Below are 57,671 nucleotides of genomic sequence, written 5' to 3' on the forward strand. Positions count from 1 at the left end.
CGCCCCCCCCACCCCCCGCCCCGCCCCGGGGGCCGCGGGCGGGCGGGGGGGGGGGCCCCCCCCGCCCCCCGCCCCCCCCCCCCCCCCCCCCACCCCCCCCCCCCCCCCCCCCCCCCCCCCCCCGCGGGGTTGCTATCCTGGTTCGCGTTCCGGCGCAGGTGATGCCGCTGGCCCAGAGGGGCCGTGCCGGGGTGACGAGCGCAAAACCGCTGTGGCTCGCCCCTGCCCATCACCCCTTTTCGGAGGAAACCCCGCATGTCGTTCGACTTCAAGGTTGCTGACCTGTCCCTGGCCGAGACCGGCCGCCACGAGATCCGCCTGGCCGAGCACGAGATGCCCGGCCTGATGTCCCTGCGCGCGGAGTACGGCGAGTCCAAGCCGCTCGCCGGCGCGCGCATCACCGGCTCGCTGCACATGACGGTGCAGACCGCCGTCCTGATCGAGACCCTGACGGCGCTCGGCGCCGAGGTCCGTTGGGCCTCCTGCAACATCTTCTCCACCCAGGACACGGCCGCCGCCGCGGTCGTCGTCGGCACCGGTACCCCCGAGAACCCGGCGGGCGTGCCGGTCTTCGCCTGGAAGGGCGAGACGCTGGAGGAGTACTGGTGGTGCACCGAGCAGGTGCTCGACTGGGGCAACGGCACCGGCCCGAACATGATCCTCGACGACGGCGGCGACGTGACGCTGCTGGTCCACAAGGGCGTCGAGTTCGAGAAGGCCGGTGCGGTGCCCGCCACCACCGCGGAGGACTCCGAGGAGTACGGCGTCATCCTCGAGGTGCTGCGTCGCTCGCTCGCGGCGACCCCCGACCGGTTCACGAAGATCGCGGCCGAGATCAAGGGCGTGACCGAGGAGACCACGACCGGCGTCCACCGCCTGTACGAGATGCAGCGCGCGGGCACCCTGCTGTTCCCGGCCATCAACGTGAACGACTCGGTGACCAAGTCGAAGTTCGACAACAAGTACGGCATCCGGCACTCGCTGGTCGACGGCATCAACCGCGGGACCGACATCCTGATCGGCGGCAAGGTCGCGGTGGTCTGCGGCTACGGCGACGTCGGCAAGGGTGCGGCGGAGTCGCTGCGCGGTCAGGGCGCCCGGGTCGTCGTGACCGAGGTCGACCCGATCTGCGCGCTGCAGGCGGCGATGGACGGCTACCAGGTCACCACCCTGGAGGACGTCGTCGGCGAGGGTGACTTCTTCATCACCACGACCGGCTGCTACGACGTCATCACCGCCGAGCACATGCAGCAGATGAAGGACAAGGCCGTCGTCGGCAACATCGGCCACTTCGACAACGAGATCGACATGGCCGGCCTGGCCAAAGTCCCGGGCGTGACGAAGACCGAGATCAAGCCGCAGGTGCACGAGTGGACCTTCGCGGACGGGAAGTCGATCATCGTCCTGTCCGAGGGCCGGCTGCTGAACCTGGGCAACGCCACGGGCCACCCGAGCTTCGTGATGAGCAACTCGTTCAGCAACCAGGTCATCGCGCAGATCGAGGTGTTCACCAAGACGAGCGACTACGACAAGCAGGTCTACGTGCTGCCGAAGCACCTGGACGAGAAGGTCGCCCGCCTGCACCTGGCCGCGCTCGGCGTGAAGCTCACCGAGCTGACCAAGGGCCAGGCCGAGTACCTGGGCGTGCACGTCGAGGGCCCGTACAAGCCCGAGCACTACCGCTACTGAGTCATTCGCCGGAGCGGGTGGCGTCGTCCGCGGCGCCACCCGCACCGGTCAGGCCCAGCCGCTTCGGGGCCTGCGCGTGCGCCTTCTCGGCCCGCCGCGCCAGCCGCCCCACCACGAACGGCGTGACCGACGGCGAGATCGCCCGGTTCGCGTAGAGGAACCACAGCCACCTCGGGAACATGGTGTGCACCCGCCGGGCAGCGACGGCGTCCGCCAGCGCGCGAACCGCCGGCGCGACCGGGTAGGTCTTGTTCATCGGCCAGGGCAACCCCTTACGGGCGATCGTGAAGGCCGGGTACTCGTCCATGCCGCGAACCATCTCGGTGTCGATCCACAACGGATAGGCGATGCCGACGCCCACACCGAGGTGCCGGACCTCCGAGCGCACCGAGTGTGCGAAGGCCTCCACGCCCGACTTGCTCGCGCAGTAGGAGCCCATCACGGCGTTGGGCACCAGCGCCGCCGCGGAGGCGATCTGCAGGTAGAACCCCTTGCTGTCGATCAGGTGCGGCAGGGCGGCCCGCGCGGTGCGGATGGATCCGAGCAGGTTGACCTCGACCACCCGGTCGTAGGACACGGGGTCGGCGATCCGCAGGGTGCCGCCGGTGGCCACGCCGGCGTTGGCGACCAGGACGTCGATGCGCCCGAACGCCGCGCGCACGCCTTCGGCCGCGGCACTGATGGCGGCCTGGTCGGTGACGTCCGCCGTCCAGGCCTGGGCCCCGTTTCCGCAGGCCTCGGCCTGCGCCTGCAGCTCGTCCGGTTCGAGCCCGACCAGGGCGAGGCGGGCGCCCCGCCCGGCGAGTTCGCGGGCCAGTGCGGCGCCCAGGCCGCGCGCGGCCCCGGTGATCATCACGACCTGGCCGGTCAGGTCACGCGTCATCGGATGCTCCTCGGTTGGCGTCGGCGGCGCCCCCCGCGCCGACCAGCCCGATCTGCTCCGGGTGCCGGCGGTACTCCGCCTCGGCACGCCGCGCGAACCGGTTGGCGATGCGGGGGGCCAGCAGCGCCGAGGCGGCACGGTTCCAGTAGGTGAACCACAGCCACTTCGGGGCCATCACGTGGCCCTTGCGGCGCAGGACGCCGTCGACCAGCGCGTCGATGGCCGGCTGGGCCGGGTAGACCCGGTTGACGGGCCACGGCATCGCGTCGTGCGCGGCCTTGAGGGCCGGGTGCTCGCCGATGCCGGACGTCATGTCGGAGTCGGTCCAGATCAGGTAGCCGATGCCGACGTCGACGCCCAGGTGCAGCACCTCGCCCGAGACGGCGTGCGCGAAGGCCTCGACGCCCGACTTGCTGGCCGCGTAGGAGGCCATCACCGCGGTGGGCAGGAGCGCTGCGGCGGAGGCGATCTGGAGGTAGTAACCCCTGCTCTCGATCAGGTGGGGGAGGACCGCGCGGGCCGTACGCACCGAGCCCAGCAGGTTCACCTCGATGACCCGGTCGTACGCCGCCGGGTCGGCGATCCGCAGCGTGCCGCCGGTGGCGACCCCGGCGTTGGCCACCAGGACGTCGATGCGCCCGAACTGCTCGCGGACCTCGTTCGCCACCTCGGTCATCCGGGCCTGGTCGGTGACGTCCGCCGTCCAGGCCCGAGAGCCGTTGCCGCACCGCTGCGCCTGCTCGGCCAGCTGCTCGGGTTCCAACCCGACCAGGGCGACCCGGGCCCCGTGCGCGGCGAGTCCCCGCGCCACCCCGGCGCCCATCCCACGGGCGGCGCCGGTGACCAGCGCGACCCTGCCTGCCAGAACCTGCTCCACCATGAGCGGCACCCTCCTCGGTCGGGCGCCCATTCTGGTACCGATCGGTACCGGCGGGGAAGGATCAGCGCGGCAGTGAGGACCCGACGTCCGTCAGCACGGAGGCGTGCTCGTTGCGCGCGCGCCGGACGTCGCGCTCGGCCGCGCGCCGGGCGAGCCGGTCGTGGTCGCGCCGCCGGCGTTCGGCGAGGACGGCGCGCAGGTACTCCTCGACCGGCGGGTTCCCCGGCGGGGGCGGGGAGACGTAGCCACGCATCCGGGTCGCGAGGTCGGCGCCGATCGCCTCACGGGACGACGGGGCGAGCGAGGCGCTGCGGCCGATGAACTGGCGGGCCGCGACGGCCAGCCCGTCGGGGATCCGGCCCAGGTCGGCGCCCGCGGCCCAGGCGGCGAGCGGGGGCGGCATGAAGATCGGGACGAACTGTTCGGGCCGGGCCCGCTCCCGGATCACGTACGTGCCGGCCAGCAGGTCGCCCAGGCGCTTGCCGCGGCTGTTCAGCAGCGAGGTGAAGATCGCGGCCACGCCCGAGGTGATGTAGAAGTCGAAAACCCCGAGCAGAGTGCGGATCAGGGCCTGCCGGGCGCGGATCGGGCCCCCGTCGTCCCGGACCACGCGCAGCCCGGCGGCGAGCTTGCCGACCGAGCGGCCGCGGGTGAACGTCTCCAGCAGCCACGGATAGCCGATCAGCACGGCCAGCTCGGAGACCAGCAGGATCGCGGCCAGGGCGGCGTCGTCGAGCATCGCGGCGGAGAGCACCACGAAGCTGACCAGCAGCATGAGCATCGCCATGATGAACAGGTCGAGCGCCAGGGCCAGGCCACGGGTGATGAAGGTGGCCGGGCGCAGGTCGATGACCACCGCCTCGCCGGTGACGGGGTTCGTCCCCACCGACGTCGTCCCCTCGACCTGCGGGCTCGCAGCCCCCGGCATGCTCACCCGGCCAAGGCTACGGTAGGTCCGTGGACCTTGAAGCGTTCGTCGCGGTGCACCAGGGGGAGTGGAACCGGCTGCGGGCGCTGTCCCGGCGCCGGCGGCTCACGGGCGCGGAGGCCGACGAGCTGGTGCAGCTGTACCAGCGGGCCGCCACCCACCTGTCGGTGGTGCAGTCCTCGACCCCGGACGCCGCCCTCGTCTCGTCGCTGTCGGGGTTGGTCTCGCGGGCCCGCACGCAGGTCGGCGGTGCGCACGAACCGATCTGGCGCGAGGTCGCCCGGATCGCCACGGTCTCGTTCCCGGCGGCGGTGTACCGGTCGCGCTGGTGGGCGTTCGGGTCGTTCCTGGCCACGGCGCTGATCGCCGTCCCGCTCGGGGCCTGGGTCGCGTCGAACCCCAGGGTGCAGGCCTCGATCGCCTCGCAGGAGGACATCCGGCAGCTGGTGGACAACGACTTCGAGAGCTACTACAGCGAGCACGCGGCCTCGGCCTTCGCCGCCCAGGTCTGGACCAACAACGCCTGGGTCGCCGCGCAGTGCTTCATCCTCGGCATCACGGGGGTCGGCGTGGCGTACGTGATCTTCACCAACGCCGTGAACCTCGGCCTGGTCGGCGGGCTGATGGCCGCCAACGACCGGATCGGGCTGTTCTTCGGGCTGATCACACCGCACGGCCTGCTGGAGCTGACGGCGGTCTTCGTCGCGGCCGGTGCCGGGCTGCGGTTGTTCTGGTCGTGGGTCGACCCGGGTCCGCGGTCCCGGGCCGACGCCATAGCCCGGGAGGGGCGCTCGATGGTGACGGTCGCCCTGGGGCTGGTCGTCGTGCTGCTCGTGTCGGGGGTGGTCGAGGCGTTCGTGACGCCGTCGCCGCTGCCCACGTGGGCCCGGATCGGCATCGGGGCGACCGTCTGGCTGCTCTTCCTGGCCTACGTGTGGTGGTTCGGGCGGCCCGCGGCGGCGGCCGGCGAGACCGGTGACCTGCGCTCCGAGCTGCAGGGGGACCTCCGGCCGGTCGTGGGCTGAGCACCGGTCTCAGAGGGTATTTGGTCATTTGCGTTGTGTAGTTGGCCTCGCGTTACCTACAGTTGTCACTGTTAGTCGCAGATCGGTCGCTATCGGTTAATAGCTCGTCCTCGAAGGGGCAGGGATGATCGAACCGGTCGTGATCCCCGAAGCCCGGGACGGGGACGGCGAGTCGCACGTCGTCGGCGCGTTCCCCCGCACCGCGTGGGGTCATCGCGGCTACGAGCAGGAACCCGTCGACCGCCACGTCACCGCGCTGCGCGGCCGGCTGGCGGCCCGCGAGGCCGAGGTGGAGGACCTGCGCCGCGAACTCGACCGGCTGCACCGCTACATCCGGCAGGAGTGGCAGGCCGCCACCCCCCGCGCGTCCGACGGGGCCTCGCCGGTCACCGGGCCGATCGCCCTGCAACCCCTGCTGGCCCAAGCGCAGGAGGTGGCCGACGCCCGGCTCGCGGAGGCCGACCGCCGGCTGCAGGAGTCGAAGGCGCTGGCCGACCGGCACCTGGCGGACGCCGAGGCCCGCGCGATGCGGCTGAAGGAGGCCGCGCACGACGAGGCCGTCACGCTCGTCGAGCAGGCCGAACGCCGCGCTGCAGCCCGTCTGGAGACCGCGGAAATCATGGCGGAGCAAGCACTTTCGCGCGCCTGGCAGGAGGCGGCCCGCAGTCGCTCCCGGGCCGAGGCGGCGGCCCGCGACGCGGTGGACGGCATCCGGCGGCGCTACCAGGAGATCGTCGTGCGGGCCCACCAACGGGCCGAGGCCGCCGCCGAGCACTCGCTGCACGAACTGGAGACCGAGGCCGAGCACGCCTCCGACCCCGAGCACGCGCGGGCCCAGTTGCAGTTGCGGGCCACCTATCTCGCGACCTCGGCCCAGATCAGCCGGACGGCGATGCGCGCCGCCCTCGCGCTCGCCGAGCGCGAGTTCGCCCGGCTGCTGGACGGCGAGCCCACCCTGCCCCCGGGCGTCACCGTCCGGACGGTCATCGACGTCCGGGACGACGTGACCCCCGCCGCCGAGACCACCGAGGACCAACCCCGGCCCCCGTCGTGATCATGCGCGTACTGGCGCCTTCGCACAGGTGCGGCCGAAAGTGTCGCCATGAGGTCCGTCCGGGCGCTCATGGCCACCGATTCGGGCGCGGATGCGGCGGGGCTGCCAGGGGGAGGTGATTCAGAGCCGGCCGGCGGCCTTCAGGGCCAGGTAGCGGTCGGCCAGCTGCGGGGCCAGGACGCGCGGTTCGGCGTCGACCACCTCGGCGCCCAGCCGGGACAGTTCGGCCACGGTCGCCGCGCGGTCGAGCCGGGCCCGTTCGGCGGCGGCCGCACCGTAGACGGCGTACGAATCACCGCGCGCGGCGGCCATCTCCGCGACCCGCGGGTCGGCGACCGAGGCCACGAGGACCAGGTGCCGGCGGGCCAGCGCCGGGACGACGGGCAGCAGCCCCTCCTCGACGGCGGCGGCGTCGAGCGGGGTGAGCAGCACGACCAGCGAGCGCCGCCGGGCCCGGCTCAGGACGGTCGACGAGATCAGGTCCCAGTCGGCCTCGACGAGGTTGGCCTCGATCGGGGCGAGCGCCTCGACCATCCGCGGCAGCAGCTCGGTCCGCGACGCGCCCTCGACCCGGGCCCGCACCCGCCGGTCGAGGGCCAGCAGATCGACGCGGTCGCCGGCGCGGGACGCCAGCGCGGCCAGCAGCAGGGCGGCGTCCATCGCGGCGTCGAGGCGCGGTTCGTCACCGACCCGCGCCGCCGACGTCCGGGCCGTGTCCAGGACCAGCAGCACGCGCCGGTCGCGTTCGGGCCGCCACGTGCGCACCACCACCGACTGCCGCCGGGCCGTGGCCCGCCAGTCGATCGAGCGCACGTCGTCACCGGCGACGTAGTCGCGCAACGAGTCGAACTCGGTGCCCTGCCCGCGGACCTGCACCGAGGCGCGCCCGTCGAGCTCACGCAGCCGGGCCAGCTTCGACGGCAGGTGCCGCCGCGAGTGGAACGCGGGCAGGACCCGCACGGTCCCGCCCGCCTCCAGCGACCGCTGGCGGCCGGCCACCCGCAGGGGCCCGAACGACCGGATGACGAGCCGCTGCACCGTGCGGTCCCCGCGCCGGGTCGGGACCAGCCGGGTGCCGAGCCGGCGGCGGTCACCGGCTGGGACGTCGATCGGCTGCGACCTACCCACCACGCCCGCCGACGGCTGCCAGGCGTCACGCACGACGCCGACCACGCGCCGCCGCCCGCCGTTGGTCACCACGTACGGCGCGTCCACCGCCTCGCCCAGCCGCACGGCCGGCACCGGATCGCGTTCCACCACGAGCCTCTTCGGCGACCCGGCCAGCGCCAGGTCGACCAGTACGGCGAGCAGCATGACGCCCAGCCAGCCCAGCGCCGCGCCGAAACCGGGCAGCAGCGCGACCGGGATCAGCCCGGCCGCGGCCAGCACCACGAACCGCCCCGTCACCGCCATCCGGTCACCGCCATCCCGTCACCGTCAGACCTCCCGCACCCGAAGCCACACCTGCACGACGTCGCCCTCGCCGACCTTGGCCCTGGTGCGTACCGCCTTCTTGACCGGCAGCACGAAGGTGCCGCGCCCGTCGTCCGGGAAGACCGACGTCTCCCACTCGCTGCCGCCGATCGCCACGGACACCGGCACCGAGCCGAAGCCGCCCTTCACGGGCGACAACTCGTCGATGGCGTCGGCCACGTCCTCGGGCAGGGCGACGAAGAACCACGAGTCCACCCGCGCCGCCCACCGGTACAGCGGCGCCTCGAACTCGAACGCCGCGCTCACTACCGCGGCACCGGGACCGACGCGAGCACGGCGTCCAGCACGCCGTCCACCTGCACGCCCTCCAGCTCCGCCTCGGCCCGCAGTTGCACGCGGTGCCGCAGCGTCGGGCGGGCCAAGGCCTTCACGTCGTCGGGCGTCACGAAGTCGCGCCCGGACATCCACGCCCAGGCCCGGGCCGCCGCGAGCAGCCCGGTCGCGCCGCGCGGCGACACCCCGAGCGACAGCGACGGCGACTGCCGGGTCGCCCGCACGACGTCGACGATGTAGGCCATGACCTGCGGTTCCACCCGGACGGCGCGCACCGCCCGGGTCGCCGCCGCCAGGTCGGCCGGACCGGCGACGGGGGAGACCCCGGCCGCGGCCAGGTCGCGCGGGTCGAACCCGGCCGCGTGCCGCGCCAGTACCTCCAGCTCCACGTCGCGGCTGGGCAGCGGCATGGTCAGCTTCAGCAGGAACCGGTCGAGCTGGGCCTCGGGCAACGGGTACGTGCCCTCGTACTCGACGGGGTTCTGGGTGGCGATCACGACGAACGGGTCGGGCAGCTTGCGGGGTCGCCCGTCGATGCTGACCTGCCGTTCCTCCATCGCCTCGAGCAGGGCGGCCTGCGTCTTGGGTGGGGTCCGGTTGATCTCGTCGGCCAGCAGCAGGTTCGTGAACACCGGCCCCTCCCGGAACGAGAACTCCGACGTCCGGTTGTCGTAGACCAGCGACCCGGTGATGTCGCCCGGCATCAGGTCGGGGGTGAACTGCACGCGGGCGGTGCCCAGCTGCAATGACGCCGAAAGGGCCCGGACCAGAAGGGTCTTGGCCACGCCGGGCACGCCCTCCAGCAGCACGTGCCCGCGGCACAGCAGGGCGATCACCAGCCCGGTCACCGCGGCGTCCTGCCCGACGACGGCCTTCGCGACCTCCTGCCGCACCCGGCCCAGCGCGTCGCGCGCCCGCGCCGCGTCCCCCACCGGGTCCAGCTGCCCCGTACCGCCCAGCTGCCCCGTACCGCCCACCTGCTCGGTCACCCCGACGTCCTCTCGTTCGTACGCTCGTGCCCGGCAGACCCTCTCGCAAGGGCCCGTTCCAGCCGGTCCAACTGATCGGCGAGCCGGACCAGTTCCACATCCGAGGCCGGGTCGTCGCCGAGCAGTATCCGCTCCACGTCCGACACGTGCCGCCCGCTGCGTTCCGCGACCAGCAGCGCCAGTTCACGACCCGAGGTCTGCGGCCCGGCCGACAACCGCCGGGCCAGTCGCCGGGCGCTCGCCGCGCGCAACCCCTCCGCGGCCCGGTCCCGCGCCCGGGCCTGCCGGTACAACCGGGCCCGCCCCTCCTGGGTCTCCGCAGCCCGCACCACGACCGGCAGCGGTTCGCCGACCAGCGGGCCCAGCCGCCGGCCGCGCCACAGCATGGCCGCCAGCAGGACGACGAGCAGCCACGCCCCCACCCACGGCACCCAGGCGGGCAGCAGGTCGTTGAACGTCTCGTGCCGTTCGCCGGGCGCCGGCTCGAGCGGGTCGACCGTGTACCAGACCAGGCGGTCGGTACCGCCGAGCAGCCGCAGGGCGAGGGCCGCGTTGCCGTCGTCGTCCACGGTGTCGTTGGCCAGCAGGTCCCACCGGCCGAGCACCACGACGTCCACCCCGCCCGGACCGGTGGTGCGGACCATCGACCCCTCCCGGACGGGGGTCACCCCCGTGGGGCCGCCCTCGGTCGGCTCCGGGTAGCAGAGCACGGCCGAGGCGGGGGCGAGCGGCGCGGCGTCGTCGTCCGGGTCCTGGGGGTCCCGCGCGCGCAGCAGCGAGTAGAGCTCGCCGCCCGCGGCGGCCTCGCCGGCCGCACCGGCGTCGGGGTCGGCGCAGTCGGGTCGTGCGGTGCGATCGTCCACGCCGCCCCGGCCGCGGACGCCGGGGGCCAGGACGTCGAGGGTCGGCTGGGTCGGGCTGATGAGCACGATCCGGCTCGCCCCCGCGCGGGCCAGGCGGGCCAGCTGGCTGTCCACCAGGATCTCGGCGCCGTTCACGAGAACCGTTGCCCCGCGAGCGTTCTCGGCGACCTGGCGGGAGTCGGTCAGCGCGTCGACCGTCACGCCCTGCGCGCGCAGCACCTGCACCACGGCCCGCGAACCGGCCGGTCCGGGGTTGGTGGGGTCCAGGGAGCCGCCGTTGTCCTGGGTCGGGTTCAGGAGCGCGAGCAGGATTGCCGCGACCAGCACGACGAGGACGCCGAGCGCGGCGCCGCGCGCCGAGGCGACCCGCTTCACACCGGCACCTCGAAGCCGCCGGCCACCGCGGACCCGCCCACCCCGACCCGGGCCCGCCCGACCCGGTCGTCGAGGTCGCGTACCGCCGCGTACTCCGCCTCGCCGGCCGGCCGGTGCCCGTAGCGGACCCGGTCGAACACGTCGGCCGCCGCGACCAGGTCGCGGGCCAGGTCCGGCAACGACTCGCCCCCCGTCACCGCCACCTCGTGCGCCGTGCGGCCCGGCAGGGCCGCGATCACCGCGCGCTCCTCGAGCGAGAGCGCCACCGCGCGGAACCGGGCCACGACCGCGACCTCCCACTCGCCCGCCGCCGCCGCGCGTTCGGCGTCCGCCCGCTGCTGCGCCGCCGTGGTGAGGCTGCCGTCGTCCAGCACCACCTGCTTCTCGCCGCGCGCCGTGCGGCGCAGGCCGCCGGCCAGCCAGAGCGCCAGACCCAGGACCAGGAGGACGACGATCAGCACCGCCGCCGTCACCCAGGGCCGGGCGCTGCCGCCGCCCGAGACGTCGATGCGGTTGAACTGGTCGAAGAGCCAGTCCAGGCACCGGGAGATGAGGCCCGGGCGGGCCTCCTGGTACTCCTGCTTGGCCAGCTCGTCGAGCAGCAGGTCCTGCGCGGCCTCCCGCCCCGGCTGGACGGGAACGCTCGCCGGGACGCTGGCGAGCAGGCCGATCATCGGCCGCTCATCAGCTGGACGTCGAGCCCCTCCCGACGCATCCGCAGGTCGAGGTACAGCAGCGCGCTGACCGCCGCCGTGAACGGGTACACCACGGCGCCCGCGATCACCTGCCCGGTGTTCTGCACCGCCACGACGGCCAGGTCCTTCCAGTAGGCGTCGTGGCCGAGCACGTCACCGAGGAGGGACGAGATGAGGGTCGTGGGCAGGGTGAAGAACCCGCTCACGAAGGCGCCGACGATCGCGGTCAGGATGCCGATGCCCAGCACCCGCCAGAAGCTGCGCCGGACCAGCCCGGCGGAGCGGCGCAGCGCCGAGAACACGGACCGGTTCTCCAGCAGCAGGGCGGGCGCGGCCAGCGCGAACCAGCCGAACTGCAGCGAGACCAGCGCGGCCAGGCCGGCCGGGACGCCGACCAGCAGGACCAGCACGCCGAGCACCGGCGTGTCGTTCACGGCGGCCAGCAGGACGATGCCGGGCACCACCGCGACCGCCATCACCAGCATGGCGATCAGGACCAGCAGGACGGCCAGCCCGAGCGCGGCCGGCACCCGCCGCCGGGTCACCGCCCACAGCTCACCCGGCCGCATCAGGGTGCCGCGCACCGCCCGGTCGACCGCGGTGATCAGCAGGGCGGTGATCACGGTCGTGACGATCGCCTGGGTGACCACGGGCAGGATGATGCCGAAACTGCTGGCGCCGACCAGGTCGGCCACGTCCTCGCTGCGCACCCGGTCGCCCGGCTCCCAGTCGAGCAGCGGGCTGCTCTGCAGGACCCCGGTGAAGGCGGCCTGCGGCAGGGTCAGCAGCACGGTGAAGATCGCGATCACCACGGCCGAGAAGCCGACCATGGTGCGGGGGTTGGCCCGGATCGCACGGATCGCCCCGTCGTAGATGTCACCCAGAGACAGCGGCCGCATCGGCACGATCCCCGACGTCGCGCCCGACCAGCCCTGCGGCGGCGGGGGCGGCGTGCCCCACCCGGCGGCGGCCGGCGGCGCACCCCACCCGGACGGCGGCGGCGGGGGCGGACCCCAACCGGGCTGCGCCGGCGGTGGGGGAGGCGGGGCTCCCCACCCGGCGGGCGTCGTCCCCGGCCCGCCCTGGTCAGGGTCGGGTTCGCCTCCGGGCGCCGACCACGGCTGGCTCATCCTGTGCCCCCACATCGAGTCGACGCAGCTTTTCTGCGGTGCGAACCGGCTCCCACGACCCTATGCGCTCGCACCCACATCACGCTGGTCGGACGCCTTGTGCGTGCCCACCTCGCCGGATGTGCTCCGGATTTGAGAGCATGCGCCCATGAGGGGACGTGTGCTCGTCGTGGACGACGACAACGCGCTGGCGGAGATGCTCGGGATCGTGCTGCGTACGGAGGGCTTCGAGCCCACGTTCTGCGCCGACGGCAACCAGGCGCTGGACGCGTTCCGCGGCTCACGCCCCGACCTCGTGCTGCTCGACCTGATGCTGCCCGGCCGGGACGGGATCGAGGTGTGCCGCCAGATCCGGGCGGAGTCCGGCGTCCCGATCGTCATGCTCACGGCCAAGAGCGACACCGTCGACGTCGTGCTCGGGCTGGAATCCGGCGCCGACGACTACGTCGTCAAGCCGTTCAAGCCGAAGGAGCTGGTCGCCCGGGTGCGGGCCCGGCTGCGCAGCACCGGCGACCCGGCGCCCGAGGCGCTGCAGATCGGTGAGGTCGAGATCGACGTGGCCGGCCACTCGGTGCGCCGCGCGGGTGAGCCCATCCAGCTGACGCCGCTGGAGTTCGACCTGCTGGTCGCGCTGGCCCGCAAGCCGTGGCAGGTGTTCAGCCGCGAGGTGCTGCTGGAGCAGGTCTGGGGGTACCGGCACGCGGCCGACACCCGGCTCGTCAACGTCCACGTGCAGCGCCTGCGCTCCAAGATCGAGAAGGACCCGGAGAACCCGGAGATCGTCGTCACCGTGCGCGGCGTCGGCTACAAGGCGGGACCCGCGTAGTGATCCAGGCGTTGGCCCGCCTGCGCGGGGCGACGCACCGGGCCCTCGACCGGGTCCGTCGGCTCCGTCCGGCCGACCTGCACCCGACCGTCGTCCGGCGCCGGTCGCGCCGCCTGGCCGGCCAGGTCCGCCGCCGCTGGCAGCGTTCGCTGCAGCTGCGGGTCGTGGCCACCACCATGCTGCTCGGCCTGCTGGTCGTGTTCGCGCTGGGCGCGTTCCTCCAGGTCCGGATCCGCGACGGGCTGATCGAGTCGCGCGAGGCCAGCGCGATGGCCGAGTCGGCGAAGCTGACCAGGGACACGAAGGACCGGGTGCAGGCGTCCGACTACCGCAGCGCCGACAAGCAGGACGAGTTCTTCACCCAGCTCACCCAGTCGCTGGCCAGCAACGACCAGGGCCGTGGGGTCGTGCTGGTCCGGGCCCTGCGGGCCAGCGACGCCGACGGGCAGACCGACGCGGAGGGCGGGTTGCGCCCGCGCTACGTGGGCGTCACCCCGTCGGTGATCCCGGCCAGCCTGCGCACCGCGGTGAACGCCCGCTACCCGCGGCAGCAGGTGCAGCTGACCAGCATCCCCGACGCGACCGGGGGCGCGGGGACGCCGGCCATCGCGGTCGGCTCGATCATCAACGTGCCGCTGTCCGGGGACTACGAGCTCTACTTCGTCTACCCGCTCGAGCGGGAGCAGCAGATCCTCGACCTGGTGCAGCAGACGTTCCTGGTCGGCGGGGCCGTGCTGGTGCTCCTGGTCGGCGGGGTCGCCTACGTCGTGACCCGGCAGGTCGTGGCGCCCGTACAGCAGGCCGCGCGCACCGCCGAGGAACTCGCGTCGGGGCAGCTGGACCGCCGGATGCCGGTGCGCGGGCAGGACGACCTGGCCCGTCTGGCCCGCGCGTTCAACGGCATGGCGGCCAGCCTGGAACGGCAGATCCACCAGCTGGAGGAGCTGTCCCGTGTGCAACGCCGGTTCGTCTCCGACGTCTCGCACGAGCTGCGGACCCCGCTCACGACCATCCGCATGGCCAGCGAGGTGATCCACGAGGGGCGCGAGGACTTCGACCCGGTGCTCGCCCGCTCCGCCGAACTGCTGCACACGCAGCTCGACCGGTTCGAGTCGCTGCTGGCCGACCTGCTGGAGATCAGCCGGTTCGACGCCGGTGCGGCGGTGCTCGAGGTCGAGGCCGCGGACGTGCGCGAGGTGGTCATCCGGGTCGTCGACACGCTGCGGCCGCTGGCCGAACGGCGCGGCAGCCGGGTCGAGCTGATGCTGCCGACGGAACCGGCGATCGCCCAGATCGACGCCCGGCGCGTGGAGCGGATCGTCCGGAACCTGGTCGGCAACGCCATCGAGCACGGCGAGGGAATGCCGATCGAGGTCGAGGTGGCCGGGGACGCGAACGCCGTCGCGGTGGCCGTGCGGGACCACGGCGTCGGGATCAACGCCGACGACCTGGAGATGGTGTTCAACCGGTTCTGGCGGGCCGACCCGGCGCGGGCCCGCTCGACCGGCGGCACGGGCCTCGGCCTGGCCATCGCCCAGGAGGACGCCAACCTGCACGGCGGCCGGCTGCAGGCGTGGGGGCAGGTCGGCCAGGGTGCTACCTTCCGGCTCACGGTGCCCCGGCACGCCGGTGCGGAGCTGACGCTCTCGCCGCTGCCGCTCGGCCCGCGCGGTGAGCGGCGCCTGGGCGACCCGGTGCCGACCGGGCCGCCGACCGGTGAGCTCGCGGCCCTGATCGAGGGCGGGCCGGGCCGGGCGGACGGCGACGGTGCCGATGAGGGGGACGGCGGGGCCCGCGACGCGGGTGAACCCGTGCAGCCGGCGGGCACGACGTGAGGACCCGACCGCGGGCGCGGCTCGCCGCGCGCTCGTGTCCGCGCTCGCGTTCGGGGCGAGGCCGGACGCCGGCGCGCGCGGCGTTCACGGCGGCCGCGGTCGTGCTCGGGCTGGCCCTGGCGGGGTGCGCGCAGATTCCGCGCACCGGGCCCGTGGTCAGCGGCGGCCTCGGTGACCCCGACCCGCGCGAGGGCATCTCGCAGGTCATCCCCGAAGGCCCGGTGACGGGCGCCGACCCGGAGCGGACCGTGCTCGGATTCGTCCGCGCCTCGGTCGGTTTCGGCGACGACCACTCGGTCGCCCGCGACTTCCTGGCCACCGGCACCAGGCTGGCCTGGCGGCCCGACGCCGATATCGACGTGTACCCCGGTGAGAAGGACCTGTCGATCAACGCGAAGACCACCGAGAAGGACGGCGATGAGGTCGCCGAGGTCACCGTGCGGGCTGCCGTCTCGGTGCACGTCGACGGCGACGGCCGGTACGAGCAGCGCGCTCCCGGGACCACGACGACGAAGAAGTTCGAGCTGCGCCGGGAACTCGGCGAGTGGCGGATCTCGAAGCTCGACGACGGAATCCTGATCGGGGCCAACGACTTCCGGACGATCTTCCGCTCCTTCCCGGTCTACTTCCCCGATCCGACCGGCTCCTACCTGATCCCCGACGTGCACTGGTTCGCCGCCTCGAGCGACACCCCGGGATCGCCCGAGGTGCCCACGGCGCTGGTCCGGGTGCTGCTGCAGGGGCCACCGTCCCGATGGGCCGACGCGGTCACCACGGGGGCGCCGCCGGGCACGAAGATGGCGTTGGGGGCCGTCGTCGTCTCGGACGCGGTGGCTGACGTCGACCTGAGCAGCGAAGTGCTGCAGGCGGACTCCTGGCATCGGCTCCTGTTGGTCGGCCAGCTCGAGGCCACCCTCGGGCAGTTGCGCAACATCGGGTCGGTGCGGGTCACCGTGCGCAAGGCCGAGTTCGACACCGGAGACGCCGTCCCGGCCCCGTCGCCGAACACCCACGGAGCGGCGGGCGCAGCCGAGCCGAACGCCCGACCCTGGCTGCAGGCCGACCCACCGGTCGGTGACCAGGCTCTCGTGATCGACGACAAGGGCCGCCTCGCATGGCTTTCCGGTCGCTCGCTGGAGGTCGTCGACGCGGTCGACGGGCTGCGCGTGGACGGGGTCAACCGCCCGGCGGTCTCGGCCGACCACACCACCTACGCGGCGCTGGACGCCGACCGTGGTCGGCTGCTGATGCAGACCCAAGGCAGCGACAAGGCAGTCACCGTGACCAAGGGCTCGGAGCTGGTCGGGCCGTCGTTCGACCCGCAGGGCTGGGTCTGGACGGGGGTCGGCGACAACCGTGGCTCGCTCGTCGCGGGCCGCACCGGCGGCGACGCGGTCAAGGTGACGGCCAAGTGGCTGGACGGTGCGACGCTGAACGCGGTCGCCGTCTCGCGGGACGGCGCGCGGGCCCTGGTGGCGGCCACGGTCAAGGGCACCGGGCGGCTCTACGTGGCCGGCGTGCGCCGCGACGACGAGGGCCGGCCCAAGTCGCTCACCGACCCGTTCACGCTGATCCCCGACCTGAAGTCCGTGGTGGACGCGACCTGGGTCGACGAGGACCAGGTGGCGGTGCTCGGCGAGCGCAGCGGCAGTTCCGACCGGATCTGGGTCGCCCAGATCGGTGGGCCCGTCGCCGGCCGCGGCACGGTGAAGGGCGCGAAGACGATCACCGCCGGGGACGGAGAGGCGTCGCTGTCGGTCGGCACCGACAAGGGCACGTACTCGTTCCTGCGCAACTGGCAGAAGGCGTCGAGCGCGCGCTGGGCCTCGTACCCGGGCTGACGATGCTGCGTTTGCGCATGATCAACACCCTCCCGCGCTGATCATGCGCAAACGCAGCAACATCGCGCTGATCATGCGCAAACGCAGGATCGAGTCGTCCACAGCAGCCAGGACCACGGGTTTGTGCACAGTCCGAGCGCCTCCTACCCCGGTCGGCACCCGACACGCTGCTGGACTTTCACCCATGGCACTCGTCTCGCTCGCCGAAGCGTTGTCCGGCCTCGTCTGGCCCGCGGTGTGCGCCGCCTGCGGCACCCCGGGGGCGGCCGTCTGCACCGCCTGCGCCCGCTGGTACGGGGAGGCCCGCTGGTGTCCGCTGCCCGGCTCCGCTCGTCCGGCCGGGGTGTGGGCGGCCTGCGCCTACGGCGGGACGGCGGGCCGCCTCGTCTCGGCCTGGAAGGAGCACGGCCGCCTCGACCTCACGCCTCACCTGGCCGCCGGGCTGACGGCGTCCGTGTCCGCGGCCCTGAGGGCTACCGGGCCACCCCGCTGCGCGGGCCGGGTGGCTCTGGTGCCCGTGCCGACGTCCCGCGCGGCCCGGCGCCGGCGCGGCGCCGACCTGACCGCGGACCTCGCGGGCCGCACCGCGCGGAACCTGCGCGGACAGGGGATCGAGGCGGTCGTCGTCCCAGCCCTGCGGCTGGCCCGGGCCGTGCAGGACCAGGCCGGTCTGGGGGCCGAGCAGCGCCGGGAGAACCTGGCCGGGGCGATGCGGGAGACCGCGGCGGCGGGCGGCCTGGCCGCGGCCCGAGTACTCCTGGTGGACGACGTGGTGACGACTGGGGCGACTGTGCGCGAAGCGACCAAAGTGCTGGTCAGAGCCGGTCTGCAGGCTCCGGAGGCTTGCTGCCTGAGCGTGACTTTGAGGCGCCACGGGGTGTTGCCGGGCGTGGTCCTGCACTAGCCTCACGTCATGGACGGCACGCTCCGGCCACCTCACCCGCCCGGCGGAATCACGGCCGCGCCGAGGTCCCTGAGGGCTGTCCCGCCGTCCGGCCCGAACAGCGAGCCGCTACGGCCCGGCGCCGGCCGGGCGAGACCCGTTCCGCAGGATCCACAGCTCGTTCCCAGCTGATCCGTACCCAGAACTCACGTGGCCAGTGCGGCGTTGTACCCGTACCCATCTGCAGGCCCAACCGAGGAGGATCCGAAGTGGAGATCGTGATCACCGGACGTCGGACGGACGTCCCGGAGCGCTTCCGCCGTCAGACCGAGGAGAAGCTCGCGAAGGTGACCCAGTTCGCTCCGCGCGCGCACCGGATCGACGTCGAATGGTCCCGGGAACGAAACCCGCGCCAGGCCGCCCACTGCGAACGGGTGGAGATCACGGTCAGGGACAAGGGCCCGGTGATCCGGGCGGAGGCCAGCGCCGAGGACTTCCTCGCGGCGCTCGACCTGGCGGCCGCCAAGCTGGTCGAGCGGTTGCGCCGCCTCGGCGACCGCAAGAAGGTGCACCACGGCCGGCACAACCCGGAGTCCGTGCGCTCGGGGCTCGGCGTCTCACCGCGGTCGGCGGCCGAGGAACTCCTGCCGGACGACGAGCCGGAGGTCCGCACCGATCTCCCCGAGGGCGCGGAGGACCTGGCCGACAGCCCGGTCGTCATCCGCGTGAAGGACCACTACGCCGCCCCCATGACCGTGGAGCAGGCGCTCTACGAGATGGAGCTGGTCGGCCACGACTTCTTCCTCTTCGTGGACTCCACCTGCGGCAAGCCGTGCGTCGTGTACCGGCGGCAGGGGTGGAACTACGGCGTCCTCAAGCTGCACGCGGGCGACCCGGCCGAGGTCACGGCGGCGGAGGCCCGCGAGAACGGGCTGAACGGCCACGCCCCGCTCAACGGGCACGCGCCCGTCCCGGCGGAGGCGCTGAAGGGCTGAGCCACCCGGACGACGCCGGGCGGCGGGGTCGGTCGGCCCCGCCGCCCGGCGTGGTCCGGTCGTGCGCCCGTGCCTGCGCAAGGCTCGAGCCGGCGTCGGTCAGGCCTTCTCGATGCCGATCGAGTCGTCGGCCTTCGCCTCGGCCTTGGCGATCTGGTCGCTGTACTTGTGCTTCGTCGCGGTGTCCGCGGCGTCGCCGACCTTCTCGATGACGGCGTCGGAGATCTTCTCGACCTTGTCGGGGTTCTTCTCGGCGAACTCGGTCGCCTTCTTCTTGACCTCGTCGAATATGCCCATGCGCTCATTCTGAGGCTGTCGGTGGCCGTGTCTAGTGTCTGGGTGTGGCTCGTGAACGCATCACCCTCGCCCAGGCCCGGCGCACCGCGCTGGCCGCCCAGGGGTTCGGGGGGCGCCCGTCCGGTCCGGTGACCATGCGGCAGGTGCAGCGGCTGGTCGACCGGGTCGGCGTCCTGCAGATCGACTCGGTGAACGTGCTGTCGCGCAGCCACTACCTGCCCGCCTTCAGCCGGCTCGGTGGCTACGACCGGGGGCTGCTCGACCGGGCCGCGTCCAAGCCGCCGCGCCGGCTGGTCGAGTACTGGGCGCACGAGGCGTCGTTCGTCCCGCCCGAGACGCACCGGTTGCTGCGCTGGCGGATGCAACGGGCCCGTGACGAGGCGTGGGGCGGCATGCGCGAGGTGGCTGCGCAGAAGGAACTGCTGCAGCAGGTGCTCGACGTGGTGGCCGGGCACGGTCCGGTCACCGCCAAGCAGCTCGAGGCGCACCTCGGGCACGAGAAACCGCGTGACCGCTCGAACTGGGGCTGGAACTGGAGTGACGCGAAAAGGGCCGTGGGGTATCTGTTCTGGGACGGGCAGATCTCCTCGGCCGGGCGCACCACGCAGTTCGAGCGACGGTACGACCTGCCCGAGCGGGTGCTGCCGCCCGCGGTGTCCCAGGCCCCCGACCCGACGCCCGCCGACGCGCGCCGCGAGCTGGTCGCGGTCTCGGCGGCGGCCATGGGCGTGGCCACCGAGCCCGACCTGCGCGACTACTTCCGCCTCAAGCCCGAGGAGTCCCGCGCCGCGATCGCCGAACTCGTCGAGGCGGGCCGGCTGACGCCCGTCGAGGTGGCCGGCTGGTCGCGCCCGGCGTACCTGTCCGCGTCCGCGACCTTCCCGCGCCGGGTCACGGGCCGGGCGCTGCTGTCCCCGTTCGACAACCTGATCTGGTTCCGTCCCCGCACCGAGGCGCTGTGGGACTTCCGGTTCCGGCTGGAGATCTACACGCCCGAGGAGAAGCGGGTGCACGGCTACTACGTGCTGCCCTTCCTGGTGGACGACCGGCTCGTCGCCCGGGTCGACCTGAAGGCCGACCGGTTCGTCGGCGACGGCGTGCTGCGGGTGCGGGCGGCCCACGCCGAGGCCTGGGTCGAACCGGCGGGGGAGACGCCCCGGGTCGCGGCCGAACTGGCGGCCGAGTTGCGGGACCTGGCCGACTGGCTCGGCCTGCCCGACGTCGCGGTCGAGCCCTTCGGCGACCTGGCCCCGGCCCTGGCCCACGCCGTCCGGGGCTGACCAAGATCATCGAACGGGTGCGCGGATAGCAAGTCCGACTCGGCATTCGTGCACTCGACCGACGATCTTGGTCATGGCTGTTCGTCGGTGGCGATCCGGGCGTGCAGGTGTTCGTCGGAGTAGCGGCCGTCGACGGGGTAGCGCATCGCCGAACGCATCACGCCCTCGAAGAGGTAACCGGCCCGCCGGGCGACCGCGCACGAGCGGTCGTTCTCGACCGCGTGGTACAGCTCGATCCGGTGCCACCCCAGCCGCTGGAACACGATGCTGGTCGCCGCCCGGACCGCGGCCGTGGCCAACCCTCGCCCCCGGGCCTGCGGCATCAGCTCGTAGCCCACCGAGCCGGTCAGCAGGTCCGCCTGCACCAGGCCGAAGGTCACCATGCCGAGCAGCTGCTGGCCGTCGGCCGCGACGATCGCCCAGCTGGCCGCCGTCCCGTCCTGCCACCCGGCGCCCCACTCGCTCATCCGGGCCAGAGCCTCCCCACGGCCCTGCAGCAGGCGGCCCGCGTAGTGCTCGTTCAGCGGGTCCCGGCGCATCAGCAGCAGATCCGTGGCGTCCTCGCTGCGCCACGGGCGCAGCAGGGCGTACTCCGCCGGGGACGGCAGGTTCAGCGACGGTTGGCGGCGACCGCTCACGCGCCGTCCGCCGGGTCGTCCAGCAGCGCGCCGAGGTCCTGCACCGTCAGGTCGTACCGGACGTCGTCGAGCAGCGTCCCGTCCCGCAGTCGCGACCCGAGCCGGTCCACACCCGCGCGGGCGAACCCGAGCCGCCGGGCCACCCCGTGCGAGGCCTCGTTGCCCACCGCGGCCCGCAGCAACACCCGGTCGAGCCCGAGCCCGCCGTCCTCCGCCGGGATCAGCGCGTGCCGGACGGCGAGCCGTGCCCCCTCGGTGATCACGCCCTGGCCACGGGCGTCGGGATGGGCGAGGTAACCGACCTCACCGGACGACGGTTCGCCGGGGTGGGTGAAGACGGCCACCTCGCCGAGGAACTCGTCCGCGTCGGGGCCTGCCACGGTCCAGTGCACCGCCTCGCCGAGCGCGGCCCGCTCGCGGAACCGGGCCTGGTGCCGGTGTGCGTCGTCCGCGGCGTAGGGGTTCGGCACCAGCGGCAGCCAGCGCTGCGTGCGCTCGTCGCGGCAGGCCTCGACCAGCCGGGGGACGTCGTCCGCGCGTGGGGCCCGCAGCCGCACCCGCCGACCGGCCAGGTCCACCGGCTCCCACCAGCGGTTCAGGGGCTGCATCGCCTCGCCGCGTCGCAATGACCCGATCCAGCCGTCCACCCGCCGTCCCCGGTGCTCCAGCAGCGCGGTCACGGTGCCCTCGAACCGGAAGCCCGTCGCCCAGGCGACCCGGCGGCTGGCCCAGTTGCCGACCTGGGCCTGCCAGCGGACCACCTCGAAACCACACGACTCGAACCCCCACGCCACCGCCAGGCGCACGGCCCGGGTCACCACCGAGCGGCCGCGCGCCCAGGCCGCGCCGGCGTACCCGATCTCGGCCAGGCCCTGCCCCTGCGGGCGCAGGTCGAGGGTGCCGGCCAGGCGGCCCTCGGTCTCGATCGCCCAGCCGTACTCGCTGCCCTGCCGCCAGCCCTCCGCGACGTGGGTCAGGAAGTCCTGGGCGTCACGCCGCGTGTAGTCCAGCGGGACCCGCGTCCATTCCTGCATCAGCGGATCGGCGCCGTGCCGCACGATCGCGTCGATGTCGGAGGTGCGCAGCGCACGCAGGGTGACCGCACCGTCGTCCAGCCGGGGGACGTCGGGCACCGGGCCGCGCTCCGGTCTGGAGGTCACCCCCAGAGCCTTTCGCACGTGGCCCGCACGGGCAACGATGCGCCGGGACCCCATGGGCACGGCAGTCCTGTCTACGATGGTCCGGGCACGGCGGGCGGGGGTCGTTCGTCATGCCATGAGAAGTGACCGCGCGCAGCGTGCGGTCACGACGAGAGTGCGGGAGACCAGGCCGTGGTGAAGATCGTCGACAAGCTCCTGCGCGCGGGCGAAGGCCGCACCCTGAAGCGGCTGCAGGGCCTCGCGGCGCAGGTCAACGCCCTCGAGGAGGACTTCGAGCGGCTCACCGACGTCGAACTGCGCGAGGAGACCGAGCGGTTCAAGGCCCGCGTGGCCGACGGCGAGAGCCTCGACGACCTGCTGCCGGAGGCCTTCGCGGCGGTCCGGGAGGCCGCGAAGCGGACGCTCGGCCAGCGGCACTTCGACGTCCAGATCGTGGGCGGCGCGGCGCTGCACTTCGGGAACATCGCGGAGATGAAGACCGGTGAGGGCAAGACGCTGGTCGCCACGACGGCCTCCTACCTGAACGCGTTGTCCGGCAAGGGCGTGCACGTGGTCACCGTCAACGACTACCTGGCCGAGTACCAGTCGGAGCTGATGGGCCGCGTCTACCGGTTCCTGGGCCTGACCACGGGCTGCATCCTGTCCCGGATGACCCCGGCCGAGCGCCGCGAGGCCTACGCCGCCGACATCACCTACGGCACCAACAACGAGTTCGGCTTCGACTACCTGCGCGACAACATGGCCTGGTCGAGCGAGGAGCTCGTGCAGCGCGGCCACAACTTCGCCGTCGTCGACGAGGTCGACTCGATCCTCATCGACGAAGCGCGGACGCCGCTGATCATCTCCGGACCGGCGGACCAGCCGACCAAGTGGTACACGGAGTTCGCCAAGATCGTGCAGCGGCTGCGCATCGACGAGGACTACGAGGTCGACGAGAAGAAGCGCACGGTCGGCGTCCTGGAGTCGGGCATCGCGAAGGTCGAGGACTACCTCGGCATCGACAACCTCTACGAGAGCGTGAACACCCCGCTGGTCGGCTACCTGAACAACGCCGTCAAGGTGAAGGAGCTGTTCAAGCGCGACAAGGAGTACGTCGTCAAGGACGGCGAGGTGCTCATCGTCGACGAGCACACCGGGCGCATCCTGCCCGGCCGCCGCTACAACGAGGGGCTGCACCAGGCGATCGAGGCCAAGGAGGGGGTGCAGATCCAGAGCGAGAACCAGACCCAGGCCACGATCACGCTGCAGAACTACTTCCGCATGTACGACAAGCTCTCCGGGATGACCGGTACCGCCCAGACCGAGGCGGCCGAGCTGATGAGCATCTACAAGCTGGGCGTCGTGTCCATCCCGACGAACCGGCCGATGCAGCGCCTGGACCAGCCCGACCTGATCTACAAGAACGAAGAGGCGAAGTTCAACGCCATCGCCGACGACGTCCTCGAACGGCACCAGACCGGCCAGCCGGTGCTGGTCGGCACGACGTCGGTCGAGAAGAGCGAACTGATGTCGATGATGCTGCGCGAGCGCGGCCTGCCCCACGACGTCCTGAACGCCAAGCAGCACGAGCGTGAGGCGGCCATCGTCGCGCAGGCCGGGCGCAAGGGGCAGATCACGGTGGCCACGAACATGGCCGGCCGCGGCACCGACATCATGCTCGGCGGGAACGCCGAGTTCACCGCGGTCGCGGAGCTGAAGGCCCGCGGGCTCGACCCGGTCGAGACGCCGGAGGAGTACGAGGCGGCGTGGCCGGAGGCGTTGAAGGCCGCGCAGGACGCGGTCGCCTCCGAGCACGACGAGGTTATCGAGGCCGGTGGCCTCTACGTGTTGGGCACCGAGCGGCACGAGTCGCGGCGGATCGACAACCAGCTGCGGGGCCGGTCGGGCCGGCAGGGCGACCCGGGCGAGAGCCGGTTCTACCTGGCGTTGACCGACGACCTGATGCGGCTGTTCAACTCCGGCGTGGTGGAGAGCTTCCTGAACGCCACCAAGATGCCGGACGACGTGCCGATCGAGTCGAAGATGGTCAGCCGGGCGATCGCCAGCGCTCAGAGCCAGGTCGAGGGCCGCAACTTCGAGATCCGCAAGGACGTCCTGAAGTACGACGACGTCCTGAACCGGCAGCGTGAGGTCATCTACGCCGAACGCCGCGAGGTGCTGGAGGGCGCCGACCTGCACGAGCAGGTCCGCCACTTCATCGACGACGTGATCCGCAGCTACGTGGTGGGGGCGACCGCCGAGGGCTTCGCCGGCGACTGGGACTTCGACGAGCTGTGGCGCGCGATGAAGGCGCTCTACCCCGTCTCGATCACCCAGGAGGACGTGTTCGAGGAGGCCGGCGGCCGCGACCACGTCACCCAGGAGATGCTCCTCACCGAGCTGATCGCCGATGCGCAGCTGGCCTACGACAACCGCGAGAAACAGCTCGGCTCCGAGGTGATGCGGGAGCTGGAGCGCCGGGTCACGCTGTCGGTGCTGGACCGCAAGTGGCGCGAGCACCTCTACGAGATGGACTACCTCAAGGAGGGCATCGGCCTGCGGGCCATGGCCCAGCGCGACCCGCTGGTCGAGTACCAGCGCGAGGGTTACGCGCTCTTCCAGGCGATGACCGACGGCATCAAGGAGGAGTCGATCGGCTACCTCTTCCACATCGAGGTGCAGGTCGAGGAGGAGCCCGAGGCGCAGACGGCGGACGCGCCGATCCTCGTGGCCAAGGGCCTGGTCGCCCCGAGCCGGTCGGGTCAGCTGCAGTACTCGGCGCCGAGCCTGGACGACGAGGGCGGGGTCGAGGTGCACAACGAGGACGCCGCAGGCGGTCGCGCCCAGCAGACCGCGGCCGAGCGGATGTCGGGGCAGGGCGGGTCGAACCGGGCCTCCCGGCGTCAGCAGCAGCGCAAGCGCCGCCGCTGACTCTCCGCTGAGTGATCTCCGGGCGGGTGCCCGTCACCCGTTCGGACCATCACCGATGCACCCTCCGTTGCCGACGGGAGAGTTCTACGGTCGGCGAGGGATGGGGTTGCTGGGGTGCGGGTTCGGGTCTGGGGTTCGGCTGCGGCCGCCGTGTCGGTAGCGGCTCTGGCCCTGGCGCCGGGCGCCGTCGCCACGTCGTCGCCGGTCAGCACGAAGGCGGTGACCGAGTACGGGCGGGTCACCTTCGTGCCGGACGGCGACACGATCGACGTGAAGATCGACGACGTGAAGCCCGACGCCGGCCGCACCGGGACCCGGATCCGGTTCGTCGGCCTCCAGGCGATGGAGCAGCACACCTACAAGGTCGACCTCACCCAGGCCACCGGCGAGTGCCACGCCCTCGAGGCGACCGCCCGGCTGCGGGAGATCCTCGGTGGGGAGCGCAACGACTACCGGCACCGGCGCACCGACGGGGCCCGCGTGATGCTCTCGGCCAAGGACTCGTCGTCCAGCAGCCGGAACCGCGAGCTGCGGATGGTCTCGACCAAGGACGCCCTCGGCGACTGGCAGGACGTCGCGATCACGATGCTCACCGACGGCATGACACTGCCGTTCTTCAACGGCGTCGAGTACACCCACAACAAGGAGTACCGGGTCGCCGCCCGCGCGGCGGCCGCGCAGAACCTCGGCATCTGGAACCCCGACTCCTGCCCCGGAAACCGCCCGTCGCCCCACGCCCAGCTGGCCATGCACGTGAACTGGGACGCCCCCGGCGACGACGCCAAGCACCTCAACGGCGAGTACTTCCGCGTCACCAACACGGGGACGACGACCGCGTCGCTGAGCGGCTGGTGGGTGCGCGACTCCTCCCTGCGCGACTTCTTCCACTTCCCCAAGGGCGCCTCGATCCGCCCGGGGCAGAAGGTCTTCGTGCACGTGGGCAAGGGCCTGGCCAAGCGTTCGACGAACGGCAACCAGCACTTCTACTGGGGCCAGACCACCCCGGCGTTCGAGAACATCACCGGCGCTCCGAAGTACATGGGCGACGGCGGGTACCTCTTCGACACGATCGGCAACCTCCGGGCCTGGGAGATGTACGGCCACTAGCTCTTTCCGACCACGACCGGTCGGTTCAGCCGATCTGGAGGGCCGTGACCCGCCACCGGTAGCCCAGACCCTCCAGGCGCATCGCCACCGCGCGCACCCGGTCGCCGTCCTGGACGACGGCCGCCACCTCGCTGAGGTCGGGCGCGAGTCGGCAGGCCCGTACCGCCCGGACCCGCAACCGGCTCCGGACGACGCCGGCGGGGGCCGGTCGCAGCCGCACCGCCAGGGCGCCCCGGCGCTGCAGCATCTCCTGGATCGACGGGGTCACCCACCGGACCAGCTGGCTCGCGGGCCGACTGCCGTGGGCGACCTCCAGCGCCGTGATCAGGAACTGGACCGACCACCGGCCCGGATCGGGGAAGACGGCAGCCAGGTCGAGATCGTCGCTGTCGCAGTCGTCTTCGAGGTCGGCCGGGCCGGGCTGCGGCGGGACGACGTGCAGTCCGTTCCGCGCGGCCCGCAGTTCCAGCCCGGGCAGCACGGGCGCGGGCGGAGCGGCCCGCAGTGCGTAGGGTCGGTCCAGGGCCACCCGGGAGGCGGCCTGGGGCTCGCGACTCGGGATGGGGCGTAGGTGCGGGCCGGAACCGGTGGACTGCTGGGCGGTTTCGGGAACGAGCTCGGGTGCGACACTCATCGCGAACCTCCGTCGGGGATGCGCAGCCGCATGCCGGGCAGCAGGCGGTCGGGGTCGGGGCCGATCACGGTGCGGTTGGTCTCGAACCAGGTCGGCCACTCCAGGGCGATCTGGGCGTCGCTGGCGTCACGGCCGAGGTGTCGTGCGGCCAGCGACCAGAGGGTGTCCCCGCGCCGGACCACGATCTCGTCCGGGACCGCCTGCGGGACAGGACTTCTCGGTTCGGCGCCCGGGTCGGGGTCGGCGTCGACCGGGCCCCGGGGGGCGATCCCGATCCCCACGCCGGGCCCGGTGCTCGGGGTTGACGAGGTCGGCGAGGTCGGCGAGGTCGGCGAGGTCGGCGAGGTCGGCGAGGTCGGCGAGGTCGGCCGGGGTGTCGCGGCCGGAGCGGTCGGGACCCAACCCGGCGATGCGTCGGCCACCGGCTGAGCCGTCCGGGGAGCCGAGGTCGACGGGACCGGCCAGCCCGGATCGAGGTCCGGTGCCGCGACGACCCGGGTGAGGACGGGCGTCGAGGCGCCGCTCGATCCGGTGCCCGCGGAGGCGGCCCCGCCGCCGACGGCCGACATCGCCACCGTGAGCCCGAGGAGGGCGGCCACCCCGTGCCGCAGGGTGACCGGGGCGACCGTCGCGGTCAGGCGCTCGAGCCGGCCCCCGTCGTCCGAGCGCCCGGCCCTTTCGAGCAGGGCGGAGGCCGCGCTCAGCGCGAGCCCCAGCAGCAGCCAGGCGCAGATCAGCGCGATCGCCGCCGCGGCGACCGCCCCCGCCAGCTGATCCGCCGTGGCCGCCACCGGCCGTGACGCGCCGGTCGCCGCCAGCCGGCCGCCCTGCACGACCCCCGCGGTCAGCGCCAGGGCGGCCAATGCGGTCAGTGCGGCGCCCCTGCGGTCCACCCGTCGCTCCTGCGGCATCGTCGATCCCCGATCATGTCGTTTCATGTCGTTTGATGTCGCTACATAGTTCCGGATGGCGATGGATGGCGTCCAGAGGGGGAGATCGATCTGTGGAAAACCGGCAATTCGGGCCGCTACGGTGGCCTGCGTGCGCTGGGACCGGCTGTTCGACGACCTCGAGGCCCGTTTCGAGGCGGAGCAACGAGCGGAGGCCGACGGGGAACTGGCCGAGCTGATCCGCGCCGAGTACGCGGGGGTGTCGCTGGTCGACCGGTTACGCGCCCAGCTCGGGGGGCGGGTCGGCTGGTGGCTGCGCGAGGCGGCGACGTTCGACGCGGAGCTGATCGAGCTCGGCAAGGACTGGGTGCTGCTGCGGCGCGCCCAGGTCGAGTTGCTGGTGCCGCTCGCGGCGGTGGTCGGGTTGCGCGGCCTGGCCCGCCCGGCGTCCGCGGGATCCGGGCCGTTGGCCCGCCGGCTGGCCATCGGAAGCGTGCTGCGTCGGCTGGCCCGCGACCGGGTCGAGGTGTCGATGCGGCTGGTGGGCGCCGGCGGTCACGGGGAGGTGGTCGGGACCATCGACCGGGTCGGCGCCGACCATCTCGACGTCGCCGAGCACCCGTCCGGGACCTTCCGCCGGGCCGATCAGGTGGTGCAGGTGCGTACGGTGCCGTTGGCTGCGGTCGTCTGGGTCGCCGTGCACGCCTGAGCTGCCGCTCTGTCGTCGATCATGCGTTTGCGCATGATCGACGACTAGTGCTCTTCGGGCTGGGCGACCCGCTCGGCCATGCGCGCCTCGGTCTCGACGTACATCCGCTGGATGTAGGCCTCGAGCTCGGCGGCCTCGACCCGCCAGATGCGCTTCGGCCCGACCTGGATGCCGCGGATCTCGCCGTTCTGGAGCAGCGTGAGGGCCTGACGCGGCGAGATGTTCAACTCCTCGGCCACGTCGGCGAGTTGCAGGAACCGCTGCGCCACTCGACCCTCCCGGTCTCGAAAACCCGACTGCGCCAGTCTGGCACGCGCGCCCCACCGGCCCCCGCCGTCGTCCACAGGGCGGGACGGGATGGTTTTCCACAGATCATCCAGTTCGCGCCGAATGCCCCGGATCTCTGCCAGGATTTCCGACGTGAGCGTGATGACGGGGGCTCGGTCAGCGACTGGCGGTCCCGCCGGGCTGTCGGCCGAACCGGCGCGCCGGCTGCGGCGGCCGTCGTGGCGCGACCCGCGCCTGCTGGCCGGTCTGCTGCTGGTGCTGGTCTCGGTCGTCGTCGGGGTCCAGGTCGTGACCGGCGCCGACCGCACGACGGCCGTCTACGTCGCGCGCACCACCCTCCCGGCCGGTACGGCGCTCACCGCCGACGCCGTGAGCGTCGCGCGTTTCCGCCTGGTGGGCGGGCAGTCCCGGTACCTGCTCGCCGACCGCGCGTTGCCGGGCGGGCTGGTCGTGCAACGGACGATCGGGGCGGGGGAGCTGGTCCCGGTCGCGGCCGTGGGGTCGGCGGCGTCGCTCGCCGTGCGTCCCGTCACCGTGCCGTTGGACGACGGGGTGCCGGCCGGGGTCGCGCCCGGCGGCCGGGTCGACCTGTGGGCGTCGCCGACGGGTGCGGCCACGGGCGCGCAGGTGGCCGCGCCGACGGGCCAGGAGTCGACGGGTCAGGAGTCGACGGGCCAGGTGGATCAGCCTCGGCCAGGCCCCCGCCGAATCGCCGCCGCCGTCGAGGTCTTTCACGTCACCGCCGCCGGTGGTGAGGGGTTGGCCGCGGGCCGGGCGGCCGCCGTCCAGGTGCTCGTCCCCGAGAACCAGCTGACCGTCGTCCTGGCCGCCTTGGCCGGAGGCCAGAACGTCGCGGTGCTGCCGGTCCCCGGGAGCGCGCCGTGAGGGCCCGGCCGTGAGCCTCCCCGTCCTGACCGCCATCACCGGGCAACGCGAGGCGCCGCTGGTCGCGGCGCTGGGCGGGCCCGGTACGAAGGTCCGGGTGGTGCGCCGCTGCGCCGACCTGGCCGACGTCCTGTCGGCCGCGGCCGCCGGGCTGGGCGAGGCGGCGGTGCTGTCGGGCGACCTCGGTCACCTCGACCGCGAGGCCGTGGGTCGGTTGCAGCACTGCGGGGTCGCGGTCGTCGCGCTCGCCGGCGACGGGCAGGAGGCGGCCGAACGGCTCCACCGGCTCGGCGTCGACGCGGTCCTGTCGGCCGATGCCCCGGCCGACCGGCTGGCCCGCACGGTCGAGGCGGCGGTGCGCGAGGTCGTCGCCCGCCGTGACGCCCAGGGCGCCCGCACCGGAGCCGGCGGGCTGCTGATCGGTGACCCGGCCGACGCCCTGCCCCTGCGCCCCGCGCCGGGCGAGGCGCACGGCGGGGTGCCCGGCGGGGTGCGGGCCGCCGTCCCGGCCGGGGCCGAGTCGGGGGCCGGTCAGGAACGCGGCCAGGTGATCGCCGTGTGGGGGCCGGTCGGCGCCCCGGGCCGGACGACGGTCGCCGTCACCCTCGCCGCGCACCTCGCCGCCCGCGCGCCCACTCTCCTGGTCGACGCCGACACCCACGGCGCGAGCATCGCCCAGACCCTCGGCCTGCTCGACGAGTCCGCGGGCGTCGCGGCGGCCGCTCGGGCCGCCAACCACGGCGCGCTGAGCACGGCGAAGCTGGCCGAGCTGGCCCCGCTCGCCGTCCCCGGCCTGCGGGTGCTGACCGGGCTGCCGCAGTCGCGACGCTGGCCCGAGCTGCGCCCCGGCGCGCTCGACGAGGTCTGGGAGCGGGGCCGCGAACTGGCCCGCTGGGTGGTGATCGACGCCGGGTTCGGCCTGGAGACCGACGAGGAGCTGATGTTCGACGTCGCGGCGCCCCGGCGGCACGGGGCGACGCTGTCGGCACTGGGAACCGCCGACTTCGTCGTCGCGGTGGGGGCCGGGGAACCGGTCGGCATCCAACGACTGCTCGCCGGGCTGCCCGAACTCGCCGAAGCGGTGCCACCCGGCGTCGGAGTGCAGGTGGTCATGACGCGAGTTCGTGAGGCCGCGGTCGGTCGTCCGGGCGCGGCCCTGGTCAGCGGGGCCCTCGACCGGTACGCCGGAGTGCGCGACGCCCTCCTCCTGCCGGACGAGCGTGAGCTCTACGACGCCGCGATGCTCGCCGGTCGCTCGATCGTCGAGCACGCACCCGAGGCCGCCTCCAGCCGCCGGCTCGAGGAGTTGGCCGTGCGCTACTGCGAGCTGGCCGGCGTGCCCGGTGCGCTGCCCGAGCCCCGGCGCGACCGGTGGGGCCGGGGCGGTCGGCGGTAGGGCGTGACGGTCGAGGTCATACGATCCGGGCTGTGGCTGACTCCCCGAACGCACTGCGCGGTCTGATCGTCGACTGGGGCGGTGTGCTGACCGCGCCGCTCGACGACGCGATGACGGAGTGGGCGCGCGTCGAGGGCATCGACTTCGGCCTGTTCCGCGAGGTGATGACCGACTGGGTCGGCAGCGCCGGGGCGGGCCCGGCCATCTCCGGAGGGTCGGGCGACCAGCTCGACGAGGCGGAGGTGGTCGCCGGCATCGCCCGCCTGAACACGCCCGTGCACGCGCTCGAACGTGGTGAGCTGGCGACCGGGGAGTTCGAGCGGGTCCTCTCCGAGGCGCTGCGGGCCAAAGGGGCCGACGTACCCGCCGACGGCCTGCTCACCCGCATGCTGGCCGGTCTCGCCGACACCCGCGACGACATGGTCAACCTGATCCGGCGGGCCCGCGGGGCCGGCCTGCGCACGGCGCTGCTGTCCAACTCGTGGGGCGAGCACTACCCCGAGCACGCCTGGGTCGGCGCGTTCGACGCCGTCGTCATCTCGGGTCGGGTCGGCATGCGCAAGCCCGACGCCGACATCTACCTGCACACCGCGCAGCTGCTCGACCTGCCGCCCGGTGCCTGCGTCTTCGTCGACGACGCGCAGCGCAACATCGTCGGCGCGGTCGCCGTCGGGATGGTCGGCGTCCTGCACGAGAGCTACGAGAAGACGCTCACCGAGCTGGAGATCCTGTTCGACCGACCGCTCGGGTGAACAGCGCCCAGCCCGGGCTGATGCACAACAGCAACGTCCTCGGGCCGGCCTCGCTGCTCGGCTGACCGTGGTCTGAGCGCTTTGCTCTGAACGCCAATTGGCGCCGCGCGCCGAGTGCGATGTTCATGCGCACCTCGAGGCGATTCTCGGCCTGTTTTGGCGCATGGGCGTCACACTCGGTGCGTCGGTTCGATGCACGGTGCGTCCCTGCGCGACCTGGTGCGTCAGCGCACGACGACCTGGAACAGCAGCAGCGACGGGTGGTGCAGTTCGACCTCGTAGACCCCGGCGGTGTCGTACTCGGCCATGACGCTCCCCGGCACACCGGCCTTCACCTCGAGCTCGGCGTCGGGGCCGTGCAGGTGCACTTCGTCGTCGTGGTCGACGGTGATGTTCAGCGTCAGGACCCCGCCCTTCGGGACCTCCACCCGCCCCGGGGAGGGCGTGACCTTGCGGCCCTTCACCGTCACCGAGATCTCGGGGCCGTCGGGGGCCGACGTCGCGGGGGTCTCGGACGCCGCCGCCGAGACCGTGGCGACGGGCGAGGGCGTCGAGGTGACGGACGTCGTCCCGCTGGAACCGCCCGAGCAGGCGGTCAGCGCGAGCGCGGACCCGATCGCGAGCATCCCGGACAGAACCCCACGCTTGCTGATCAAGGTGCCACTCCCAGACGCCGACGCGTATCCCGCTACCCGCGTGGCACCATAGCCGCACGCCGGTCGAAGAGGAGGTTCGGGTGCCCGAGTCGAACCCGCCGTCCAGTGGCGATCGGTTGTCCACCGCCGACGTCTCGTTCCTGTACCTGGAGCAGCCCACGACGGCGATGCACGTCGGTACGGTCATGGTCTTCCGCACCCCCGACGGCGGCCTCGACGTCGAGCGGCTGATGCGGCACATCGGGTCGCGCATCGTCTACGTGCCGCGCTACCGGCAGCGGGTGAAGCAGGTCCCCGGCCGGCTCGCGAACCCGGTCTGGGTCGACGACGACCAGTTCGACCTCAGCTACCACGTGCGCCGTTCGGCGCTGCCGCGACCCGGGGACGACGAGCAGCTCGCCGACCTCGTCGCCCGCCTGCAGTCGCGCCCCCTCGACCGGCGCCGCCCGCTGTGGGAGGTGTACGTCGTCGAGGGGTTGTCGGACGGCCGGTTCGCGCTGGTCAGCAAGGTTCACCAGGCGCTGGTGGACGGCGAGAGCACCGTCGACATCGGCCAGGTCGTGCTCGACAGCGTGCCCGACGTCGAACCCGTCGCCGAGCTGCCGTGGGCACCGCGACGCAGCCCGAACGGCGTGCAGCTGGTGCTCGACGCCGTGGCGGACTCGGTGAGCCGGCCGGGGGAGGTGCTGGACGTCGTCCGTCACAACGTCTCCAATCTGCGGGACGTGGGGATGGGCACCCTGCGCACGGCCGGCCGCGTGGCCGGGTTCGCCCGGCGGCTGTCCGGGGTCGCCCCGGCCAGCCCGCTGACCACGGGGACGACGCCGCACCGGCGGTTCGCGATGGTCGACACCGACCTCGAGGACTACCGCGTGATCCGGGCAGCGATGCTGGAGGCGCCCGCTGCGGGCCTGCGCCCGCACGCGGTCACGGTGAACGACGTGATCCTGTCGGTGCTGGCCGGCGCGCTGCGGGCCTGGCTGCTGACCCGGGCCGAACCGGTGGGTACCGGCTCGGTCGTGCGCACGCTCGTGCCGATGAGCGTCCGGGACGACGTCGGCCCGCCCGGTGGCGACCTCTCCCGTCCGGCGGCGCCCGAGGTGGGTAACCGGGTCACGTCGTTCCTGATCGACCTGCCGACCGGTGAGGCCAGCCCGGTGATGCGGTTGCACCAGGTCGCCTACCAGACCCGCGCGCACCGGGACGCCGGTCGCGCGGTGGACGCCGCGGCGATCGCCGGGATGGCGGGTTTCGCGCCGCCCACGCTCCACTCGTTGGGCGCGCGGGTGGCGGCCGGGCTGTCGCGCCGGATGTTCCACCTCGTGGTCACCAACGTGCCGGGCCCGCAGCACGCGCTCTACGCGGACGGCTGCGAGCTGCTCTCCACCTATCCTGTGATTCCGCTGGCCGACGGCCAGTCGTTGAGCATCGGCCTGACCTCCTACGCGGGTCGCGTGTTCTACGGCCTGAACGCCGACCGGGAGGCGCTGCCCGACCTCGACGTGGTCGGCAGCTGCATCCGGGACGCGCTCGCGGAACTGCGGGCCGCCGTCGGGCCGGTGGCTGGATGAAGCGGTCCGATGAAACGGTCTAGGAGAGGGAACGGCATGGTCAGGGGCGAGGCCTGGGCGATGCGGGCGGCGGCCCGGGCCACGGGCGAAGGGGCGGCGGACGTCGTCCGCCTGGGTCCCGAGGCCCAGCTCGCCGGGCCGTCCGGTTCCGGTCTGGACGGTGAACGCTGGGGGCTCGTGCTGGGCGGCGGCGGGGTGCTGGGGGCGGCCTGGCTGGTCGGCGCGCTGAGCGCGTTCGAGCGGGCCTACGGCGTGGACGCGCGGCAGGCGGAACTGCTGGTCGGGACGTCGGCGGGGTCGATCGTGGCCGCGATGCTGAGCGCCGGGGTGTCGGTGTCCGAGCAGCGGGCGAGGCAACTGGCCCCGTCGCAGGGCGCGCTGCCGGGTGGCCCGGGGGCGGCCCTGGTCAGTGGGCCGGTCGCGCGGCGCCGGTTGCGGCCGGGCAGCCCGACGATGCTGCGGAACATGGTGCGGACGCACCGCGGGCACCTGCGGGACGTGCCGCGGGTCGCCGTGCTGACCGGGTTGGCCCCGGCGGGTACGGCGCCGATGCGCGGCGTCCGTGAGCTGATCGAGACGGCGATGCCGGCCGGGCAGTGGCCCTCGCACCGGGGGGTCCGGGTCGTGGCCCTCGATTACGGCACCGGCGACCGGGTCGCGTTCGGGGCCGCGGGGGCGCCGCCGGCCGGGCTGTCGGAGGCGGTGCTGGCCTCGTGCGCGATTCCCACGTTCTTCGCGCCGGTCAGCATCGGCGACCGGCGCTACGTCGACGGCGGCGCCTGGTCGTCCACGAACGCCGACCTGGTGCTGGCCGAGGAGCCCCGGCTGGACCGCCTCTTCGTGTTCGCGCCGATGGTCTCCACCACGTACGACGTGCCGCCGGACTGGAAGGTCCGCACGGAGCGGCGGATCCGGATCGCGATCACGAAGCGCGCGTTGAGCGAGGCCCGGGCCGTGCACGAGGCCGGGACCGCCGTGACCGTCGTCGGCCCGGGCCCGGCGGAGCTGGCGCTGATTGGGTTCAACCTGATGGCCTCCCGGCCGCGGCGTGACGTGCTGCTGTCGGCCGAGCAGACGGTGTCGGCGGCGCTGACCGGTTCGCCCGCCGACCCCGTCGCCGCAGTGGTCGACGCGATCGACGAAGCGGTGGAAGACGAGGTGGCCGGCTGATGCGGGTGTACGTGCCGATGACCCTGCCCGGGCTCGCCGACTGGTCGAAGAACGGCGTCGCAGAACCGGTTTCGGCGCACGCTGTGACCCCCGGGGTGCGCGAGTGGTACACCGAGGGCGACCTCGAGGAGCTGGAGTACGCCGTCCTGCTCGACGCGGCCCGGGCCTCCCTCGACCTGCTGGAGTACGACTTCGACGCGCCCCGCCGGCGGGTCGTGGTGGCGGTCGACGTCCCGGACGCCGCGGTCGGTGCGCCCGCCTACGACGCGCCGTCCCGGTCGGCGGTCGTCGTCCAGGTGCCGCTGGGGGCCGACGCGATCGTCAGCGTGCACGTCGACGAGGAGTCGGCGGTCGCCACGGTCGAGGCGGCCGTCGAGGCGCTGCCCGCGGCCCGCCTCGGCGACGAGGACGCGGCGTTCGCGCTCGACGAGGCCGAGGCCTGCGACCTGCTCTGGTACGACGCCTCCGAGGTGGAAGGTCTCATCGGGTGACCAAGTTCGACGAGCTGCAGGAGGACTGGACCCGGCTCGGGGCCGACGACCCGCTGTGGGCGGTGTACGTGGCGCCGGGCACCAAGGGTGGGAAGTGGGACGTCGAGAAGTTCTTCGCGCTCGGGCGGGCCGAGGTGGACGGCGCGCTGGCGCAGCTGCCGTCGCTGGGGCTGGCGCCGAACCTCGGTGCGGCGCTGGACTTCGGCTGCGGCGTCGGCCGGCTGTCCCAGGCGCTGGCCGCGCACGTCGACCGGGTGACGGGCGTCGACATCTCGCCGCCGATGCTGGCCAAGGCGCGCGAGTTCGCCGCCGACCGGGGTTTCGCCGACCGGATCGAGTTCGTGCTGAACGAGGCGACCGATCTTGCGGTCGTGCCGGACGCGTCGATCGACGTCGTCTACTCGAGTCTGGTGCTGCAGCACATGCCGCCCGAGCTCCAGCGCGGCTACCTGCGCGAGTTCACCCGCGTGCTGGCCCCCGGCGGGGTGGCGATCTTCCAGGTCGCGTCGCGGCCCACGGCGTCGCTGAAGGGTTTCGTGTTCCGGCACGCGCCGTGGCCGCTGTTGCGCTGGGCCCAGAAGACGCTGCTCGGCTACCCGGCGCCGATGCGGATGAGCGCGCTGCCCCCCGACGTCGTACGCGAGGCGATCGAGGGCACCGGCGCGCGGTTGGCCGGTTCCGTCGAGGACGAGACCTACGGCGGCCACTGGCACTACACCCGCTACTACGTCACCCGCTGACCCCTCCCTCCCCGTTGATCATGCGCAAACGCAGAATCGGCATCGTGATCATGCGCAAACGCATGATGCGTTTGCGCATGATCGACGACTAGAAGGGGAACGTGAGGCAGAACGGGTGGCCGGCCGGGTCGGCGTACACGTAGAAGCCGTCGCCGGCGCCCGGCAGCCGGGTCGCGCCCAGGTCGAACGCCCGCTGTTCGACCGCGCCCACGGCGTCGCGGTCGTCCACCAGCAGGTCGAGGTGCCCCTGCTGCGGGAAGGCCGGGTCGGGCCAGCGCGGGGGTGCGTAGTCGTCGACGCGCTGGAAGGCGAGGCGGTGTCCGTCGCCCTCGATCTTCACCCAGTCCGGTTCGTCGACGATTACCTGCAGGTCCAGCAGTCCGGCGTAGAAGGCGGCCAGGGCGCCGGCGTCGGGACAGTCGAAGACGGTGTTGGCCAGCGTGGTGACGCCGGCGGGCTGCCCGGCGTCCCGCGCCAGGCAGAACGGGTGCCCGGCCGGGTCGGCGAGGACCACGAATCCGTCCGCGTCGCGCAACCTCTCGGCCCCCAGCGCCACCGCCTGCTCGGCCGCGTGGAACTCGTCGGCCACGTAGAGGTCGAGGTGCACCTGCTGCGGCCAGTCCTGCCCGGGCCACACCGGAGGCACGTGGTCGGGGGCCAGTTGCAGCGCGATCTGCTGTCCGTCGCCGGCCTCGATGGTGACCCAGTCCGGCACCTGGCGCACGACCCGCCAACCGGTCAGGTCGCACCAGAACTCGGTCGCGACGTCGAGGTCGGGCACGTCGAACGCGGTCAGCTCGACCCGGACACCCGTCATGCGCAGATCCTTTCGGCTGATGCTCCCGTTGGCCACCGCGGATGCCGCTCCCCGAGCCGGTTGGCGGTGGCTTCCGGGAGTATGAGCATGATCGGTCAGGCGTCCAAGCGCGGTGGACCACCCGTCTCGCCGGCCCGTCGCTCGGCGGCCTCGGCGATGTCGGCCAGCTCGCCCTCGGCGCTGATCACGTGCAGCACCGCGTTGATCAGCCCGAGGTGCGTGAAGGCCTGCGGGAAGTTCCCGAGGTGCCGCCCGGAGGCCGCCTCGATCTCCTCGGCGAACAGCCCGAGCGGGCTCGCGAACGAGAGCAGCTTCTCGCACAGCCGCCGCGCGTCGGCCTTCTCGCCGATGATGGCCAGCGCCGACACCAGCCAGAACGAGCAGATGGTGAACGTGCCCTCCTCACCCGAGAGTCCGTCGTCCGTCTCCTCGACCTTGTACCGCAGGACGAGGCCGTCCAGCGTCAGTTCCTCCTGAATCGCTTTGACGGTCGCGATGATTCGCGGGTCGTCACCCGGTAGGAAACCGAGCAGCGGGATCAGCAGGTTCGAGGCGTCCAGGGCGTCGTTGCCGTAGTACTGGGTGAACACACCGCGCGAGTCGAGCCCGTGAGCCAGGATGTCGGCGTGCATCTCGTCGGCGGCGGCCTGCCACCGGGCGGCCAGTTCGTACTGCTCGCGGATGCGGGCCAGCCGGGCCCCGCGGTCGGCGGCGGCCCAGCACATCACCTTCGACGAGGTGAAGTGCTTCGGTTCGCCGCGCACCTCCCAGATGCCCCGGTCGGGTTCGGGGAAGTGCTGGATCGCCTCCTCGACGAACCGGGAGAGGATCGGCCAGATGGTGTCGTTCAGCCCGTCCCGGTTCGCGGTGTGGATGTAGACGGCATCGAGGATGGCGCCCCACACGTCGTGCTGCTTCTGGTCGAACGCGCCGTTGCCGATGCGGACCGGGCGGGCGCTGCTGTACCCCGTCAGGTGGTCCAGCGTCGACTCGGACAGGTCCTTCTCGCCGTCCACCCCGTACATGATCTGCAGCTCGTCCGAGCGGGACGCGAGATCGGTGATGAAGCTGAAGAAGTCGTTGGCCTCCCAGTCGAAACCGAGCGTGTTCAGCGCCCACAGGGCCAGCGTCGAGTCCCGGATCCAGGTGTAGCGGTAGTCCCAGTTCCGTTCCCCGCCGGGCGTTTCCGGCAGCGACGTGGTGGCCGCGGCGACCAGCGCCCCGGTCGGGGCGTAGGTCAGTCCCTTCAGGGTCAGGGCGCTGCGCTCCAGGTGGGCGCGCCACGGGTGGTCGGGGAACCGCCCGCGGGCCAGCCAGTGCTGCCAGTGGTGGGCCGTCCAGACCTGGCGGGCGTACGCGTCCTCGTAGGTGGTGGGGGGCTCGTGCGAGTTGCCCCAGGACAGCGCCACGAACCGCAGGTCGCCCTCCTTCACCAGCGTGCGGGCGGTCGCCCGCGGGCCCTCGAACCCGATGTTCAGGTCGGACGTCAGGCGCAGCGCCGGCTGCCGCCCGGTGAACTCGTTCGCGCCCGTGGGCCCGGTGGACGCCGTCTCCGCGGCCGCCGAGTGGTAGTCGTCGCCGAGGTAGCGCCACTGCGGCCGGTCGCGGCCGTAGTCGAACGCGGGGGAGCAGTCCATCGACAGCTGCACCTCGCCGTTCACGCAGCGCACGGTGCGCAGCAGCACGTGCTCGGCCTCGTAGTCGTTGGGCGCGCGCCGGTACCGCTCGGCACGCCGGCCCTCGTGATGCCAGGGCCCGATCAGCAGGCAGTCGCGAATGATCACCCAGCCCGTCGGCGTCCCCCACGACGTCTCCAGGATCATCGTGCCGGGCAGGTATCGGCGGGCGTTCGGCACCCGCATGTCGGCGGGCCCGAAGGTGAAACCCCCGGCGTCGCGGTCGAGCAGGGCCCCGAACACGGACGGTGAGTCGACCCGGGGCAAGCACATCCACTCGACGTTCCCGGACGGCGCGACCAGCGCCATCGTCTCGCAGTCCGACAGGAAGGCGTAGTCGGCGATCGGGGGGAAGGCGGAGCGTACGAACGGGACCTCGTCGGCATCGGTCATGGCCGGCCTCCTCGAATCGTCCACACGGACGTCGGATCAACTGTCCTACGTCGGCCGCCGGGCGGCCAGACTTGACCACCCCGGTTCGTGGTCACGAACGGAGGGTCAGGCGCCGCGCAGGACGACGTTCAGGGCCGCCGCGAACGCCTCGGGTGCCTCCCGGCGCGGCGAGTGCCCGGCGGGCAGCGTGAGCACCTCCAGTCCGCCCGGGCAGGCCGCCTCGCACCGGGCCGCGGCCCGGGTGGACACGATCCCGCCCAGCGCCGTCTCGCCCCGGATCAGCAGCACCGGGCAGTGCACCTCGGCCAGCAGCACGGGCAGGGGCTCGCCCCAGTCGTGCCGGCGGTCGAACTCGGCCAGGTCGACCGCGGACTTGGACGCCGCCCACGGGTCGAGTTCGGCCGCGGGCCAGGTCGGGTGGTTGGCTCGCGCCCAGGCCACCCGGTCGGTGTGCGTCCCGGACCGCAGCCCGGTCAGCCACGTGCGCATCCCGGCCGGGGACGACGGCCGCCGCAACGTCGTGCGGGCCGGGTCCTCGAGCACGAGGGACACCACGCCGGAACGCCGGGCCCCGCGCCCTCGCACGCCGCGGGCCATCGCCACCCGGGCCGCGGTCAGGGCGCCCATCGAGTGCCCGTAGGCCACCACCCGGCCCGCGGAGGGCCGCCCACCGGTGACCAGTCGGGGCAGCGCGTCGTACACCGCGATCCCGCTGAGCGCGTGCCGGGGGACGTCGTAATCGCCTGCCGGGAGAGGGGTCTCACCGTGCCCGGGCGCGTCCACGGCGACCAGGGCGTGCCGGGGGTCGAGCGCCGCGGCCAACGGCGCGAACACGTCGGCCGAATCGGTCCACCCGTGGAAGGCGAGCAGCGTGGCCCCGGGCGGGGCGTCGCCGCCGAGCACCGGTTCGGCCGGCCAGACGAGCACCCGCGCGGGCCCGTCGGGCCCGTCCACCCACGCGGTCTGCGGCCCCGGACGCATCCCCCAATCCTGGCCTAATGACCCTCGGTGAGCCAGGCGTGGCCGATGCGCTCCTCGACGTCGATGGCCATCCGGATCGCCGGTTCGGCGGCCTTCTCGATGCGACCGCCGATCAGCGGCACCTTGGCCTTCAGGTCGCCCTCGACCACCTCCTCGGTGCCGCCCGCGGCCGGCTTCAACGACACCGTCCCGTTGACCCCCAGTGGAGCCCCCGGGACCTGCACGGTCAGCTTCCCCGAGCGCGACCCGTCGGCTGCGGGGGCACCCCACTCCTCGGTCTGCACGACGGTCAGTGATGAGCCGACCAGCGAGCGGAAGGCGTCGGGGACCTCGTCGGTGGGCAGCTCGCGGGTGGTGCGGACCGTCGTCCCCCCGCTGGCGCCGGGAGTGACCTCGACCGACCAGGTGGTGGCCCCGGTCGCGCGCAGCTTGCGGTCCTGGAAGTCGCGGTCGGTGAGCATGGCGAACACGTCGCCGGGCTCGGCCGCGTAGCGGATCAATGCCGTGACACGCACGCCTGTTTCCTTACCGGGTGAGGGGCAGAGGACAGGTATGGTCGCAGGCGGCGGACGCCTCGGACAGTCGAGCGCGCCGGGGCCGGGCGAGTCGAGCGCCCGGTCGAACGCGATGCGTGACGGTAGGTGGAACGCGGTGGTCTCGGGTGGAGCCCTGATCGTGCCGACGGCCGAGGGGCAGCGAGAGGCCGTGCTGCGTCAGGCGGCACAGGCCGTCGAGGCCCGGGCCGGCGAGGTCGCCGAGGCCGGGCGCCCTCCCGGCCTGCTCAAGGCCCTCACCGAGCGCTACTTCCGGTTCGTCGCGGCCGACGACCTGATCGAGCACCACGTCGACGACCTGGCCGGCCTCCTGCTCAGCCACTACCGGACGGCGAAGCTGCGGGAGCAGGGCACGACCGTCGTCCGGGTGTTCACGCCCTCGCGCGACGAGGACGGCTGGTCGACCGGGCACACCGTGGTCGAGATCGTCGCCGAGGACATGCCGTTCCTGGTCGACTCGGTGCTCGGCGAGCTGAACCGGCTGGACGTCGGCATCCACCTGCTCGTGCACCCGCAGATCGGCGTGCGGCGCAGCGTCGACGGCCGGCTCACGGAGGTGCTCGACACCCCCGAGCACGTCCTGGTGCGCGACGCGGTACCCCGCGACGGGGTCGTCGAGTCGTGGATCCATCTGGAGATCGACCGGCAGGGCGGGCCCGAGCGGCTGCGCGAGATCCGGGGCCGGCTGCAGGGCGTGCTGGACGACGTCGCCGGGGCCGTGCAGGACTGGCCCCGCATGGTGCGGGTCGGGGAGGAACTGGTCGAGGAGCTCACCGAGATCGCGCACGGCGAGGTCGTCGTCCCGGGGCTCGACCTGAGCGAGGTGCGCGAGGCGATCGAGCTGCTCACCTGGCTGGCCGACGGTCACTTCACCTTCCTCGGCTACCGCGAGTACCGGTTGCAGGGCGAGCCGGGCGAGGAGGAACTCATCGGGGTGACCGGGACGGGCCTGGGCATCCTGCGCTACGACCAGCCGCGGCGCTCCGCGTCGTTCGGCCGGCTCACCCCCGAGGCCCGGGCCGCCGCGCGCGACCCGCACGTGCTGGTGCTGACCAAGGCCAACTCGCGGGCCACCGTGCACCGCACCGCCTACCTCGACTACATCGGGGTCAAACAGTTCGACCCGGCCGGGAACGTCGTGGGGGAGAGGCGTTTCCTCGGCCTGTTCTCGTCGTCGGCGTACTCGGAGAGCGTGCTGCGGGTCCCGGTGGTGCGGCAGAAGGCCGAGGCGGTGCTGTCCTGGGCGGCGTTCCCGAGCGACAGCTACTCGGGCAAGGAGCTGCTGTCGGTTCTCGAGACCTACCCGCGGGACGAGCTTTTCGAGATCGACTCCGACGACCTGTACCAGATCGCCGTGGCGGTCATGCAGCTGCAGGAACGCCGCCGCACGCGGCTCTTCCTGCGCACCGACGTGTACGGCCGCTACGTCTCATGCCTGGTCTACCTGGCCCGCGAGGTGTTCACCACGCGGGTCCTCGAGACCGTGAAAAGGATTCTGACGGAGGCGATCGGCGGCACCAGCGACGACGTCACGGTGCTGGTCTCCGACTCGGTACTGGCCCGCCTGCACCTCGTGGTCCGGATGCCCGTCGGGCAACCGTTGCCCGAGCTCGACCCGACGGTGATCGAGGCCCAGGTCGCGCAGGTCACGCGCTCGTGGGAGGAGGACTTCGGCGAGGCCGCGCTCGACACCCTCGGCGAGGAGCAGGCCGCCCACCTGGTGCGGGAGTGGGCGGGGGCGTTCGGCGAGAGCTACCGGGAGGACTTCTCGGGCTGGACCGGCGTCGGCGACATCTGCCGACTGCAGGAGCTGGAATCGTCGGGGGAACCGGACCGTGCGCGCGCGGTCGGGGTGAAGCTCTACGAGCCGGAGCCGAAGGCCGGGGTGGACGACGACAGCCCGGCCGCCGTCCGGCAGCGGCTCACGCTGTACCGCCTCGAGCCGCTGTCGCTGTCGTCGGTGCTGCCGTTCCTGGCCAACCTCGGCGTCGAGGTGGTGGACGAGCGCCCGTACCGGTTGGAGTCGGCGTCGGGTCGGGTGGCCTACCTGTACGACTTCGGGCTCCGTCCCGAATCGGGCCGCCGGCCGAGGGATTACGGCGAACAGACCCGGGTCCGGTTCGTGCGTGCGTTCGAGGCGGCCTGGCACGGTGAGGCGGAGAGCGACGGGTTCGACCGCCTGGTGCTGGCCGCCGGCCTGGGCTGGCAGCAGATCGCCGTGCTGCGCGCCTACGGCCGGTACCTGCGCCAGGCGGGCACCGCCTTCGGGCAGGACTACATCGCCGAGTGCCTGGTGGCCAACTCGGCCGTCGCGTCCTTGCTGGTGCGCCTGTTCGAGGCCCGGTTCCACCCGAAGTCCTACGGTGACAACCCGATGGGCATGGACGCGCGGCTGGCGGCATGCGGAGCGCTGCTGAGCAAGATCGAGGCCGAGCTGGACGGCGTCGCGAGCCTCGACCACGACCGGATCCTGCGCGCCTTCATGAGCCTCGTGCAGGCGACGCAGCGGACCAACTACTTCGTGAACGCCGGTCGCATTCCTGACGCCGCCCGGCCGTGCCTGGCCTTCAAGCTCGACCCGGCGCTGGTGCCCGACCTGCCGGCGCCCCGGCCGGCGCACGAGATCTTCGTGTACTCGCCGGCCGTCGAGGGCGTGCACCTGCGGTTCGGGCCGGTGGCCCGCGGTGGGCTGCGCTGGAGCGACCGGCGCGAGGACTTCCGCACCGAGGTGCTGGGCCTGGTCAAGGCGCAGATGGTGAAGAACGCGGTGATCGTGCCGACCGGGGCGAAGGGCGGGTTCTTCGCCAAGCGGCTGCCCGACCCGTCCGTCGATCGGGAGGCGTGGCTGGCCGAGGGGGTGGCCTGCTACCGCACGTTCATCAGCGGGCTGCTCGACCTGACCGACAACCTCGACCTCACCGCCCAGCCCGACGGCGAACAGGTCGACGGGCCCGATTCGGGGGTGGTCGTCCCCCCGGAGGACGTCGTGCGTTACGACGCCGACGACACGTACCTGGTGGTGGCGGCCGACAAGGGCACGGCCGCGTTCTCGGACATCGCCAACGAGGTGGCGAACTCGTACGGGTTCTGGCTGGGGGACGCGTTCGCCTCGGGCGGATCCGTCGGCTACGACCACAAGGCGATGGGCATCACCGCGCGCGGCGCGTGGGAGAGTGTGAAGCGGCACTTCCGCGAACTCGGGCACGACGTACAGGCGCAGCCGACCACCGTCGTCGGGATCGGCGACATGAGTGGCGACGTGTTCGGCAACGGCATGCTGCTGTCCGAAAGCCTGCAGCTGGTCGCCGCTTTCGATCACCGGCACATCTTCCTGGACCCGGACCCGGACCCGGCGACCTCGCACGCCGAACGGCGCCGGCTGTTCGAGTTGCCCCGCTCCAGCTGGGCCGACTACGACACCGCGCTGATCAGCGCGGGCGGCGGCGTGCACCCGCGCACGGCCAAGGCCGTCGAGATCACGCCGCAGGTGGCCGCCCGCCTCGGGCTCCCGTCGTCCAGCACCCGGCTCACCCCGGCCGAGCTGATCCGGGCCGTCCTGCAGGCGCCCGTCGACCTGCTCTGGAACGGCGGCATCGGCACCTACGTCAAGGCCGGCACGGAAACCCATGCGCAGGTGGGCGACCGGGCCAACGACGCGATCCGGGTCGACGGCGCCCAGCTGAAGGCGCGCGTCGTCGGCGAGGGCGGCAACCTCGGCCTGACCCAGCTGGGTCGGGTCGAGGCGGCGCTGGCCGGCGTGCGGGTGAACACCGACGCGATCGACAACTCGGCGGGGGTCGACTGCTCCGACCACGAGGTCAACATCAAGATCCTGCTCGACCGCGCGGTCTCGTCGGGGGCGCTGGCCCGGGCCGCCCGCGACGAACTGCTGCACGAGATGACCGACGAGGTCGGCGATCTCGTGCTGCGCGACAACTACGAGCAGAACGTCCTGCTCGGCAACGCGCGCCGCCAGGCGGTGAACATGCTGGGCGTGCACCGGCGGTTCATGGCCTGGTTGGAGGAGCACGGCAAACTCGACCGGGCCCTGGAGTTCCTGCCCGACGACGAGACCCTGGACGCCCGGGCCGCTACGGGCGAGGGCCTCACCTCCCCCGAGTTCTCCGTGCTGGTGGCCTATTCCAAACTCACGCTGACCGCCCAGTTGGAGGTCACGTCGCTGCCGGACGACCCGTGGGTGAGCCGGTTGATGCGTCAGTACTTCCCGGTGCCGTTGGTCGAGCGGTTCGGTGACCGGTTGCCCGAGCACCCGCTGCGCCGCCAGATCGTCACCACCGTGCTCGTCAACGAGATGGTGAACCGGGGTGGCATCACGTTCGCGTTCCGGGCCCAGGAGGAGACGTCCGCGTCGGCGGAGCAGATCGCCCGGGCCTACGTGGTGGCCCGGGAGATCTTCGACCTGCGCGGGTTCATCGCCGCGGTCGAGCAGCTCGACGGGCTGCTCACGACCGACTACCAGGCCCGGCTGTACCTCGGTTTCCGGCGGCTCCTCGACCGGGCCGTGCGGTGGTTGCTGCAGACCCGGACCGAGCAGATCGACGTGGCCGCCGAGATCACCCGGTTCGCACCGGTGGTCGCCGAACTCGCGCCGCGGTTGCCGGACCTGGTGGTCGGCGAGCAGCGCGACACGATGACGCAGGAGATCGAACGGCTGGTCTCGCACGGCGTTCCGGAGGCGTTGGCCCGCCAGGCGTCGGGGCTGCTGACCCGGTTCATGCTGCTCGACATCGCGACCATCGCCCGGGCCACCGGTGAGGAGCCCGCCGAGGTGGCGGCCGTCTACCTGGCCCTGACGGAACGGCTGCAGGCGGTGCCGCTGCTGCGCCGGATCACCACGCTGCCGCGTCGGGACCGCTGGCAGATGCAGGCCCGGGCCAGCCTCCGCTACGACGTGTACGCGGCGATGGAGTCGATCACCACGGGCGTGCTGCGGGCCACCGCCGGGGTGACCGGGGCGGGCGCCCGTATCCAGGACTACGAGAACCGCAACCCCACCGCGTTCACCCGCGCCGGCGAGATGATCGAGGAGGTGCTGCGGATGCCGTCGGCCGACATCGCGGCCCTCTCGGTGGTCCTGCGGACGCTGCGGGCCATCGCCCGTCCGGTTCTCTAGGCGGTGATCATGCAGAAACGTCACGCGATGGGGCCGAGAGTAGGGTCGGTCGCCCGGGCGTGACGTTTCTGCATGATCACCGCGGGAACGTAGGCTGACCTCATGCCGTCGATGCGTGACCTGGTCGCCCGCCACTGCGACCTCGGGTCGACGGACCTCGAATGGCTGCGGCTGCTGGTCGGGGACTGGCAGATGATCTCCGACCTGTCGTTCGCCGACCTGGTGCTGTGGGTGCCGCGACTGGACGGCGGGTGGGTGGCCGTCGCGCACTGCCGGCCCAGCACCGGCGCCACCGTCTACTACGACGACCTGGTCGGCACGTTGGTCGACGCCGGGCGCCGCCCGCAGATCGACCGGGCGTTCGCCGAGGTGCGCATCTGCCGGGCCCGCGACCCCGAATGGCTCGACGAGGTCCCCGTGCGCGAGGAGACGGTGCCCGTGCTGCGCGCGGGCCGGCCGATCGCCGTCCTGTCCCGGCACACCAACCTGTCCGCCGCGCGCACGCCGTCCCGGCTCGAACTGACCTACATGCAGTGCGCCGACGACCTGGCCCGGATGATCAGCACGGGCGGCTTCCCGATGCCGGACGCCCCCACCGGGATGCGCCGCGGCGCCCCGCGGGTCGGCGACGGGCTGGTCCGGCTCGACCGGGACGGCGTCGTCACCTACGCCAGCCCGAACGCGGTGTCGGCGCTGCACCGGCTCGGGTACGTCGAGGACGTGCTCGACCACAACCTGTCCGAGATCGTGACCCCGCTGCTCGACCGCTCCGGCCAGGTCGACGAGACCCTGCCGTTGGTCCTGCTCGGGCGGGCACCGTGGTTCAGCTACATCGACAGCCGCGGGGCCTCGTTGTCGTTGCGGGCCATCCCGCTGACCATCGAGGGGGAGCGGATCGGGGCCCTGCTGCTGCTGCGCGAGGTCTCGGAGCTGCGCCGTCGCGAGCGCGAGCTGATGACCAAGGACGCGACGATCCGCGAGGTCCACCACCGGGTGAAGAACAACCTCCAGACCGTGGCCGCGCTGCTGCGGTTGCAGGCCCGGCGGATCACCTCGGAGGAGGGGCGGCTGGCGCTGGTCGAGGCCATGCGCCGCGTCGCGACGATCGCCCTCGTGCACGAGACCCTGTCCGAGGGGCTGGGGGAGAGCGTCGACTTCGACGACGTGGTCGGGCGGACGCTGTCGATGGCCGTCGAGCTGGCCGCGCCGCAGATCTCATCGCAGGGCGCGGGCGAGGTGGCCGAGGTCCTGGACACCGGGTCGGTGCCCCGGCGCCCGGTGCGGATCGTGCGCGAGGGTCGGTTCGGTGAGCTGCGCGCGGAGAACGCGACGCCGCTCGTGCTGGTGATCACCGAGCTGGTCACCAACGCCGTCGAGCACGGCCTGGCGGAGACGGGCGGCACCATCACGGTGTTGGCGCGGCGGGAGGGCAACGCGCTGCACGTCGAGGTGCGGGATGACGGGGTGGGGGTTCCCGAGGGTTTCGAACCGGGCTCCTCGGGCCTAGGTACGCAGATCGTGCGCGCCCTGATCAGCGGCGAGATGCAGGGGGCGATCAGCTGGTCGCGCCGCCCCGAGGGCGGGACGGTCGTCGCGGTCGACGTGACGGTGCAGCCGCCGGGCTCCCGGGACACCGGGTACGACGGCGACCTGGGCGACGGCGACCTGGGCGACGGCGACGAGGAGTTCCAGCAGAACCTGCAGGACGCCGCGGCCCGGGACTAGCGCGCCGAGACTACAGGCGCGCCCGTACCCGGGCCGTGTCGTGCTGGTGGTGCTGAGGTGTGCGGAGGCTCGAAATCAGCCGGCGCGACGTGCCCGGGCGTTCCGGCGCTTGAGCGCGCGGCGCTCGTCCTCCGAGAGGCCGCCCCACACGCCCGCGTCCTGACCGCTGTCGAGGGCCCACCGCAGGCAGGTCTCGACGACGTCGCAGCGACGGCAGACGGCCTTGGCGTCCTCGATCTGCAGGATCGCCGGGCCGGTGTTCCCGATGGGGAAGAACAGCTCGGGGTCCTCCTCGAGGCAGGCTGCCTTGTGGCGCCAGTCCATGATCGGCTTACTCCTCACGCCCGAAGGCGATCGTCGTTGGGGGCCCGCCGGGACGGTCCGGTGAGGGCCATGGCTTCCGCAGCGGCGGCTTCTGGAGAAGCTCCGCTACGAAACGTGTTCGGGGATGGTGCGGTGTTACCAGGGTCTCCGGAAGTCGCGATGCCGCAACCCGAAGGATTCAACGACTACCCTCACACTCTTGTGCCTGCTTTCACAAGGGTTTTTCGGGTCCGAGTTTGCGTGATCCCGAATCGAGACCTTGCCTGTGGAGAACAGTAATCGGTCGAGCACGTTGCGTATATACGTTCCTGGTCATCCCGGGGTCGACCGTTCGGTGGTTGCGCCTTCGTCATCCACATGCTGATCATCCCGTTAACACGGATGTGACGAGAACGACTCCCGGCTCGCGGTGTGTGAACGCACTCGCCCAACACGTATCCAGTCGTTTCCGCCCCGTTCATCAACCTCCTCTCGGCACCATTCATTCCGCCCACATTCGGTCACGCTGCGTAGAAGTGGATGATCGGACGACCCGATCCCGGGGTTCCGGATAACGGTCAAGGCAGGTCCTGAGGTTCCCCTGGGAACCTGCTGCCAGAATCCGAGGTATGCCCGAACCGGAAGCCGGTGTCCCGGCCGGTGACGCCGCCGTCAGCGTCGCCCTGCGCCGCGTGGTCGCCGCCCTCGTCGTCCTGGAGGCCCTGCTCCTGCTGGCGGGGGTCGTCGCCCTGGCCTTGAGCGCGGACAGCGCCAACGTGGTGGTGATGATCGTCGTGGGGTTGGCGCTGGCCGGCGGGCTCGCCGCGGCGGCGGTGGGCGCGCTGCAGGGGCGGCGCTGGGCGCGCGGGCCGATCCTCACCTGGCAGCTGGTCCAGGGTGGCATCGCCCTGTCCGTGGTGTTCAGCCCGACCTGGTGGGTGGGCGTGCCACTGCTCGCGATCTCCGTGGTGACGGCGGTGCTGGTCGCCGGCGGCCGGGTGATCGCCCGCGAGCCGGGCCTCTAGGGCGCCCGGACGTCGCTCGGCGCGGGACGTCGGGAGCTCAGTCCTCCCGCGACAGCTCCTCGCGCAGCGTCCGCAGGCTCTTGGCCAGCAGCCGCGACACGTGCATCTGGGAGAGCCCGACCTCGGCGGCGATCTTCGACTGCGTCATGCCCCGCCCGAACCGCAGGTCGAGGATGCGCTGCTCACGGGCCGGCAGCTGGGCGAGCAGGGGGCGCAGCGTCTCGCGGTTCTCGACGAGTTCGATCCCGGAGTCGATGTCTCCCTCGAGCCCGCCCGAGCGGGCGCCGATCGCGGACTCGTCCGCGGCAGCCGGCAGCGGCACCGTGACGTAGGCGCCCGCGGTGTCGAGGGCCTCCAGCACCAGATCGGCGTCGACGTCGAGGTGGTGCGCGATCTCGTCGATCGTCGGCGAGCGACCCAGCTGGTGGGTGAGGGCCTCGCGGCTCTGGCTCACCCGGCGTCCGAGTTCCTGGATCCGGCGGGGGATACGCACGGCCCAGCCGCGGTCGCGGAAGTGGCGGCGGATCTCGCCCAGCACGGTCGGCACCGCGAACGTCGTGAACGAGCCGCGGGTCGGGTCGTACCGGTCGATCGCGTTCATCAGGCCGATGGTGCCGACCTGGACCAGGTCGTCGTAGGGCTCGCCGCGACCCTTGAACCGCTGCGCGAGGTGGTGCACGAGCGGCAGGTGCTCCTCGACCAGTTCCTGACGTAGGGCCGGGCGCCGCGGATCCGTCAGCGGCATGGCGGCCAGGCGTTCCAGCCCGCGCACGCGCTCGTCGCGGACCTGCTCGGTGCGCGTCTGCTCGGTGTGCACCGTCGGCTCGGTGCGGTGGTCCGTCCGGGAATGCAGGGCCGTCATGCCCGGGCCGCCTCTCCCGCGCCCGAACCGGTCGGGCCGGTCGAGTCGCTGCGGTGGGTCAGGGCGATCCAGCGGCCGGTGGCGTCCATCCCGCTGCTGACCTCGTCGACCAGCGCGCGCAGCAGCATCCAGGGATGTCCCTCCTGGAGGGGCCGGTCGCTGCGGGGGCCGGTGATCCGGACGTCCAGCCGCCCCTCGCGCCCTCGTTGGTCGGTGTCGACGTCCACCCGGAACAGGGCGTGCAGCCAGGAGTCGGGCTGGTGGTGCTGATCGATCAGCAGGGCGCAGGCCTCGTCGACGGCGATCCGCAGGTCCTCGATCTCGTCGAGGGTCAGGTCCAACCGGGTCGCGACGCCCACCATCGCGGTGCGGATGACGGCCAGGTAGGCCGGGTCGGCGGGGACGCGCAGGTCGATGACGTCCTCACCGCGGTCGACGTGCCGGTCGATGCCGAGCGAAAGCGCCACACCTGTCTCCCTGGTCTGCCGACTCGTGGAGCCGCCGCGCCGGAACAGGCGCAGCAGGCCTCGCGGAGGAGCGTCCTTTTGGTTGCGGTGTGCATTCCCTTCGCTACGGAACGGAAGCATTGTCACCATCGGAACAGGATAGAACACGTTGAGTGGTGGATGTCGAGCCTCAGAACGACATCGATGCCCCTGAAGCGGTACTGAAACGATGAGGTTGGAACGTCGGCCCAAGGGGTATGCGTCGTCAGCTCGACGAGCCGGCCAGCTGCCGGATCGCGTCGTCCCCGAGCCGCCAGGTACTCCACCCCTCGTGCGGTGCCGCGCCGATGCGGCGGTAGAACGCATGGGCGGGTTCGTTCCAGTCCAGCACCGTCCACTCGAGGCGAGCGTAGCCCCGTTCGGTGCAGACCCGGGCGAGCGTCGACAGCAGGGCGCGGCCCAGCCCCAGGGCGCGGTACGTGGGGGAGACGAACAGGTCCTCCAGCCAGATGCCGTGCCGCCCGCGCCAGGTCGAGTAGGTGACGAACCACAACGCCATCCCCACCACCGCCGGCCCGTCCCGCCCGTCGACCTCGGCGACGTGGCAGTGCAGTCGCGGCGACGGGCTGAACAGGGCGGCGTGCAGGTCGGCCGGCGTCGCCTCCACCGCATCGGGTTCGCGCTCGTACTCGGCCAGCTCGCGGATCAAACCGTCGATGGCCGTCACGTCGTCAGGGGTCGCGGGCCGCACCCGCCAGACGGTCATGCGGCTCATCCTCCCGGTACCCACCGACAGGACCGGAGCAGGGCCCCCTCAGCGGTGGTCACCGGGAGGATGCGCGAGCTGGACGGTGACGACCTCGCCCGGGTGCACGACGACACCCCGGCCGGGGCGCCCGTCACCGGCGCGCGGGGCCAGGCCGAGCAGGCCGGCGTCCGCGGGGGGCAGGTTTCCGAGCGCGACGCCGCGCCGGGCGGCCCGGCCCTCGGCGAGCGGGCCGCGGAAGGCGGTGACCAGGTCACCCGTGGCGGTAACCAGGACGACCCGGGGCTCCGGCTTCGCCAGCCGGGCGGTGACGATCTCCTCGGCAGGCGTGCCGCCGAGTTTGGCGGCGTCGTCGACCAGGAGTACTGCGTCGAACGGGACGGTCGTGGTGCGCGGGTCGACCCGGACGACGGGCACGCCCTGCTGCCGCAGCCCGGCCTCGATCACGGCCAGGACGTTCGTACGCCCGCTGCCGGGCGGGCCGTGCACGAGCGTCACGCCCGGTCCGTCGAGGCGGAGGAACAGCGTGGTCGCCTCGTCGCCGCCGACCCCCACCGGCACGGCGAGCCCTGCGCCCACCCCCTGATCCGGCTCGTGGTCCACCTCGTCGTAGGCGACGGACGCCGGCAGCGGGCGCAGGCGGAACGGGCCCCCGTCAACCGGTGGGCCGGGTTCGACGACCGGCGGGAGCGCCACCTGAACCTCGACCGGTTGCGCACTGCCCGGCCCGACGTGGAACCCACGCCCCGTCGGCTGCGCCCCGCGGACCACCGGAACGCCGGCCAGCGCGGCGTCCATCGGGTCGGCGAACCGGAGCACGACGCGATCGGTCACGGTCGTCGACAACTGCCCGGTCAGCACCGACCGGCCCCCGGCCACCAGCACGTGCACGCCGTGCGCCGACCCTTCGCGCATCAGCGCCACCAGCTCGTCGGTCAGCCGCCCGTGTTCGACGCCCGCCCAGACCGAGGACACCGACTCCCAGCCGTCGACCAGCAGGACGACGGTCGCCCGGGTCGGGTCGATCGGGCCCACCCGGCGCCGGGCGACGGTCTCCCGCAGCCGGGCCAGCAGCCGCGTCGCGCGCGGGCCGTCGTCGGCCGGGACCACGGCCCCGCAGTGCGGCAGGGCCTCGAGCTCGGCCAGCCCGGTCGCACCCGCGCCGCCGTCGACCCCGTAGAGATGGACGGCGCTCGCCACGTGCTCGTGGGCCAGGGCGCGCGCGACGGTGAGCAACGCCGTCGTCCGCCCCGATCCGGGACCGCCCACCACGGCCAGGTTCCCCCGGGTGGGGTGCCAGCAGGCCACCCGCTGCGCCTGTTCCTCGGGCTGGTCGGCCAGTCCGAACGCCACCCCGTCCGGGCCGGGCCGCCACGACAGCCGGTCGGGCAGCGGCGGCTGCCAGGGCGGCGCCGCCGGGGTCAGCCCGAGCCGTGCGGCCGCGCCCTGCATCGCGTCGACCACCGGGTTCCCGCCGTCCACCGGCTCATCCGGTTCCTCCCGGCCCAGCCGGGCGATCACCTGGAGCCGGTCGTCGAGCCGCTCGAGCGTCACCCCGGTCGCTGCGGAGGTCCCGCCGAGCGCGGCCACCTGCAGCGCGACAAGTTCCCCCTCGCCGGTGCGGGCCAGCGCCCGGCCCGGGGCGGACGCGGGGATGGACGCCGCGTCGGCCACGCCGAGGATGTCGTGGCTGTCGCCGGCCTCCTGCACCCGCAACGCGATACGCAGCGACGTGTTGGCCCGGATCTCCGGTGACACCGCCCCCGCCGGCCGTTGCGTGGCCAGCGCCAGGTGCACCCCCAGGGAACGGCCCAGCCCGGCCACCCGCACCAGGCCGCCGACGAAGTCGGGCAGCTCCTCGGCCAGCACCCGGAACTCGTCGACCACCACGACCAGCCGGGGCAGGGCCGGAAGGCGACCGTCGGACAGGCGGAGCCGCTGGTAGGCGGTGACGTCCGGGCAGCCGGTCGCGGCGAGCAGTCGTTCCCGGCGGCGCAGCTCCGCGCCCAGCGACGTGATGGCCCGTTCGGCCAGGTGGTGGTCGAGGTCCGTCACGACACCCGTCACGTGCGGCAGACCCGCACACGCACGAAACGCCGCCCCGCCCTTGTAGTCGACCAGCAGGAACGACACCTCGTCCGGACCGCGGTCGGCCGCCCAGCCGATCACCAGCGACGCCAGCAGGTGCGACTTCCCGGAGCCCGTCGTCCCGCCGACCAGCAGGTGCGGCCCGTCGCGGACGAGGTCGACGCGGAACGGCTCCCTCAGCGCGCCCGGCCGCACACCGAGGGTCGCTGTCGGGCCGCGGCCCGGCCCGACCGGCCGGCGCCAGTGCCGGGCCAGGTCGACCGCATCGCCGATGTCCACGCCGTCCGCCCCGCGCAGCAGGGTCGGCAGCGGTGGGCAGTGCAGGGCCGACGCGCGAGGTGATGCGTCCCGCACGGGAGCCAGCGCCCGGCTGATCCGTTCCGTCCACGCCGGCTCGGGCAGGTCGAGCGTGACGTCCACCGGCTCCCGGCCCGCCCGGTGCAACCGGGCCGTGACCCCGGCGCCCGGGAGCGCCGTCGTCCCGACCACCACGGTCGCCGCGCACTCCAACGGCAGCCGGCTCACGTCGTCCGCCAGGCAGATCAGCACCGGGCCGGTCTCACCCGCGGCCAACCAGCCGGCGACCTGTGGCTCGCGCCGCAGCACCTCCGCACCGTCGAGCAGGACCACCTGTCGCGCAGGCGTTTCCGCGCCTGCGTGCGGCAGCCAGCGCAGCCAGGCCCAGTCCTGCCCCGCGTGCGCCTGGCGGGCGGTCAACCCGACGTCCAACGGCGAGTGCAGCACCGCCAGCTGACCGAGCAGCGACCGGGCGAGCGCCGCGGCCGTGGCCCGCGACCCGGCCACGCCCAGCACGCGCACCTCCGACAGGGCCAGGCCGATCGGCACGTCCTCGTGCTGGCGCGCCCGCCCGCCCCGCCGTTCCCGGACGACGGACTCCGCGCGCCCGCGCCCGAGCCGCACCCGCAGGGCCGCCGCGTCGGCGCCCGAACGGTGCCAGAGGTCCGTCGTCCGGCTCGTGGCGGTCTCGAGAAGCGCTGCCAGGTCGGGCAGTTCGCGCTCCAGGTGGGCGGCGTCCGCGCGCAGGGCCTCGGCGATGGCGGCCCGGGCCGTCGCGAGCTCCGCCGCGTAGGCGGCGGCCCGCTCCCGCCGTTCCCGCCCGCCTGCGCGGCGGTCGGCCAGGTACTGCCCGGCCATCAGCGCCGGCGTCGTCAACGCGAAGAGCAGGAACAACGGCTGCCGGGCGATCAGGGCCACGGCCACCGAAACCGCCAGGGGCAGAAGCATGGTCAACACCGGCAACCGGGCCCGGGGTCGGGACGGAGGTTCCTCGGGAACCGGCACCACCATCTCCGGGCGGGGGGTCGCGAGGTGCGGTCGCCGGTTCAGCAGCAGGTGCCCGGCCCGGTCGGGGACCAGGGCGGCCGGACGCGACGCCGGCGGGCGCAGGACGACGGTGCTCGCCCCGAACCGCAGGCTGGCTCCGACCTGCGCCGACACCGGCTCGCGCCCGGCCCGTTCCCCGTCGACCCACGTACCGTGCCGCGACCCGGCGTCGGCCACCGTCACCCCGGTCGGGGACACCGTCAATTGGGCGTGGGTGCGTGAGACGTCCGGGTCGGTCAACCGCAGCCCCGACCCGGCCCGGCCGACCTCGTGTTCGCCCGGCGGCAACGTCACCACCGCCCCGGCGCCCGGCCCGGCCACCACGTGCGCGGCGAGCAGCCCCGGGACGGCGGCCGGCCCGGTCGCGGCCCCGCCCGACACCAGCAGGGCGCCGTCCAGCAGGGGGGCCTCACCCAGCCGGGCCGACGCCGGCACGACGCGTCCTTCGCACCGGAAAGGGGCTGCTTCGAATGCACTTTCATCGAGACCCAGCGCGTCGGCCAGCAACCCCGAGACCGCGGCGAACGTCGTCCCGTGCGGCCCGCCGACGGCGACCTCCGCCCGCGCCCCGAGGCGCCCGGCGTCCACCACCGTGCACCGGATCTCCACCCGCTCCCCGTCGTCCATGAGCGCCAAGTCTGGACCGGACCACCGACCACCCCGCCGAACCCCTGTGGATAACCCGGCGAAGTGATCTCGCCCGTTACGTCTCTTCCGTATGCTTCCGTCCACGTCGCGGCGGGAGAGTCTCCTGAGGCGCGAGTGAGTCACGGGGAAGGGGTGCGGTGGACGCCGTCACGATCGTCAGCGACGAGGTGCGCGCGGTCATCCGGCAGCGCGGCATCGACCCCGTCCGCGACGAGGCGGAGGTCCGCCACCTGGTCGAGGCGTGCGTCGCCGACTACGACGAGCGGTCACTGGTCCGGGCCCTCCCGCCGCTGGCCGACGCCTCGGGGGCGGTCAAGGCCGTCCTCGCCCAGATCACCGGTTTCGGGCCCCTGCAGGCGTATTTCGACGACCCGGCCGTGGAGGAGATCTGGATCAACGAGCCGGGCAAGGTCTTCGTCGCGCGCCACGGTGTGAGCGAGCTGACCACGACGATCCTCTCGGCGAGCGAGGTGCACGACCTGGTCGAACGCATGCTGAAGAGCTCCGGGCGCCGGGTCGACCTGAGTTCACCGTTCGTCGACGCCAGCCTGCCCGACGGCTCGCGGCTGCACGTCGTGATCCCCGACATCACCCGGTCGTGGGCGGTGAACATCCGCAAGTTCGTCACGCGGGCAAGGTCTTTGGAGGATCTGGTCGCCCTCGGCACGCTCACCCCGCAGATGGCGCACTTCCTCGCCGCGTCCGTCGCCGCGGGGTTGAACATCCTGGTCAGCGGCGGCACCCAGGCCGGCAAGACCACTCTCCTGAACTGTCTGATCGGCGCCCTGCCCGCCCGCGAGCGGGTGGTCACGTGCGAGGAGGTCTTCGAGCTGCAGGTCGCCGCGCGGGACCACGTCGCGATGCAATGCCGGCAGCCGAGTCTCGAGGGGACGGGTGAGGTCCCGCTGCGGCGCCTGGTCAAGGAGGCGTTGCGGATGCGCCCCGACCGGTTGATCGTCGGCGAGGTGCGCCAGGCCGAGAGCCTCGACCTGCTGCTGGCCCTGAACAGCGGGCTGCCGGGAATGTGCACGGTGCACGCGAACTCGGCCCGCGAAGCCGTGATGAAGATGTGCACGCTGCCGCTGCTGGCGGGGGAGAACGTGGGGGCCCGGTTCGTCGTCCCGACGGTCGCGGCCTGCGTCGACCTGGTGGTCCACGTGAAGCTGGGGGCCGACGGCCGTCGCCGGGTCGACGAGATCGTCGCGGTCCCGGGCCGGGTCGAGGGCGACGTGATCGAGACGGGTGATGTGTTCGCCCGCCGCGGTGACCGGGTGGTGCGGGCCGAGGCGATGCCACCGCACCTCGACCGGTTCGAACGCGCGGGTCTCGACGTGCGCCCGTTGCTCGCGGGGGCGTGGTCCTGATGGGGCTGCTGCTCGGGATGACGCTGGGCGCCGGGCTGTTCTGCGTCTGGTGGTCCTGCTGGGTGCCGTCCGCCCGGGACCCGCGCGGCCCGTCACCGCTGCGGCGACGGGTGGAGGACACGCTGCGGACGGCGGGGGTCTCGTCGGCGTCGTCCTCCGGCCTGCCCCTGCTGGTCGTCGCCTGCGGGGTGGCCGCGCTGGTCGCGTTCGGTCTGGTCGTGTCGCTCAGCCGCTCGGTGCCGGTCGCCCTGTGCTTCGCGGTGATGGCGGCGTGGCTGCCGGTGGGGACGGTGCTCGGCCGGGCCCGCCGGCGCCGTGAGCAGTGGCGCCGGCTGTGGCCCGACGTGCTCGACAACCTGGCCTCCGCCGTCCGGGCGGGCCTGTCCCTGCCCGACGCGCTCGGGCGTCTCGCCGAGCGCGGGCCCGAACCGTTGCGGCCGGCCTTCGCGGCGTTCGCGCGCGACTACGGGGTCAGCGCCAACTTCGGGCAGTGCCTGGACCGGTTGAAGGACCGGCTGGCCGACCCGGTCGGTGACCGCATCTGCGAGGCGCTGCGCATCACCCGCGAGGTGGGCGGCTCCGACCTCGGCACGCTGTTGCGCAACCTCTCGGCCTTCCTGCGCGAGGACGCCCGGGCCCGTTCGGAGCTGGAGGCCCGGCAGAGCTGGACGGTCTACGCGGCCCGGCTCGCGGTCGCCGCCCCTTGGATCGTCCTGGTCCTGCTGGCCGGCCGGCCCGAGACGCTGCAGGCCTACGCGGAACCGGCGGGCGGCGTCGTGCTGCTGACCGGGGCGCTCAGCACGCTGGTCGCGTACTGGCTGATGCTGCGCGTCGCGCGGCTGCCGGCGGAGACGCGGGTGCTGCGGTGAACGCCTTCGCCGGCGGCGGGACGACGAGCGCCTGGCTGGGCGCGCTGCTCGGCCTCGGGTTCGGGGCGGGGGTCTGGTTGGTCGCGGTCGGCCTGCCCACCCGCCGGGCGCCGACCCTCGACCAACGGCTGGCGCCGTACGTGGGCTGGCGCCAGCCCATCGACGGGCGCGGGGTCGGGGCCCGCCTGCTGCGCGTCGTCCGCCCGGCCGCCCGCCGGGCCGAGGAGTGGTACGCGCGGCTGGGCAGCGATCCGGAGTCGGTCCGTCGCCGGCTGCGGCAGGCGGGGGACCCGACGACGCTGGAGCAGTTCCGGGCGCAGCAGACGTTGAGCGGGCTGGGCGCGGGCGCGGTCGGCGCCCTGCTGGTGGGCGTGCGTGCGTCGGGGTTCGGGTTCGGGCCGGACGTCGGTCCGCTGCGCGCGGTGCTGCTGGTGGCCGTGTGCG

50 protein-coding genes (1 of these 50 running past the window's edge) are annotated in these 57,671 nt (G+C 73.2%); 25 read left to right on the top strand and 25 right to left on the bottom strand.

The features are described from left to right. Positions 1-255 precede the first annotated feature (255 nt). Positions 256-1,689 (top strand): adenosylhomocysteinase, encoded by a 1,434-nt coding sequence (ahcY, locus tag ACIB24_RS06170; RefSeq protein ID WP_398276812.1) that lies wholly within the window; start codon positions 256-258, stop codon positions 1,687-1,689. Position 1,690: 1 nt separating this feature from the next. Here the strand turns inward: ahcY and ACIB24_RS06175 are convergent, their stop codons facing one another. The 3 genes from ACIB24_RS06175 to ACIB24_RS06185 form a co-directional block, all read right to left on the bottom strand. After that, positions 1,691-2,572, bottom strand: coding sequence for a short-chain dehydrogenase/reductase (locus ACIB24_RS06175; RefSeq protein ID WP_398276815.1), 882 nt, complete (start codon positions 2,570-2,572; stop codon positions 1,691-1,693). Next, positions 2,562-3,452, bottom strand: coding sequence for an SDR family oxidoreductase (locus tag ACIB24_RS06180; RefSeq protein WP_398276818.1), 891 nt, complete (start codon positions 3,450-3,452; stop codon positions 2,562-2,564). Before ACIB24_RS06180 ends, ACIB24_RS06175 begins: the two co-directional genes overlap by 11 nt. A gap of 61 nt (positions 3,453-3,513) precedes the next feature. Further along, positions 3,514-4,380, bottom strand: coding sequence for an RDD family protein (locus ACIB24_RS06185; RefSeq protein ID WP_398278726.1), 867 nt, complete (start codon positions 4,378-4,380; stop codon positions 3,514-3,516). A 29-nt stretch (positions 4,381-4,409) separates the two neighbouring features. Between ACIB24_RS06185 and ACIB24_RS06190 the strand changes: the two genes are divergently transcribed. Both ACIB24_RS06190 and ACIB24_RS06195 read left to right on the top strand, forming a co-directional pair. Next, entirely contained in the window at positions 4,410-5,405 is a 996-nt protein-coding gene (locus tag ACIB24_RS06190) for a stage II sporulation protein M (protein ID WP_398276821.1), read from the top strand. 124 nt (positions 5,406-5,529) lie between these two features. Then, positions 5,530-6,459: a hypothetical protein gene (locus ACIB24_RS06195; protein WP_398276823.1), complete on the top strand. Its 930-nt coding sequence runs from the start codon at positions 5,530-5,532 to the stop codon at positions 6,457-6,459. A gap of 120 nt (positions 6,460-6,579) precedes the next feature. Here ACIB24_RS06195 and ACIB24_RS06200 read toward each other — a convergent pair whose 3' ends face one another. The 6 genes from ACIB24_RS06200 to ACIB24_RS06225 are packed head-to-tail and all read right to left on the bottom strand — an operon-like array spanning position 6,580 to position 12,278. Next, the gene (locus ACIB24_RS06200; protein WP_398276826.1) at positions 6,580-7,872 is read right to left on the bottom strand and encodes a DUF58 domain-containing protein; all 1,293 of its coding nucleotides are present in this window, start codon (positions 7,870-7,872) and stop codon (positions 6,580-6,582) included. A 24-nt stretch (positions 7,873-7,896) separates the two neighbouring features. Next, complete coding sequence (locus ACIB24_RS06205; RefSeq protein ID WP_398276828.1) at positions 7,897-8,199, bottom strand: DUF1905 domain-containing protein; 303 nt, start codon at positions 8,197-8,199, stop codon at positions 7,897-7,899. Further along, the gene (locus ACIB24_RS06210; RefSeq protein ID WP_398278729.1) at positions 8,199-9,158 is read right to left on the bottom strand and encodes an AAA family ATPase; all 960 of its coding nucleotides are present in this window, start codon (positions 9,156-9,158) and stop codon (positions 8,199-8,201) included. The genes ACIB24_RS06205 and ACIB24_RS06210 overlap by 1 nt, the downstream gene beginning before the upstream one ends. 53 nt (positions 9,159-9,211) lie before the next feature. Further along, positions 9,212-10,453 carry a DUF4350 domain-containing protein gene (locus tag ACIB24_RS06215; RefSeq protein ID WP_398276830.1) on the bottom strand — a complete coding sequence of 414 codons (1,242 nt, stop codon included), beginning with the start codon at positions 10,451-10,453 and terminating at the stop codon, positions 9,212-9,214. Then, positions 10,450-11,127 carry a DUF4129 domain-containing protein gene (locus ACIB24_RS06220; protein WP_398276832.1) on the bottom strand — a complete coding sequence of 226 codons (678 nt, stop codon included), beginning with the start codon at positions 11,125-11,127 and terminating at the stop codon, positions 10,450-10,452. The genes ACIB24_RS06215 and ACIB24_RS06220 overlap by 4 nt, the downstream gene beginning before the upstream one ends. Continuing rightward, positions 11,124-12,278, bottom strand: coding sequence for a hypothetical protein (locus tag ACIB24_RS06225; RefSeq protein ID WP_398276835.1), 1,155 nt, complete (start codon positions 12,276-12,278; stop codon positions 11,124-11,126). The genes ACIB24_RS06220 and ACIB24_RS06225 overlap by 4 nt, the downstream gene beginning before the upstream one ends. A gap of 148 nt (positions 12,279-12,426) precedes the next feature. Here ACIB24_RS06225 and mtrA point away from each other — a divergent pair, with 148 nt between their 5' ends. The 5 genes from mtrA to hpf all read left to right on the top strand — a co-directional run bounded on the left by mtrA (position 12,427) and on the right by hpf (position 18,658). Next, entirely contained in the window at positions 12,427-13,104 is a 678-nt protein-coding gene (mtrA, locus tag ACIB24_RS06230) for an MtrAB system response regulator MtrA (RefSeq protein ID WP_398276838.1), read from the top strand. After that, positions 13,104-14,939, top strand: a complete 1,836-nt coding sequence (mtrB, locus tag ACIB24_RS06235) for an MtrAB system histidine kinase MtrB (protein WP_398276841.1) — start codon at positions 13,104-13,106, stop codon at positions 14,937-14,939. Before mtrA ends, mtrB begins: the two co-directional genes overlap by 1 nt. After that, on the top strand, positions 14,936-16,780 hold the full coding sequence (locus ACIB24_RS06240) for an LpqB family beta-propeller domain-containing protein (protein WP_398276844.1): 1,845 nt from the start codon (positions 14,936-14,938) through the stop codon (positions 16,778-16,780). The genes mtrB and ACIB24_RS06240 overlap by 4 nt, the downstream gene beginning before the upstream one ends. Before the next feature lie 184 nt (positions 16,781-16,964). Further along, positions 16,965-17,684, top strand: a complete 720-nt coding sequence (locus tag ACIB24_RS06245) for a ComF family protein (protein ID WP_398276847.1) — start codon at positions 16,965-16,967, stop codon at positions 17,682-17,684. 248 nt (positions 17,685-17,932) lie between these two features. Continuing rightward, entirely contained in the window at positions 17,933-18,658 is a 726-nt protein-coding gene (gene hpf, locus ACIB24_RS06250; RefSeq protein ID WP_398276850.1) for a ribosome hibernation-promoting factor, HPF/YfiA family, read from the top strand. Between the two features lie 99 nt (positions 18,659-18,757). On the opposite strand, the gene ACIB24_RS06255 is transcribed toward hpf, so the two are convergent. Next, positions 18,758-18,955: an antitoxin gene (locus ACIB24_RS06255; RefSeq protein ID WP_398276853.1), complete on the bottom strand. Its 198-nt coding sequence runs from the start codon at positions 18,953-18,955 to the stop codon at positions 18,758-18,760. 38 nt (positions 18,956-18,993) lie between these two features. On the opposite strand from ACIB24_RS06255, the gene ACIB24_RS06260 reads away from it, so the two are divergent. Next, positions 18,994-20,235 carry a winged helix-turn-helix domain-containing protein gene (locus tag ACIB24_RS06260; protein ID WP_398278732.1) on the top strand — a complete coding sequence of 414 codons (1,242 nt, stop codon included), beginning with the start codon at positions 18,994-18,996 and terminating at the stop codon, positions 20,233-20,235. 71 nt (positions 20,236-20,306) lie between these two features. Here ACIB24_RS06260 and ACIB24_RS06265 read toward each other — a convergent pair whose 3' ends face one another. Together ACIB24_RS06265 and ACIB24_RS06270 are read right to left on the bottom strand one after the other, a co-directional pair. Beyond that, on the bottom strand, positions 20,307-20,873 hold the full coding sequence (locus ACIB24_RS06265) for a GNAT family N-acetyltransferase (protein ID WP_398276856.1): 567 nt from the start codon (positions 20,871-20,873) through the stop codon (positions 20,307-20,309). Continuing rightward, positions 20,870-22,033 carry a GNAT family N-acetyltransferase gene (locus ACIB24_RS06270; protein WP_398276859.1) on the bottom strand — a complete coding sequence of 388 codons (1,164 nt, stop codon included), beginning with the start codon at positions 22,031-22,033 and terminating at the stop codon, positions 20,870-20,872. Before ACIB24_RS06270 ends, ACIB24_RS06265 begins: the two co-directional genes overlap by 4 nt. Before the next feature lie 171 nt (positions 22,034-22,204). Between ACIB24_RS06270 and secA the strand changes: the two genes are divergently transcribed. After that, entirely contained in the window at positions 22,205-24,943 is a 2,739-nt protein-coding gene (gene secA, locus ACIB24_RS06275; protein WP_398276862.1) for a preprotein translocase subunit SecA, read from the top strand. Positions 24,944-25,057: 114 nt separating this feature from the next. Beyond that, a complete protein-coding gene (locus ACIB24_RS06280) occupies positions 25,058-26,050 on the top strand; it encodes a lamin tail domain-containing protein (protein WP_398276865.1) in 993 nt (330 codons plus the stop codon). 25 nt (positions 26,051-26,075) lie between these two features. Here ACIB24_RS06280 and ACIB24_RS06285 read toward each other — a convergent pair whose 3' ends face one another. Together ACIB24_RS06285 and ACIB24_RS06290 are read right to left on the bottom strand one after the other, a co-directional pair. Next, complete coding sequence (locus ACIB24_RS06285; protein WP_398276868.1) at positions 26,076-26,684, bottom strand: Rv3235 family protein; 609 nt, start codon at positions 26,682-26,684, stop codon at positions 26,076-26,078. Then, entirely contained in the window at positions 26,681-27,577 is an 897-nt protein-coding gene (locus tag ACIB24_RS06290) for a LysM peptidoglycan-binding domain-containing protein (protein ID WP_398276871.1), read from the bottom strand. Before ACIB24_RS06290 ends, ACIB24_RS06285 begins: the two co-directional genes overlap by 4 nt. Positions 27,578-27,725: 148 nt before the next feature. Here ACIB24_RS06290 and ACIB24_RS06295 point away from each other — a divergent pair, with 148 nt between their 5' ends. After that, complete coding sequence (locus ACIB24_RS06295; RefSeq protein ID WP_398276874.1) at positions 27,726-28,283, top strand: hypothetical protein; 558 nt, start codon at positions 27,726-27,728, stop codon at positions 28,281-28,283. Between the two features lie 44 nt (positions 28,284-28,327). Here the strand turns inward: ACIB24_RS06295 and ACIB24_RS06300 are convergent, their stop codons facing one another. After that, the gene (locus ACIB24_RS06300) at positions 28,328-28,552 is read right to left on the bottom strand and encodes a helix-turn-helix domain-containing protein (RefSeq protein ID WP_398276877.1); all 225 of its coding nucleotides are present in this window, start codon (positions 28,550-28,552) and stop codon (positions 28,328-28,330) included. A 160-nt stretch (positions 28,553-28,712) separates the two neighbouring features. Here ACIB24_RS06300 and ACIB24_RS06305 point away from each other — a divergent pair, with 160 nt between their 5' ends. Genes ACIB24_RS06305 through ACIB24_RS06315 form a run of 3 tightly spaced genes read left to right on the top strand, consistent with a single transcriptional unit; the run spans position 28,713 to position 31,604 of the window. Beyond that, the gene (locus tag ACIB24_RS06305; protein WP_398278734.1) at positions 28,713-29,456 is read left to right on the top strand and encodes an SAF domain-containing protein; all 744 of its coding nucleotides are present in this window, start codon (positions 28,713-28,715) and stop codon (positions 29,454-29,456) included. Positions 29,457-29,466: 10 nt separating this feature from the next. Then, entirely contained in the window at positions 29,467-30,852 is a 1,386-nt protein-coding gene (locus ACIB24_RS06310) for a CpaE family protein (protein ID WP_398276880.1), read from the top strand. Positions 30,853-30,884: 32 nt separating this feature from the next. Continuing rightward, complete coding sequence (locus ACIB24_RS06315; RefSeq protein ID WP_398276883.1) at positions 30,885-31,604, top strand: HAD family hydrolase; 720 nt, start codon at positions 30,885-30,887, stop codon at positions 31,602-31,604. 224 nt (positions 31,605-31,828) lie between these two features. Here ACIB24_RS06315 and ACIB24_RS06320 read toward each other — a convergent pair whose 3' ends face one another. Beyond that, a complete protein-coding gene (locus ACIB24_RS06320; RefSeq protein WP_398276886.1) occupies positions 31,829-32,260 on the bottom strand; it encodes a hypothetical protein in 432 nt (143 codons plus the stop codon). 80 nt (positions 32,261-32,340) lie between these two features. Between ACIB24_RS06320 and ACIB24_RS06325 the strand changes: the two genes are divergently transcribed. The 4 genes from ACIB24_RS06325 to ACIB24_RS06340 are packed head-to-tail and all read left to right on the top strand — an operon-like array spanning position 32,341 to position 36,232. Further along, complete coding sequence (locus tag ACIB24_RS06325; protein WP_398276889.1) at positions 32,341-33,831, top strand: wax ester/triacylglycerol synthase family O-acyltransferase; 1,491 nt, start codon at positions 32,341-32,343, stop codon at positions 33,829-33,831. A gap of 36 nt (positions 33,832-33,867) precedes the next feature. Next, positions 33,868-35,001: a patatin-like phospholipase family protein gene (locus ACIB24_RS06330; RefSeq protein ID WP_398276892.1), complete on the top strand. Its 1,134-nt coding sequence runs from the start codon at positions 33,868-33,870 to the stop codon at positions 34,999-35,001. Then, positions 35,001-35,492 carry a DUF6912 family protein gene (locus ACIB24_RS06335; RefSeq protein ID WP_398276895.1) on the top strand — a complete coding sequence of 164 codons (492 nt, stop codon included), beginning with the start codon at positions 35,001-35,003 and terminating at the stop codon, positions 35,490-35,492. Before ACIB24_RS06330 ends, ACIB24_RS06335 begins: the two co-directional genes overlap by 1 nt. Next, a complete protein-coding gene (locus tag ACIB24_RS06340) occupies positions 35,489-36,232 on the top strand; it encodes a class I SAM-dependent methyltransferase (RefSeq protein ID WP_398276898.1) in 744 nt (247 codons plus the stop codon). Before ACIB24_RS06335 ends, ACIB24_RS06340 begins: the two co-directional genes overlap by 4 nt. Positions 36,233-36,320: 88 nt before the next feature. Here ACIB24_RS06340 and ACIB24_RS06345 read toward each other — a convergent pair whose 3' ends face one another. From ACIB24_RS06345 to ACIB24_RS06360, 4 genes are all read right to left on the bottom strand, one after another. Continuing rightward, positions 36,321-37,049, bottom strand: a complete 729-nt coding sequence (locus ACIB24_RS06345; protein ID WP_398276901.1) for a VOC family protein — start codon at positions 37,047-37,049, stop codon at positions 36,321-36,323. A 95-nt stretch (positions 37,050-37,144) separates the two neighbouring features. Continuing rightward, positions 37,145-39,118 carry a glycoside hydrolase family 15 protein gene (locus ACIB24_RS06350; protein ID WP_398276904.1) on the bottom strand — a complete coding sequence of 658 codons (1,974 nt, stop codon included), beginning with the start codon at positions 39,116-39,118 and terminating at the stop codon, positions 37,145-37,147. Between the two features lie 105 nt (positions 39,119-39,223). After that, a complete protein-coding gene (locus tag ACIB24_RS06355; protein ID WP_398276907.1) occupies positions 39,224-40,099 on the bottom strand; it encodes an alpha/beta fold hydrolase in 876 nt (291 codons plus the stop codon). Positions 40,100-40,113: 14 nt separating this feature from the next. Then, complete coding sequence (locus ACIB24_RS06360; RefSeq protein ID WP_398276910.1) at positions 40,114-40,614, bottom strand: DUF2505 domain-containing protein; 501 nt, start codon at positions 40,612-40,614, stop codon at positions 40,114-40,116. A gap of 112 nt (positions 40,615-40,726) precedes the next feature. Between ACIB24_RS06360 and ACIB24_RS06365 the strand changes: the two genes are divergently transcribed. Both ACIB24_RS06365 and ACIB24_RS06370 read left to right on the top strand, forming a co-directional pair. Then, on the top strand, positions 40,727-45,787 hold the full coding sequence (locus ACIB24_RS06365) for an NAD-glutamate dehydrogenase (protein WP_398276912.1): 5,061 nt from the start codon (positions 40,727-40,729) through the stop codon (positions 45,785-45,787). A gap of 102 nt (positions 45,788-45,889) precedes the next feature. Continuing rightward, the gene (locus ACIB24_RS06370) at positions 45,890-47,512 is read left to right on the top strand and encodes a sensor histidine kinase (protein WP_398276915.1); all 1,623 of its coding nucleotides are present in this window, start codon (positions 45,890-45,892) and stop codon (positions 47,510-47,512) included. A gap of 75 nt (positions 47,513-47,587) precedes the next feature. On the opposite strand, the gene ACIB24_RS06375 is transcribed toward ACIB24_RS06370, so the two are convergent. Continuing rightward, a complete protein-coding gene (locus ACIB24_RS06375) occupies positions 47,588-47,836 on the bottom strand; it encodes a WhiB family transcriptional regulator (RefSeq protein WP_398276918.1) in 249 nt (82 codons plus the stop codon). 608 nt (positions 47,837-48,444) lie between these two features. Between ACIB24_RS06375 and ACIB24_RS06380 the strand changes: the two genes are divergently transcribed. After that, on the top strand, positions 48,445-48,840 hold the full coding sequence (locus ACIB24_RS06380; RefSeq protein ID WP_398276921.1) for a hypothetical protein: 396 nt from the start codon (positions 48,445-48,447) through the stop codon (positions 48,838-48,840). Between the two features lie 37 nt (positions 48,841-48,877). On the opposite strand, the gene ACIB24_RS06385 is transcribed toward ACIB24_RS06380, so the two are convergent. The 4 genes from ACIB24_RS06385 to ACIB24_RS06400 form a co-directional block, all read right to left on the bottom strand. After that, on the bottom strand, positions 48,878-49,702 hold the full coding sequence (locus ACIB24_RS06385; RefSeq protein WP_398276923.1) for a SigB/SigF/SigG family RNA polymerase sigma factor: 825 nt from the start codon (positions 49,700-49,702) through the stop codon (positions 48,878-48,880). Continuing rightward, entirely contained in the window at positions 49,699-50,169 is a 471-nt protein-coding gene (locus ACIB24_RS06390; RefSeq protein WP_398276926.1) for an ATP-binding protein, read from the bottom strand. The genes ACIB24_RS06385 and ACIB24_RS06390 overlap by 4 nt, the downstream gene beginning before the upstream one ends. 244 nt (positions 50,170-50,413) lie before the next feature. After that, entirely contained in the window at positions 50,414-50,914 is a 501-nt protein-coding gene (locus ACIB24_RS06395; RefSeq protein WP_398276929.1) for a GNAT family N-acetyltransferase, read from the bottom strand. A gap of 48 nt (positions 50,915-50,962) precedes the next feature. Next, positions 50,963-54,973, bottom strand: a complete 4,011-nt coding sequence (locus tag ACIB24_RS06400) for an FtsK/SpoIIIE domain-containing protein (RefSeq protein ID WP_398276932.1) — start codon at positions 54,971-54,973, stop codon at positions 50,963-50,965. 158 nt (positions 54,974-55,131) lie between these two features. Here ACIB24_RS06400 and ACIB24_RS06405 point away from each other — a divergent pair, with 158 nt between their 5' ends. The 3 genes in view from ACIB24_RS06405 to ACIB24_RS06415 are tightly spaced (each overlapping or abutting the next) and all read left to right on the top strand, a layout consistent with a single transcriptional unit that may run on beyond the window. Beyond that, a complete protein-coding gene (locus ACIB24_RS06405) occupies positions 55,132-56,358 on the top strand; it encodes a CpaF family protein (RefSeq protein WP_398276935.1) in 1,227 nt (408 codons plus the stop codon). Next, the gene (locus ACIB24_RS06410; RefSeq protein WP_398276938.1) at positions 56,358-57,227 is read left to right on the top strand and encodes a type II secretion system F family protein; all 870 of its coding nucleotides are present in this window, start codon (positions 56,358-56,360) and stop codon (positions 57,225-57,227) included. The genes ACIB24_RS06405 and ACIB24_RS06410 overlap by 1 nt, the downstream gene beginning before the upstream one ends. Beyond that, positions 57,224-57,671, top strand: partial view of a type II secretion system F family protein gene (locus ACIB24_RS06415; protein ID WP_398276941.1) — the beginning only. The gene runs 503 nt beyond the window's last position; only the first 448 of its 951 coding nucleotides appear in the window; its start codon is at positions 57,224-57,226; its stop codon lies off the right edge, out of view. Before ACIB24_RS06410 ends, ACIB24_RS06415 begins: the two co-directional genes overlap by 4 nt.

Source organism: Spongisporangium articulatum, from assembly GCF_044465595.1.
In the GTDB taxonomy this organism is placed as follows: Bacteria; Actinomycetota; Actinomycetes; order Actinomycetales; family Kineosporiaceae; genus Spongisporangium; species Spongisporangium articulatum.

Coding starts and splice junctions, on each gene's coding strand:
- ahcY (WP_398276812.1), top strand. CDS start 256: ATGTCGTTCGACTTCAAGGTTGCTGACCTGTCCCTGGCCGAGACCGGC.
- ACIB24_RS06175 (WP_398276815.1), bottom strand. CDS start 2,572: ATGACGCGTGACCTGACCGGCCAGGTCGTGATGATCACCGGGGCCGCG.
- ACIB24_RS06180 (WP_398276818.1), bottom strand. CDS start 3,452: ATGGTGGAGCAGGTTCTGGCAGGCAGGGTCGCGCTGGTCACCGGCGCC.
- ACIB24_RS06185 (WP_398278726.1), bottom strand. CDS start 4,380: ATGCCGGGGGCTGCGAGCCCGCAGGTCGAGGGGACGACGTCGGTGGGG.
- ACIB24_RS06195 (WP_398276823.1), top strand. CDS start 5,530: ATGATCGAACCGGTCGTGATCCCCGAAGCCCGGGACGGGGACGGCGAG.
- ACIB24_RS06200 (WP_398276826.1), bottom strand. CDS start 7,872: ATGGCGGTGACGGGGCGGTTCGTGGTGCTGGCCGCGGCCGGGCTGATC.
- ACIB24_RS06220 (WP_398276832.1), bottom strand. CDS start 11,127: ATGATCGGCCTGCTCGCCAGCGTCCCGGCGAGCGTTCCCGTCCAGCCG.
- ACIB24_RS06225 (WP_398276835.1), bottom strand. CDS start 12,278: ATGAGCCAGCCGTGGTCGGCGCCCGGAGGCGAACCCGACCCTGACCAG.
- mtrA (WP_398276838.1), top strand. CDS start 12,427: ATGAGGGGACGTGTGCTCGTCGTGGACGACGACAACGCGCTGGCGGAG.
- ACIB24_RS06245 (WP_398276847.1), top strand. CDS start 16,965: ATGGCACTCGTCTCGCTCGCCGAAGCGTTGTCCGGCCTCGTCTGGCCC.
- ACIB24_RS06255 (WP_398276853.1), bottom strand. CDS start 18,955: ATGGGCATATTCGACGAGGTCAAGAAGAAGGCGACCGAGTTCGCCGAG.
- ACIB24_RS06285 (WP_398276868.1), bottom strand. CDS start 26,684: ATGAGTGTCGCACCCGAGCTCGTTCCCGAAACCGCCCAGCAGTCCACC.
- ACIB24_RS06305 (WP_398278734.1), top strand. CDS start 28,713: ATGACGGGGGCTCGGTCAGCGACTGGCGGTCCCGCCGGGCTGTCGGCC.
- ACIB24_RS06330 (WP_398276892.1), top strand. CDS start 33,868: ATGGTCAGGGGCGAGGCCTGGGCGATGCGGGCGGCGGCCCGGGCCACG.
- ACIB24_RS06335 (WP_398276895.1), top strand. CDS start 35,001: ATGCGGGTGTACGTGCCGATGACCCTGCCCGGGCTCGCCGACTGGTCG.
- ACIB24_RS06345 (WP_398276901.1), bottom strand. CDS start 37,049: ATGACGGGTGTCCGGGTCGAGCTGACCGCGTTCGACGTGCCCGACCTC.
- ACIB24_RS06350 (WP_398276904.1), bottom strand. CDS start 39,118: ATGACCGATGCCGACGAGGTCCCGTTCGTACGCTCCGCCTTCCCCCCG.
- ACIB24_RS06355 (WP_398276907.1), bottom strand. CDS start 40,099: ATGCGTCCGGGGCCGCAGACCGCGTGGGTGGACGGGCCCGACGGGCCC.
- ACIB24_RS06365 (WP_398276912.1), top strand. CDS start 40,727: ATGCGTGACGGTAGGTGGAACGCGGTGGTCTCGGGTGGAGCCCTGATC.
- ACIB24_RS06370 (WP_398276915.1), top strand. CDS start 45,890: ATGCCGTCGATGCGTGACCTGGTCGCCCGCCACTGCGACCTCGGGTCG.
- ACIB24_RS06375 (WP_398276918.1), bottom strand. CDS start 47,836: ATGGACTGGCGCCACAAGGCAGCCTGCCTCGAGGAGGACCCCGAGCTG.
- ACIB24_RS06380 (WP_398276921.1), top strand. CDS start 48,445: ATGCCCGAACCGGAAGCCGGTGTCCCGGCCGGTGACGCCGCCGTCAGC.
- ACIB24_RS06385 (WP_398276923.1), bottom strand. CDS start 49,702: ATGACGGCCCTGCATTCCCGGACGGACCACCGCACCGAGCCGACGGTG.
- ACIB24_RS06395 (WP_398276929.1), bottom strand. CDS start 50,914: ATGACCGTCTGGCGGGTGCGGCCCGCGACCCCTGACGACGTGACGGCC.
- ACIB24_RS06400 (WP_398276932.1), bottom strand. CDS start 54,973: ATGGACGACGGGGAGCGGGTGGAGATCCGGTGCACGGTGGTGGACGCC.
- ACIB24_RS06410 (WP_398276938.1), top strand. CDS start 56,358: ATGGGGCTGCTGCTCGGGATGACGCTGGGCGCCGGGCTGTTCTGCGTC.